46 protein-coding genes (2 of these 46 cut by a window edge) are annotated in these 57,671 nt (G+C 23.1%); 24 read left to right on the forward strand and 22 right to left on the reverse strand.

The annotated features are described in order from the left end of the window. Positions 1–588, forward strand: partial view of a hypothetical protein gene (locus N3A58_00640; GenBank protein ID MCX8057905.1) — the 3' portion only. Its footprint begins 1,095 nt before the window's first position; only the last 588 of its 1,683 coding nucleotides appear in the window; the start codon falls outside the window, past its left edge; the stop codon is at positions 586–588. 132 nt (positions 589–720) lie between these two features. Here the strand turns inward: N3A58_00640 and N3A58_00645 are convergent, their stop codons facing one another. Continuing rightward, on the reverse strand, positions 721–1,707 hold the full coding sequence (locus N3A58_00645; protein MCX8057906.1) for a class II fructose-1,6-bisphosphate aldolase: 987 nt from the start codon (positions 1,705–1,707) through the stop codon (positions 721–723). A 297-nt stretch (positions 1,708–2,004) separates the two neighbouring features. Here N3A58_00645 and thiI point away from each other — a divergent pair, with 297 nt between their 5' ends. The 8 genes from thiI to N3A58_00685 all read left to right on the forward strand — a co-directional run bounded on the left by thiI (position 2,005) and on the right by N3A58_00685 (position 17,041). After that, positions 2,005–3,156 (forward strand): tRNA 4-thiouridine(8) synthase ThiI, encoded by a 1,152-nt coding sequence (gene thiI, locus N3A58_00650; protein MCX8057907.1) that lies wholly within the window; start codon positions 2,005–2,007, stop codon positions 3,154–3,156. 187 nt (positions 3,157–3,343) lie between these two features. Then, complete coding sequence (locus tag N3A58_00655; protein MCX8057908.1) at positions 3,344–4,342, forward strand: DHH family phosphoesterase; 999 nt, start codon at positions 3,344–3,346, stop codon at positions 4,340–4,342. Between the two features lie 94 nt (positions 4,343–4,436). Next, positions 4,437–5,525, forward strand: a complete 1,089-nt coding sequence (gene prs / locus N3A58_00660) for a ribose-phosphate diphosphokinase (protein MCX8057909.1) — start codon at positions 4,437–4,439, stop codon at positions 5,523–5,525. 221 nt (positions 5,526–5,746) lie between these two features. After that, the gene (locus tag N3A58_00665; protein MCX8057910.1) at positions 5,747–6,826 is read left to right on the forward strand and encodes an alanine--glyoxylate aminotransferase family protein; all 1,080 of its coding nucleotides are present in this window, start codon (positions 5,747–5,749) and stop codon (positions 6,824–6,826) included. 319 nt (positions 6,827–7,145) lie between these two features. After that, positions 7,146–7,400 carry a Smr/MutS family protein gene (locus N3A58_00670; protein ID MCX8057911.1) on the forward strand — a complete coding sequence of 85 codons (255 nt, stop codon included), beginning with the start codon at positions 7,146–7,148 and terminating at the stop codon, positions 7,398–7,400. A 13-nt stretch (positions 7,401–7,413) separates the two neighbouring features. Further along, entirely contained in the window at positions 7,414–12,414 is a 5,001-nt protein-coding gene (locus tag N3A58_00675) for a hypothetical protein (protein MCX8057912.1), read from the forward strand. A gap of 2 nt (positions 12,415–12,416) precedes the next feature. Next, positions 12,417–15,470, forward strand: coding sequence for a tetratricopeptide repeat protein (locus N3A58_00680; protein ID MCX8057913.1), 3,054 nt, complete (start codon positions 12,417–12,419; stop codon positions 15,468–15,470). 2 nt (positions 15,471–15,472) lie between these two features. Continuing rightward, positions 15,473–17,041, forward strand: a complete 1,569-nt coding sequence (locus N3A58_00685; GenBank protein MCX8057914.1) for a Mur ligase family protein — start codon at positions 15,473–15,475, stop codon at positions 17,039–17,041. 68 nt (positions 17,042–17,109) lie between these two features. Here the strand turns inward: N3A58_00685 and N3A58_00690 are convergent, their stop codons facing one another. Continuing rightward, entirely contained in the window at positions 17,110–18,771 is a 1,662-nt protein-coding gene (locus tag N3A58_00690; GenBank protein ID MCX8057915.1) for a hypothetical protein, read from the reverse strand. A 166-nt stretch (positions 18,772–18,937) separates the two neighbouring features. On the opposite strand from N3A58_00690, the gene N3A58_00695 reads away from it, so the two are divergent. The 3 genes from N3A58_00695 to N3A58_00705 all read left to right on the forward strand — a co-directional run bounded on the left by N3A58_00695 (position 18,938) and on the right by N3A58_00705 (position 23,257). Then, positions 18,938–20,395, forward strand: coding sequence for a hypothetical protein (locus tag N3A58_00695; GenBank protein MCX8057916.1), 1,458 nt, complete (start codon positions 18,938–18,940; stop codon positions 20,393–20,395). A gap of 65 nt (positions 20,396–20,460) precedes the next feature. Next, positions 20,461–22,146 (forward strand): S41 family peptidase, encoded by a 1,686-nt coding sequence (locus tag N3A58_00700; GenBank protein MCX8057917.1) that lies wholly within the window; start codon positions 20,461–20,463, stop codon positions 22,144–22,146. Continuing rightward, on the forward strand, positions 22,139–23,257 hold the full coding sequence (locus N3A58_00705; protein ID MCX8057918.1) for a hypothetical protein: 1,119 nt from the start codon (positions 22,139–22,141) through the stop codon (positions 23,255–23,257). The genes N3A58_00700 and N3A58_00705 overlap by 8 nt, the downstream gene beginning before the upstream one ends. Before the next feature lie 119 nt (positions 23,258–23,376). On the opposite strand, the gene N3A58_00710 is transcribed toward N3A58_00705, so the two are convergent. The 11 genes from N3A58_00710 to rsxC form a co-directional block, all read right to left on the reverse strand. After that, a complete protein-coding gene (locus N3A58_00710; GenBank protein MCX8057919.1) occupies positions 23,377–24,315 on the reverse strand; it encodes a thiamine pyrophosphate-dependent enzyme in 939 nt (312 codons plus the stop codon). 14 nt (positions 24,316–24,329) lie between these two features. Then, positions 24,330–25,514 (reverse strand): pyruvate ferredoxin oxidoreductase, encoded by a 1,185-nt coding sequence (porA, locus tag N3A58_00715; GenBank protein MCX8057920.1) that lies wholly within the window; start codon positions 25,512–25,514, stop codon positions 24,330–24,332. 48 nt (positions 25,515–25,562) lie between these two features. Further along, complete coding sequence (locus N3A58_00720; GenBank protein MCX8057921.1) at positions 25,563–25,865, reverse strand: 4Fe-4S binding protein; 303 nt, start codon at positions 25,863–25,865, stop codon at positions 25,563–25,565. After that, positions 25,862–26,434, reverse strand: coding sequence for a 2-oxoacid:acceptor oxidoreductase family protein (locus N3A58_00725; GenBank protein MCX8057922.1), 573 nt, complete (start codon positions 26,432–26,434; stop codon positions 25,862–25,864). The genes N3A58_00720 and N3A58_00725 overlap by 4 nt, the downstream gene beginning before the upstream one ends. Positions 26,435–26,641: 207 nt before the next feature. Beyond that, entirely contained in the window at positions 26,642–27,082 is a 441-nt protein-coding gene (locus N3A58_00730) for a SoxR reducing system RseC family protein (protein MCX8057923.1), read from the reverse strand. 231 nt (positions 27,083–27,313) lie between these two features. After that, entirely contained in the window at positions 27,314–28,138 is an 825-nt protein-coding gene (locus N3A58_00735) for an RnfABCDGE type electron transport complex subunit B (GenBank protein ID MCX8057924.1), read from the reverse strand. 42 nt (positions 28,139–28,180) lie between these two features. Then, positions 28,181–28,765, reverse strand: coding sequence for an electron transport complex subunit RsxA (gene rsxA / locus N3A58_00740; protein MCX8057925.1), 585 nt, complete (start codon positions 28,763–28,765; stop codon positions 28,181–28,183). 45 nt (positions 28,766–28,810) lie between these two features. Beyond that, positions 28,811–29,413: an electron transport complex subunit E gene (locus N3A58_00745; GenBank protein MCX8057926.1), complete on the reverse strand. Its 603-nt coding sequence runs from the start codon at positions 29,411–29,413 to the stop codon at positions 28,811–28,813. A gap of 28 nt (positions 29,414–29,441) precedes the next feature. Then, entirely contained in the window at positions 29,442–29,999 is a 558-nt protein-coding gene (locus N3A58_00750) for an FMN-binding protein (GenBank protein MCX8057927.1), read from the reverse strand. Between the two features lie 58 nt (positions 30,000–30,057). Further along, positions 30,058–31,056, reverse strand: a complete 999-nt coding sequence (locus N3A58_00755; protein MCX8057928.1) for an RnfABCDGE type electron transport complex subunit D — start codon at positions 31,054–31,056, stop codon at positions 30,058–30,060. A 116-nt stretch (positions 31,057–31,172) separates the two neighbouring features. Then, positions 31,173–32,510 carry an electron transport complex subunit RsxC gene (gene rsxC / locus N3A58_00760; protein MCX8057929.1) on the reverse strand — a complete coding sequence of 446 codons (1,338 nt, stop codon included), beginning with the start codon at positions 32,508–32,510 and terminating at the stop codon, positions 31,173–31,175. A gap of 249 nt (positions 32,511–32,759) precedes the next feature. On the opposite strand from rsxC, the gene N3A58_00765 reads away from it, so the two are divergent. The 9 genes from N3A58_00765 to N3A58_00805 all read left to right on the forward strand — a co-directional run bounded on the left by N3A58_00765 (position 32,760) and on the right by N3A58_00805 (position 44,510). Further along, complete coding sequence (locus N3A58_00765) at positions 32,760–34,343, forward strand: peptide ABC transporter substrate-binding protein (GenBank protein MCX8057930.1); 1,584 nt, start codon at positions 32,760–32,762, stop codon at positions 34,341–34,343. Between the two features lie 287 nt (positions 34,344–34,630). After that, positions 34,631–35,101: a hypothetical protein gene (locus tag N3A58_00770; protein ID MCX8057931.1), complete on the forward strand. Its 471-nt coding sequence runs from the start codon at positions 34,631–34,633 to the stop codon at positions 35,099–35,101. 109 nt (positions 35,102–35,210) lie between these two features. After that, a complete protein-coding gene (locus tag N3A58_00775) occupies positions 35,211–36,158 on the forward strand; it encodes an ABC transporter permease subunit (protein MCX8057932.1) in 948 nt (315 codons plus the stop codon). A 21-nt stretch (positions 36,159–36,179) separates the two neighbouring features. Further along, positions 36,180–37,532: an ABC transporter permease gene (locus N3A58_00780; protein MCX8057933.1), complete on the forward strand. Its 1,353-nt coding sequence runs from the start codon at positions 36,180–36,182 to the stop codon at positions 37,530–37,532. Positions 37,533–37,696: 164 nt separating this feature from the next. Next, the gene (locus N3A58_00785; GenBank protein ID MCX8057934.1) at positions 37,697–38,671 is read left to right on the forward strand and encodes an ABC transporter ATP-binding protein; all 975 of its coding nucleotides are present in this window, start codon (positions 37,697–37,699) and stop codon (positions 38,669–38,671) included. A gap of 35 nt (positions 38,672–38,706) precedes the next feature. Further along, positions 38,707–39,696, forward strand: coding sequence for an ATP-binding cassette domain-containing protein (locus N3A58_00790; GenBank protein ID MCX8057935.1), 990 nt, complete (start codon positions 38,707–38,709; stop codon positions 39,694–39,696). A 131-nt stretch (positions 39,697–39,827) separates the two neighbouring features. Continuing rightward, complete coding sequence (gene asd, locus N3A58_00795; GenBank protein MCX8057936.1) at positions 39,828–40,904, forward strand: aspartate-semialdehyde dehydrogenase; 1,077 nt, start codon at positions 39,828–39,830, stop codon at positions 40,902–40,904. Positions 40,905–40,937: 33 nt separating this feature from the next. Beyond that, entirely contained in the window at positions 40,938–42,578 is a 1,641-nt protein-coding gene (locus tag N3A58_00800) for a diguanylate cyclase (GenBank protein MCX8057937.1), read from the forward strand. A gap of 90 nt (positions 42,579–42,668) precedes the next feature. Further along, the gene (locus N3A58_00805; protein MCX8057938.1) at positions 42,669–44,510 is read left to right on the forward strand and encodes a PTS sugar transporter subunit IIA; all 1,842 of its coding nucleotides are present in this window, start codon (positions 42,669–42,671) and stop codon (positions 44,508–44,510) included. Between the two features lie 13 nt (positions 44,511–44,523). Here the strand turns inward: N3A58_00805 and N3A58_00810 are convergent, their stop codons facing one another. Then, positions 44,524–44,982, reverse strand: a complete 459-nt coding sequence (locus N3A58_00810) for a hypothetical protein (GenBank protein ID MCX8057939.1) — start codon at positions 44,980–44,982, stop codon at positions 44,524–44,526. A 207-nt stretch (positions 44,983–45,189) separates the two neighbouring features. Next, the gene (gene cysS / locus N3A58_00815) at positions 45,190–46,767 is read right to left on the reverse strand and encodes a cysteine--tRNA ligase (protein ID MCX8057940.1); all 1,578 of its coding nucleotides are present in this window, start codon (positions 46,765–46,767) and stop codon (positions 45,190–45,192) included. Between the two features lie 219 nt (positions 46,768–46,986). Between cysS and rny the strand changes: the two genes are divergently transcribed. From rny to N3A58_00830, 3 genes are read left to right on the forward strand one after another with little or no spacing between them, the layout of a single operon-like run. Beyond that, a complete protein-coding gene (rny, locus tag N3A58_00820) occupies positions 46,987–48,591 on the forward strand; it encodes a ribonuclease Y (protein MCX8057941.1) in 1,605 nt (534 codons plus the stop codon). Further along, positions 48,588–49,388 (forward strand): TIGR00282 family metallophosphoesterase, encoded by an 801-nt coding sequence (locus tag N3A58_00825; protein MCX8057942.1) that lies wholly within the window; start codon positions 48,588–48,590, stop codon positions 49,386–49,388. The genes rny and N3A58_00825 overlap by 4 nt, the downstream gene beginning before the upstream one ends. Before the next feature lie 15 nt (positions 49,389–49,403). Next, on the forward strand, positions 49,404–50,240 hold the full coding sequence (locus N3A58_00830; protein MCX8057943.1) for a TlyA family RNA methyltransferase: 837 nt from the start codon (positions 49,404–49,406) through the stop codon (positions 50,238–50,240). Here the strand turns inward: N3A58_00830 and N3A58_00835 are convergent. The 7 genes in view from N3A58_00835 to N3A58_00865 are tightly spaced (at most 51 nt apart) and all read right to left on the reverse strand, a layout consistent with a single transcriptional unit that may run on beyond the window. Continuing rightward, the gene (locus tag N3A58_00835; protein ID MCX8057944.1) at positions 50,226–51,527 is read right to left on the reverse strand and encodes an aminotransferase class V-fold PLP-dependent enzyme; all 1,302 of its coding nucleotides are present in this window, start codon (positions 51,525–51,527) and stop codon (positions 50,226–50,228) included. The two genes, N3A58_00830 and N3A58_00835, sit on opposite strands and share 15 nt — an antisense overlap. Further along, positions 51,524–53,113 (reverse strand): murein biosynthesis integral membrane protein MurJ, encoded by a 1,590-nt coding sequence (murJ, locus tag N3A58_00840; GenBank protein ID MCX8057945.1) that lies wholly within the window; start codon positions 53,111–53,113, stop codon positions 51,524–51,526. The genes N3A58_00835 and murJ overlap by 4 nt, the downstream gene beginning before the upstream one ends. A 51-nt stretch (positions 53,114–53,164) precedes the next feature. After that, entirely contained in the window at positions 53,165–53,674 is a 510-nt protein-coding gene (locus N3A58_00845) for a hypothetical protein (protein MCX8057946.1), read from the reverse strand. 16 nt (positions 53,675–53,690) lie between these two features. Beyond that, positions 53,691–55,421: an NAD(P)H-hydrate epimerase gene (locus tag N3A58_00850; GenBank protein MCX8057947.1), complete on the reverse strand. Its 1,731-nt coding sequence runs from the start codon at positions 55,419–55,421 to the stop codon at positions 53,691–53,693. A 28-nt stretch (positions 55,422–55,449) separates the two neighbouring features. Further along, complete coding sequence (locus N3A58_00855) at positions 55,450–56,907, reverse strand: hypothetical protein (GenBank protein MCX8057948.1); 1,458 nt, start codon at positions 56,905–56,907, stop codon at positions 55,450–55,452. A gap of 22 nt (positions 56,908–56,929) precedes the next feature. Then, positions 56,930–57,520 carry a ribosome biogenesis GTP-binding protein YihA/YsxC gene (gene yihA, locus N3A58_00860; GenBank protein MCX8057949.1) on the reverse strand — a complete coding sequence of 197 codons (591 nt, stop codon included), beginning with the start codon at positions 57,518–57,520 and terminating at the stop codon, positions 56,930–56,932. 29 nt (positions 57,521–57,549) lie between these two features. After that, positions 57,550–57,671 carry the 3' portion of an LptF/LptG family permease gene (locus N3A58_00865; protein MCX8057950.1) on the reverse strand. Its footprint extends 967 nt past the window's final position, so only the last 122 of its 1,089 coding nucleotides appear in the window; its start codon lies beyond the right edge, outside the window; it ends in the stop codon at positions 57,550–57,552.

Below are 57,671 nucleotides of genomic sequence, written 5' to 3' on the forward strand. Positions count from 1 at the left end.
TTAAAAAAATTTAAGGATTTAAAAAATAAAAATGAAAAAGATTTAATTTTTATTAATTCTTTATATGATCTAGATAAATTTATTGAAGATAATTTAAATATAACAGTTTATAAGTTATTTGAAAAAGGAGGAGAAAAAAATTTTAGAAATTTAGAATATCAGTTTTTAAAAAGACTTTTAAAAATAATTAGTACAAAACATAAAAATAAAATGTTAAATTTAATTAGTATGGGAGGGGGAGTTTTAGAGAATGAAAAAACATCGAAAATTCTAAAGTATAGATTTTATAATATGTATATATATATTAAGGATTTTGATACTATTTATAAAAGGTTTTTATTTGATAAATACAAAGAAAGACCACTATTTAAGCAAAATTATAATAAGATAAAGGAATTATTTTATAAAAGAAAAAAAATTTATCTAGAATTTGCTAATTTATTAATTAATGGAAATGATTTAGAGTTTAATAATGAATTATTGCATGTAGGTGAAAATGAGATTGAAAAGAGGATATCTAATCTTTACGAAATGGTAAAAAGTGAAGCTATAAATTTATATAATTTTTTAATTAATTTTAATATTTAAATTAAAATTTAATTAAATTAATATGATTTTTTAAAAGATTATAATTAGAATAAAAAAAGTATAAAAAATATTTTATTTTGCTGAAATTTAAGTTATTTAAATTTTAATTATTTATTATTTTTATAAATTTTTTTAAACTCTATATGCACTCCCAAGTACATTAATATTTTTTTGTTTATACATTTTTATAAGTTCATCCCTTGCTGGTTGTAAATATTTTCTTGGATCAAAATTTGAAGGATCTTTAGCTAAAGCTTCCCTAATTTTAGCAGTCATTACAAGTCTGCCATCTGAATCTATATTAATTTTGCAAACAGCAGATTTAGCAGCTTCCCTTAATTGTTCTTCGGGAATACCGACAGCTCCTTCCATTTTGCCTCCATATTTATTTATCATCTCAACATAATCTTGAAGTACTGAAGAAGCACCATGTAAAACAATAGGAAATCCAGGAATCCTTTTTTCTATTTCATGTAAAATATCAAATCTAAGAGGTGGTGGATTCTCACCTGGTTTGAGTTTAAATTTGTATGCTCCATGAGAAGTTCCTATTGCAATTGCAAGTGAATCAACTTTTGTTTTAGTAACAAAGTCTTCAACTTGATTAGGATCAGTATATATATGCTTATCGGAAGAAACATGTTCTTCCATACCAGCTAAAATTCCGAGTTCTCCTTCAACTGTAACATCAAACTGATGAGCATATTCAACTACCTTTTTAGTCAGAGCTACATTTTCCTCGTAAGGCAGATGAGATCCATCTATCATAACTGAAGAAAATCCATGTTCGATGCAACTTTTACATAGTTCAAATGAATCACCATGATCTAAATGTAAAACTATTGGTATTGGTTTTAAATTTAAGCTTTTTGCAAGCTCTTTCATCATTTCAATAGCACCCTGTGCCATATATCTTAGCATTGTCTGGTTTGCGTATTGTCTTGCTCCTTTTGAAACTTGTAGAATGACTGGGGATTGAGTTTCTGTACAGGCAGTTATAATAGCTTGCAATTGTTCCATATTATTAAAATTGTATGCGGGTATTGCATAACCACCTTCAATTGCTTTTTTAAATAATTCTTTAGAGTTAACAAATCCAAGGTCTTTATAATTTACCATAAAATCTCCTTTTATTTTTTTTATTTATTATTTTATTTTGAATATTAAAATTATATTATTAAGTAAGAAAATTATATTCAATAAATTTTTTTACCTATAAAAATTTTAATATAAAAAATTAAAATTTAAAGTTAATTTGGATTTAGAAAAGAAAAAGATTTTATAAAGTATGGGAAATATTTATAAATAATTTAAAAATATTTTTATAATAAAAACTTATTTTGAATATTTGAATTAAAATGTAAAAGTGTTATTTTAAAAAAAATTATTGGAGGAATAGTTCTGGAAACTATACTTATTCGATATTCTGAACTTGCCTTAAAAAAGGGGAATAGAAGTTATTTTGAATCAGTTTTAATTAATAATATAAAAAATAAATTGAAGAATATTATAGTTATTAAAGAATTTGGAAGACTTTATATTCAGAAAGAGAGCTTTAGTGAAAATGAAATTAAAAATTTAAGTGAAATACCTGGTATTAAGTCGTTTTCTAAAATATATTTTTGTAATAAAAATATTGATGATATTACCGATTTTTGGATCAAGAAAATAGAAGAGAATAATCTTATAAAAGATGGAACAAGTTTTTATTTTAGTACTAAAAGAATTGATAAAAGTTTTAGTTTGCATTCAGATGAAATTTCAAGATTTATTGCAAAAAGAGTTTTAGAATTTTTTAAAGATAAATATAAAAATATAGAAGCAAGATATAAAAATGTTGATATTACATTTTATACTGAAATTAGAAAAGATTTTACATTTATTTATTGGGAAAAGATAGAAGCTGTTGGAGGTTTACCTTTAAGTACTACAGGTAAAGGGCTTGCTCTACTTTCAGGAGGAATTGATTCCCCAGTTGCTTCTTATCTTATGATGAAAAGAGGTATGAAGATTGATTTTATTCATTTTGAATCACCTCCGTATACAACAGAAAAATCAAGAGAGAAAGTATTAAATTTAGCAAGAGAACTAAAAAAATTTGAAAATAGAGCTAAAATATTTATTGTTCCTTTTACTAAAATTCAGGTTGCAATAAGAAAAAATTGTAATATTGAATTCTTAACTATTTTAATGAGAAGAGCTATGTTTGAGATTTCAGAAAAAATAGCAACAAAATTTAATTATGATGTCCTCATTACGGGAGAATCACTTGGACAGGTTGCTTCACAAACTGTTAATTCTATAAAAGTCATAGAAGACATAATAAAAATTCCAGTATTTAGACCTTTGATTGGTCTTGATAAAGAAGAAATAATAGAATATTCAAAAAAAATAAATACTTTTAATATTTCTATTTTACCTTATGAGGATTGTTGCACTATATTTGTCCCAAAGCACCCTAAAATTAATCCTTTATTGGAAGAAGTAATGGATGAAGAGAAAAAATATAAAGATGAAAAACTTTTTGAAGAAGTATTAAACAATATTGAGATAATTGAAATTAGATAAGAGATAAAAGTTCAATTTATATAAAGAGTTGTATTTATTAAGTAAAAATTTATAATTATAGTTGAATTATTGTAAAATTTATTAATTTTTTTAATTTTTTATTTTTTTTAATTATACTTATAAAACAATTAAATTTTATTAATATTTTATAATTTTTAATATATGAATTATTTTGATACTTAAAATTATGAAAAAAAGGTTTATAGATTTAATAAAACATATAAAAATAAACTCATATGAAGTTATAATTCAACTGCATAATTTCCCTGATCCTGATTCTATTGCCTCTGGAATAATGTTGAAAAAAATATTTGATAATTATAATATTAATTCAATTATTTGTTATTTTGGTTCAAATCAAAAAAGAATTATTAATAAATTTCTTTTTCAAATAAATAATGTGCCTATTTGTGAATTAAAAGATAAAAATGAGATAAAACAAAAAATATTAGAAAATCCTAAAAGTGTTGTTTTTTGTGTTGATGGAAATCCTATTAATTCAAATTTTATTAGGTTACCATTTAAATATTTGGGCTACATTGATCATCATAAAAGTATAAATTTAAAAGAAAAAAATAGCAAAAAAGAAAATATTAAAATATTAAAAAAATATATTTTTTCATATTCTAATATAGGTGCAACTTCCACAATTTTGTTTGATTTAAGTCGAAAACTGAAAATTAAGCTATCAAAGAATATACTACTATTGGCTGCTTTGGGTATATATACAGATACATTTGGCTTGAGAAGGAATGTTAGCAATAAAGATCTTAATATATTTTTTAATATATATAAAAAATTGGATAAAGATAAATTTCTTTATTTTTCTGAAAATTCTTTTGAAATAAATGATATAAAATATCTTAAAGAAGCATTTGAAAATTTAGTTATTAAAGATAATGTTGCAAAAACTTATGTGTCTTCATTAGAAGATCCCAATCTTTTAGGTATAATTGGTGATCTTTTTATAAGAATAGTTGAAGTAAAAATTATTATAATATTTGGTTACTCAGAAAAAAATATATTTTTTTCGACAAGATCAAAATATAAGGAAGCTGATTGTTTTACATTTATTAGAGATAATTTTGGTTCTCTTGTATCTTTTGGAGGACATTCAGAAATGGCTGCTGGGGTTTTTAAAGATTATAAATCCAAAAAATATATAGAAAATTTTATTAATATGTAAATAATTATTCTACTTAAAATTTAATTTAAAATTTGTATTAAGTTTTTATTGAAATAGAATTTTGAAAATGTAAATTTAAAAAAAAGGATCCTTTATGGCTGGTAGAGGAAAAATTCAAATATTTTCTGGAAGAGCTTGTAAAGATTATTCAAATAAAGTTTTGAAATATTTAAAAGAAATAAATGAATATACTCAAAAGTTTGTAGATCTTGCAGGTGAAACAAAAGTTAAACAATTTTCAGATGGGGAAATGGAAGTAGAAATAATGAATTCAGTTAGAAGGAAAGATGTTTATATTATTCAAAATAATGCTCTAAGAAATGAAGTTTCCCTTTCAGTTCATGAAAATAAAAGTGAGCTTTATCATATGATAGATGCATTAAAAAGAGCAAGAGCAGAAACTATTACAGTTATAGAACCATATATATCTTGTGCAAGGAGTGATAGAGCAACAGGGCGAAGTTCTGTTGGTTTGTGGATTCATTTCAATACTATGATAAATCTTGGTGCTTCACATATCATAACTTTTCAACTTCATTCAGCTAAGTCTACTGCAATAGTAGATCCAAATAAATGTTACATAGACAATATTCCTATTATATCTTTGCTTGAAAAACATATTTTAAAAAATTATATTAAAACTAAGGAATTTTTTGAAAAAGAGGTAGCTAAAAATTGGACAATATGTTCTGTAGATGCTGGAGGAGAGAGCATTGCAAGGGAGGTTGCTGCTACATTTAACTGTCAATTAATTATTGGATACAAAAAAAGAAATTATAATTCTGTTAATCAAGTTGAAAAAGTTTCAATTCTGACTGATCAGAATTTGGAAGGAAAAACTGTCTGGGTTATTGATGATATGATTGATACAGGTGGATCCGTTTTTGAGCTTGTAAAAGCTATTAAAAATTATGGAGTTAAAACTATTAATATTGCTGTTGTACATCCAGTATTTTCAGGCAAAGGTGTAGAAAGATTAAAAATGTTACATGATGATGGTTTTTTAGATAAACTTATTGTTTGTGATACTTTAGCTATTGATGAAAATTTAAAAAAAGAGCTTTCATTTATCGATGTAGTAGAAACTTCACCTTTACTTGCTAATATAATTTATAAAACAAATATTGGTGAATCTTTAAATGAATATTTTATTCCTATAAATCCTTATGATTTTATTGAATAGTTAAGAGTTGAATTTTTTTAGTTATGCTTTTTGTCTTTTTTATTGTAAAATAAAATTACAAATATTTAATTTATAATTTTTAATATTTAGTATAAAATATATTTTAAAAACTTTTAATAAATATTATTAAGTATAAACATAAATTTCCTAATTTTATTTAAATTAAGTTGAAAAATTTAGAGTATAAATTATATTTAAATAAATAAAATTAGGAGAAGACTATGCATAAAAAATTATTTATTCCTGGCCCAGTAGAAGTTGCTGATGATGTTTTGAAAGCAATGTCTACACCTATGATAAGTCACAGAGGTTCAGAATATAGTGAATTGCAAAAATCATGTGCTGAAATGATTAAAAAAGTTTTTTATACAAATAATGAAATTATTTTTTCAACATCTTCTGGTACAGGGCTTATGGAATCAGCAATTAGGTCTTGTACAAAAAAAAGAGCAATTGTATTTTCAGTTGGAGCTTTTGGTAACAGATGGTATGAAATTGCTGAGAGAAATAATGTCCCTGCTGATAAATACGAGGTAGAGTGGGGGAATGCTATAACACCTGAGATAGTTGAAAAATATTTATCAACTGGGAAATATGATTTAATGACAATTACTCATAACGAAACCTCAACTGGTATTATGAATCCTTGTTATGAACTTGCTGAAGTTTGGAAAAAATATCCAGATGTAATTGTATGTATGGATACTGTTTCTTCTATGGGTGGTGTCAAAATAGAAGTTGATAAATTGGGGGTTGATTATTGTATTACTTCTTCTCAAAAAGCTTTAGGATTGCCTCCTGGAATAGCTATTGCCTCTGTTTCTGAAAAAGCAATTGAAAGTGCGAAGCAAGTAAAATACAGAGGTTACTATTTTGATTTAATAGAACTTGTAAAATATGTTAGAGAAAAAAATCATCAATATCCATCAACACCTTCAATTTCTCATATGTTTGCTTTAAAATATCAACTTGAGAAAATATTAAATAAAGAGGGGCTTGAAAATAGGTTTAAAAGACATGAGGAGATGGCAAAGTATGTAAGAGCATGGGCTAATGAATATTTTCAGATCTATCCAAATAAAGAAGAATGGTCTTCAGTAACATTAACAACTATTAAAAATACAAAGGGGTATTCTGTAAAAGAACTTAATTCAGAACTTGGTAAGGTTGGGTATGCTATATCAAATGGATATGGTGATTTAAAAGAAAAAACATTTAGAATAGCTCATATGGCAGATATTACAATGGAGGAACTTAAAGATTTACTAAGTCATATTGAAAGAATTTGGAAGCTTAAATAATAATATAAGATTATTGATTTATCCATAATATTATTTATACAATGTATAAATATTTTATTGAAGAGTTTATTTTGTTGATTAAAATTAAATTTACTATATAGAATTTTAAATTATAAATTTTAAGTAAGCCGGGGAAGTCCCGGCTTTTTATTTTATTAATTATTTGTATCTTAGTTATTTTATAATATTTCTCTATGTTTTTAATTTATTTTTTAAAAATTATTTCTTGTGGTTAATTTTTTTAAAATAATTTCATTTTTTTTTTTCAAAAATATGTTAAATTATTTAAAGAATTAGCCTTTTAAATATAAAAAAATTGATGAATAAAAGATTTGACATTATAGATTTACACTATGTTCCACCTTCCCTTGTTAAAGAAACTGTTATTGAGTTTTTAAATACTTCATATAAAAATAAAATGGAAAGTGTAAAGATAATAACTGGAAAAGGTATTGGTGTTTATAAAAAAATAACTATTGAAGTATGTAGAAGTCTTGATTTTATTGATAGAGTAAATGAAGCCCCAGCCTGGGAAAGTGGAAGTGGTGCTCTTTATATTTATTTTAAAAAGTAATGGAGGGGATAAGATGGATTGGGCTACAGCTTTTTTTTCTATAGGAGTTGCTTTTTTAATTATTATTATCACAAGATATATTGATAGAGATAGATTTGGACTTGAGAAAGTTAGAAAATTTATTGAAAAAAAGATGGAAGAACTTGATAATTTTGCTTTAAAAAAAAGTCAGGAAATAAAAGATCTTTCAATAGATTCAGATTTTCTTGTAAAAAAAAATGAAGCTTATTTAAAAAAGATAGAGGATGTTAATAAAGGAATCACTGAATTTTTTAATCAATTTGAAAGCCAAAAAGCTTTAATACAAAAATTTAAATCTGATTTTGAAAAAAATGAAGAGCTAAATAAAAAAATTAATAGTGATATAAATTTTATCAAAAAAGAAGTTTCAATTATTGATGATTACAAGCAAAAGATTGTTAAAATAAAAGCTCAATTGGATACTATTGATAAAAAAGTTGAAAGTTTATATAATGATATATATAAAAAAAATGATGATTTTGTATCTGAATTAAAAAGGATAACTGAAGAAAAGATCAACTTTGAAATTGAACAGCAAAGAGATAAAATTCTTAATTTTGAAAAAGAGATAGAATCCAACATAAAAGATTTACAGATAAAGTTTTCAGAAAATATAAAAAAGGTAATACAATATCTTTCTAATGTTACTAAGAATTTAGAAAGTAAAATAGATGAAAAATTTAACAAAACAGAAGAAAAAATATCAATTGTTGATAATAAGTTTGACGAATTTTTTAATAAGGCAGAAGGTAAATTATTGGAATATAAAGAAGAAGTTAATAAGATAGTTAAAGAAAAAGTATCATATTTTGAGGATTATTTTGTTAGTGAATTTGATAAAATAAATGTTAAAAAGGAAGAATTGACAGAATTTTTTAATTCATTAAATCAAAAAATTGTTAATTATTTAGAAAACTTTAATGAAGAAATACAGGAGAAGAAAAATATTATTAACTCGTTGATAGAAGAATCTTTAAAAAATTATAATATTAATTTTGATAGGCTTCAAAAAAATGCATATGAAATTATTAATAAATTAGATACTTCTATAAAGAAATTTGATAAAGATTCTGATGAAATAATAAAAAATAAAACAGATGATGTTTCTAGATATGTAACAAGAATAGAAGAAAGGATTAATAATTATAAAGATACAGTATTTAAAGAAATAGAAAAAAGATTCTTATCTCTGGATCTTGATACAAAAGAAATAATATCAAAAGGTAAAATTGAAATTGAAAATTATTTTTCTAATTATACAAATAAAATTGAAAAAGAATTAGAAGAATTTTTGAATGAACTATATAAGATAAAAGAGCAATTTGATATTATCAAATTAAATTATAATACAAATTTTTCAAAAGAAATAGATTTGTTAAGAGCTGAAATAGAAAATGATATTCAGGAGATAAAAAATAAATTTGATAATGTTTTAATTGCTTATGAAGAAAAGATTAAACAATATATAGATTCTAAAATAATTGAAGTTGAAAATGTTAACAAAAAAGTTGAAAATAATATAACTAAATTAAATAAATTCCCACAAGAGATTGATGATTACATAAATAATAAAATAATGGATATATACTCAAATTTTGAAAATAAAAAGAATGAAATATTAAAAGAGATTCAAGGAATTGAGTTAGAAATAGATAAAAGATTTAAAAATAAACAAAATGAAATTAACCTTTTTGTAGAACAGAGACTGTCAATTCTATATGATTCAATTGAAGAAAAATTAAAAGTATCATATGACAACTTAAAAAATATTGAAGACAAATATTATAAAAATATTGATGAATTAAATAAAATCTATCTGAGTTTTTCAAACAAAATAGATGAGAAAAATAAAGAATTTGAAGAAAAAATAGAAATATTTGAAAAAAATATAAAAGAGCTGGAAGATAATATTAATTCAAAAGTTTTTGAATACAACAATAAATTTAATAATACAATAGAAAGTTTATTAAGCAATAATGAAATAAAGATAGGTGAAATTAATTCAAAGATGAATGATGTAGTGAAAACAATGGAAGAAGAAATCTTAAAAATGAAAGGTTTATTAGAAGAAAGGGTAGAAAAAGAACTTTTGTTAGTAAAAGGTAGCATTGATGAGTTAAAAAATTTTTTTAATATAAATAAAAATGAAATTGAAAGTAGTATAAAGGAGCTTGAAAGTGATGTAAAATCAAAAGTTTTTGAATATAATAATAAATTTGATAATATAATCGAAAGTCTATTAAGTAATAATGAAATAAAAGTAGCTGAAATTAATTCAAAGGTGAATGATTTATTGAAAACAATGGGAGAAGAAATTTTAAGAATGAAGGGATTATTAGAGGAAAAAATAGAAAAAGAGCTTTTATTGGTTAATAATAATATTGAAGAGTTAAAAAATTCGTATTACAAAAACAAAAATGAAATTGAAAGTAGTATAAAGGAGCTTGAAAATGATGTAAAATCAAAAGTTTTTGAGTATAATAATAAATTTGATAGTATAATAGAGGATTTATCTCATAACCATGAGATAAAAATAGATGAGATTAAAAAAAGTTTTAATGATTCAATAAAAATAGTTGATCAAGAAATATTTAAGATGAAGAAATTATTGGAAGAAAAAGTACAAAATGAATTTACATTAGTTAATAATAATATTGATGAATTTAAGAATTTATTTAGTAAAAATAAAAATGAAATTGATAACATTATTAAAGAAATAGAATTGAATTATAAAAATAAAATAGATGGATTAAATAAATCTATTGATATTGAAATGGAAAAAATTAAACAAATGCTAAGTGAGAAGATAGAAAGTGAAACAAATTTAATTAATAATAATTTAAAAAATATTACTGAAATTACAGATAAAAGTAAGATTGAAATTGAGCATAAAATATCAGAGTTGAAGAATGAAATTAAATATTTTGAAAATGTTGATAAATTAATTCAAAATTTAAGAAAAGAGGTTAATGAAAGAATTGAGAATATAACTACAAATTTTCATAATGATATGATAAAAAAGATAGAAAAAGAGAAAGAATTTCTATTGAGTAAAATTCCTGATATTTATTCTAAAATTAATAAATTTAATGAAGAATATGAGAAAATTAATAAAGAATTAAATAGTAATTACAAAAAACTAGAATTAGATCTTTTGAATTTTAATAAAAAATTGAATGAAGAATTAAATAATTCATTTAATAAAAAATTTGATGAGATAATGAAAAATTTTGAAACCCTTGATTTAAAAGAAAAAATGTACGAGGAAAAGTTGAAGAATTATTTTAGCATTAAAAATGAGGAGTTTGAAAAAATTCTTTTTGATATGAAAAATACACTTGAAAATAAGAGAAATGAATTGATTGAAAATTTAAAAATGAATTTCAGTAAAAAGGTAGATGAAGTTCAAAAATATATAAATGATAAACTTGAATTCATAAATAAAAATGTTCCTGAATTTAGTGAAAATTTTAATAATTTTAAGTTAAAAATTGAAAATGATATAAATAGGGTTTATGAAATTGTTGATAAATTAACTGAAGAAGCTAATGCAAAATCAAACCAATTTAATGAATTTATTAAAGAAAAAGAGTCAGCAATAACTGGTTTATTACAAGATAAGGTATATTTATTTACAAAAGAGATTAAAGATATAAGTAAAGAGATTATTGATTCTTTTAATTCAGATAAGAATAGTTTAATTGAAAAATTTGAAGAAAGAATTAAAGAAAATGAACAAAATGTACTACTAACTTTTGAAGATATAAAAATAAATATTGAAAAACTTAGGAATTATCTTGATAATTTAGAAAAAGATTATTCTGACAAAATTGAATTTATTAAGAATGAAATAAGTGATAAAATGGATTTAGTAATTACGGATTATAAAAATAAAATAGATAAAGATTATAACAATTATAAAAATAATGTTTTAGAAGAACAAGAGAGAGTAAAATTATCTATAAAGAATTTACAACTTGAGATGGCTAATGAAATTGAAAATGCAATTGATGGATTAAAAAAGAAAATAAGTATTTATAAAGAAGAATTTGCTGAGTTTGAAAAAAACACTAAGTTTATTGAAAGAATAGAAGAATTAATTAAGAATTATAATCAATTTTATAATAATTTACTTAATCAATATGAACTGTTAGAAAATCATAAAATTGAAATAGATAAATTTACTCAACAATTCTCTTCAATAAAGGACGAGATAGATGAATTTAATAAAAAGTTCCAGGTTATTAAATCAGATAAAAAAATATTACTAAATATTGAAAATAATTTTGAAAAGTTAATTCTCTTATCTCAAAAGGCTGAGAATGAAATAAAAGATATAAATAATGAAATAAAATCTTTAGAAAATATTAAGACAAAAATTAATGAAGTAGAGAAATTATATCAGGAAGTACAAAAAAAATCTGATGAATTAAATAATATTCAAAATAAAATAGAAGATTTAAGTTATATTTTTGATAAGAATGAGGGGGAACTGGTAAAGACTGAATCAAAAATAAATGAATTAAAGGATGCAATAGCTAAAATCCATGCTTCAATAAAAGATATAGAAGATGAAATTGCTGGTGTAGATAAAAATCTTAAGATTGTTCAAAAGGAATCTTACAAAATAGAACAAGTACTTGAAAAATTTAGTCAAATGGATCTTCTTGTAAAAGATATTGAAAAAAGGAATGAGCAACTTCAACAGGCAAGAATATGGATAGCTAAGACAGAATCAAGACTTGCTGGCCTTGAAAAAGATGCAACTGAGAAAATTGAAAAACTTGAACTTTTATTGGAAAAAGGAGCCATGTTAGGAAAGCTTGAAAAAAAAGGAGAGAATATTGACTTAAATAAAAATCTTGATGATAAAAAATCAACTATTTTGGACCTTTATAAGCAAGGATGGAAGCCTGAAGAAATATCTAAAGTTACTGGAAAATCTATTGGAGAAGTAGAATTGATTATTGAAATTAATAAAACAAAAAAATAATTATGCTTCAAACAGAGATTCAAAAAATTAAAAATTTGATCAAATTAACCGATTATTCTAAAGCTTTACACATAATTGAAAAATTAAAAAGCCAGAATTATTGGAATTTAGAACTTGAAGAATTAAGAGCAATTTTATATCTTAAAACTGAAGAGTATAATAAAGCTTATGAAGCTTATAGCGAATTAATAAGTAAAAATGATAAAAATGATATTTACATAAAAGGGCTAATTGAGTCATGTATATTAGGAGGAAGATACGAAGATGCATTAAATATTATTAATAAATATGAAGAAGTAACAAATAAACCTGAGTATTTATATTATATAGGATTAATTCATCTCAAAAATAATAATTTTAATGATGCTCTTAATTATTATCTTGAGTATTTGAAATATTTTCCAGAAAATGAGAAAATATATAATGATATTGGAATAATTTATAAAAATCTTGAAAATCCTAAAGAAGCTATAAATTATTTCTTAAAAGGCATAAGATTAGATCCTAATTATTTTCTTACAAATTATAATTTAGCTATAGTGTATTTCCAAATTGGAGAATATGAAAAGGCAGAATACTATTTTAGAAAAGCTCTAAAAATTAATAAAAATTTTACTGAGATTTATAATTATCTTGGTATGATAGATATTCATAAGAAAAGATATGATAAAGCATTAAAAAATTTAAAAAAAGCTTTTGAAAAAGATCCAGATAATTTAAATGTTAAAAATAATCTTGCTATCCTTTATGATTATACAAATAATGTTAGTAAAGCTGAAGAATTATATAAAGAATTAATAGCTAAAAATAGTGATAATTTTATTTATTATATTAATCTTGCTAATATATTAAATAGAGAGAATAAATTTGATGAATCATTAAGTTATCTATTTCAAGGAATAAAAAGGTTTAAAAATAATCCAAGAATATATTCTAAAATTGCCGAAACATATTATCTTTCAGGTAACAAACAAGAAGCTTTAAAATATTTTAATGAAAGTTTAAAAATTCAATCTGATAATGTTGAAAGTTTAAAAGGAATAGGAACTATTTTATATGAGAATAAAGAATATAATAATAGTTTAAAATATTTTTTAGAATCTCTTAAATACAAAAATGATGATATTAATATACTTTTTAACATTGCAAGTATTTATTATTCATTGAAAGATTACGATAAAGCTATCTTATATCTTAATAAAATAATTGAAATAGATCCAGATAATGTTGATGCATTAATTAAATTGGGGCAATTATATTTTGACCTAAAATCATATAACCAAGGTTTTAAAATTTTGAATAAAGTCAAACAAATAGAACCAGATAATATTTATCCATATCTTATATTAGGTGATTACTATAAAAACAATAATATGTTAAAAGAAGCTATTGATGAGTACTCAAGAGTATTGAATATAAAATCTTTAAGAAGTGGTTCTAATTTAAATATTTTTAATAATACTTTAGAGGAATATGAAAATTTAATAAGAAAATTAAATAGAGATAAATTTGAAAAGTTGCTTCAAATTCAAAATAAATTTAAAAAAGAGTTTAGTAAAAAAGACAATTTACTTGGAAAGGAACCTATTTTATCTGATGAAATAACAAAAATTGAAAAAAGTTTTGATTTTGATAATATTGGTACTTTCATAGATGAAATTGAAAACCTAGATTTAAAAGAGACAGAAGTATTAGAAGAAAATAAAGAAGAAATAAAAGAAGAAGCAGAACCTGCAAACTTATTTGATTTAGGTGGTGTATTAAATAGAAAAAAAATGTCTGAAGATGATATTGAAAACGAAAATTTAATCAGAGAAGAAGAAAAAGGTAAAAGTAAAGAAAGAGAAGAAGATTTGGAAAATAATAAAAATGAACCATTCTACTTATATGGATTTCAGGGTTTTGATAAAGAAAAATTAACAGATGATCAATATGATAAAACTGTTTTAGATAAACTTAATGAACTTAAAAAAGATGTTAAAGATATTAAAGATAGTAAGGAAAACATATTTGATAAAGATAAATATAAGACATATGATAAACTTGAAGTTCCGTCTAGCTTTGAAGAGAAGTATAAAATCGAAGAAGCTTATGAAGAGGAACCTTTAATTAAACCTACAAAAAAAATATTAAAAAATAGAGAGCCTCTCAAACATGAGAATATTAGTGAGGAAATTGAAGAGTTACCTATAAAAAAAGGAACTAATTTAGTTGATAATGAAAAAGAAAAAGGTATAAAAGGAATAAATGATACAATAAAAAATATTCCACCTATAAATATTCAAGTTTCTGGGAATGCAGGTCTTCCAGGTAGTCAACCTATAATAACACAACCTCAATATATATCTCCTTCTTACCCTCCATATTATGAATCCATCAAAACTAAAAATGAACCTTATATTAATCAGCAATCCTCAAAAGATCATACAAAAATTGTTGACAAAATTGAATTTGAAACTTTTGAAGCATCAAAGGATGAAATTCAAAAAGAAAAAGTAAAAGATAATAACTTAAATAAATATAATTATCAGATCCCGGAATATACTCAATTCTATTCACCGCCAGTTTATCCAAATATACCTCAATTTATACATCCTAAACAATTTGAAAAAGTACAAAATATCAATGATAGAGATCAAGTATCAGGAAATAAAAACTATGAAGATACTATGCCTTATAAGCCTGAAGTTAGTAGTGATTTAGAAGAAAAAGGGGGAAAACCTCTTTCTTCTCAACCTAAAAATAAGGAGAATTTAGAAGAAAAAGATAAAAAATTATTCAATGATAAGAACCAAGAAGATATGACTGATAAAGATTATAACGAAGATTACATAAATCCAAATGAGGTTATAATAGTAAGTGATGATGAAAAAATTGATGAATTATTAGAAAGTAACTGGAATGATAAAAATGAAAGAATTAATTTGATAACTAATTCTCTAAAAATACTTGGAAAATATTTTAATGAATCTCTTACTAGTTTGCCTCCTGATAGGAAGCTTGAAATAATAGCGGATGAAAAGTATAAAAAATTATTGAAGTTCATTCAGGAGTGAAAATGAATGATATTTATTATAATAAAACTCTTGACTGGATCTACTCATTTACTAATCTTGAAATAAATAGAAGCAAAGATAAAATAGAAGATAATTATAAGTTAAAAAAAATAGAAAATATTTTAAATTATTTTGGTAATCCACAAAAAGGTAAATTTATAGTTCACATTACAGGGACAAAGGGAAAGGGTTCGGTTTCATATATATTAAATAAAATATTTATAAAAAATGGTTATAAAGTTGGGTTATATACTTCACCCCATATTTATGAAGTAACAGAAAGAATTAAGGTTAATGATAAAGAGATTCCTCAAGAAAAGTTTATATTTTATGCTAATGAAATTAAAAAATATGTTGATACTATAAAGAGTAAAGAATTAATTCCTACTTTTTTTGATATATTAACATCTATTGCTTTTCTTTATTTTAATGATGAAAAATGTGATATATGGGTTGTTGAAGTTGGTATTGGTGGGAAGTATGATTCAACAAACATAGTAGATTCAAGCTTATCTATTATAACATCTATTTCAAAAGATCATACTGAAATTTTAGGCAATACTCTTGAAAAAATAGCGATGCAAAAAGTTGGTATTGTAAAAAAAGATAAACCTTTAGTTACTGGTAGACTTATTAAAAAAATTTATAAAGTAATAGAAAATGAGACAAAAAGGAATAATTCAGAATTTATTTATTCACCCGATTATTATCAAATAAAAATTGATGATTTTATTATTAAAAACAATGAAAATAAACTAGAAAATGGTCCGAGCGAGTTAAATAAAAACATAAAAAATCATTTTTATATATCTGATTATCCATATATTTTGCAAAAATTTAAAGTTATTAATAAAAATAAGGATAAAATAATTAATAAATATAGTTTTAACTCTTCTTTAATTGGTACATTTCAATTAAATAATTTTTCTGTTGTATTTTCAGCGGTAGATATATTAAATAGGTATTATAATCTTGGAATAAAAATAGATTTAGAACTTTTTGAAAAGATATTTTATCCAGGAAGATTTAATTTATTTAAGGTATTTTATAATGGGAAAAGAATGAATTTAATAGTTGATGGCGCTCACAATGGAGATTCAGCTAAGCAGTTTTCAAAAACAGTAGAAATTTTATTTCAAAAAGGGATTTTAGAAGGAAATAATAATTTATTAGTTGTTGGAATGATGGCTGATAAAGATCATCAAGGTATTTTGAAAGAGATAATTTTCCATGGAAATACTATATTTTTTATTGAACCAGATATGTATAAAGATTGTAGAATAGAAAATTATGAGAGCATATATTTAAAAATAAAACATGATACTCAAAAATACTTAAAAATAAAATCGGATTTTAATATTGACTCTGAGGAAATAATAGTTGATGAAAATCAAAATTTACATAAGATGAATCCTTATAAAGTTAATTTTATTAATTCTATTATAAACTTATATAGCTTAACAAATAAAGTCTTACCAGATAATATTTATTTTACAGGATCTCTTTATTTGGCATCAATTGTGTTAAAAGACATTCAAAAAGTTAAAAATATTAAAGAGATTCAATATTAATATCAATAATAACTTTTTATTTAGAATAAATAGTTAATCAATAATAAATTTAAGATAATGTTTATAATTTAATTTTGATCTAAAAATTCAATACATTTTTCTATAAAAGATTTATCGAAAGAAAATAATGAAAGTAAAGTTATAGCATTTTTAGGGACCTCAAGTTCATCTTTTATTTCAACAATAGAGTGGTCAATCATCTCAATTATTTTTTCTTGAGGAAAGACCTTATTTGTAATAATGGATATAAGTTTGCTGACCTTTTCTTCATCAATACCTTTAATTCTGAATTTCTTGCAATTAATATCTTTAGAAATACCCTCATAGTGAGTTGAAATAAGAGAAAATGAATTTGATGTAGATAAAAAATATGCGATGGTTCTAGCAATAGCTTTTCCTTCCTGAGGATTAGTACCTTTAGCAGGTTCATCAAATAAAAAAAGATAAAAGTTATCTTTTTCTTTCCATATATTCTTAAGAGTAAAAATTTCATAACCAAAAGATGAAAGACCTTCTTGAATAAGTGTTTTTTCTGGGCCTGATATAAAAATACCATTAAAAAGAGGTATTGTAATTTTTTTTGCAGGAACCATTAATCCAGCATGAACAAGATATGCAATTTGGGCAATAGTTTTTAATATACAAGTCTTTCCTCCCATATTTGATCCGGTAATTATAGATACCCCTTTTGATAGATTGATGCTTAGTGGTGTATATTTTAAATTCTTTGCTAAAAGACTTTCTTCGAGATATAAATTACGCCCTTCTTCTATATTAAAACAGTTGTAATCTATTTCAGGAATAATACCATTGATTTGAATAGCGAAAGTTACTTTGGTTAGGAAAGAATCTAAAATTCCAATATTTATAAAAGCTTTCAAAATATCATTTTTTCTAAGAAAAATTTTTTGAGATATATAGTTTAATATTTCTATTTTTTTTTCATAAATTTTTTTATCAATTTCTTGTATTTGATACTCTATATTTAATATTGCTTCATTTTTTTTGGGGGTTACTTTAATATAAATATAATTTTCTTCAAGTACTATAAAATTATCAAGATTTTGGATTATTAGATTATATATTTTATCTTCTTTTAATATTATCTTTGGACAATCAAACATGAAATTAATATTAAAGTTTTTATTTAATTTACTTAAATAATTTTTTTCTTCCTTTTTTAGTTCTGAAATAAGAATATCCTTATCATTTATTAATTTTTTATATTCTAAATCAATATCTTGGTGTAAATAAAAGGTGGGATTTTCTTTATTAAAAGGATCAAAGATTTCAAGAATTTCATTTAATTCTATATTATATAAATCAAGATTAATATTTGTAATTTTAAATAAATTAAAAATATTATTATACTTAAGTATAAATATTTTTAAATCATAAAGATCTGTTTCATCTAGTAAGTTAAAATTGCTTAGGTAGGTTGATCTGATATTTTTAACTGATGATAATTCTATTTTTAATTTTTCAAGTAAATTCTTGTTATTTAAGAAAAATTCTTTTCCTTCTTTTTGTAATTGATAATCTATTTTAATTTTATCTTCATCACCTTTTTTATAAAATTTTTCAAGATTGAAAAAGGATTCTTTTCCAAAAATTGTAGAGAATACAAGTTTTTCTTGTATCTTATCAATATCAGCTTGTTCTTTATTAAATATAAAATTCTCAGTAAAATTTAGTAGTTCATTTAATTTATCGATTTCAAAATTAAACATAAAATATAAATTTTTTTTATTTATAAAAATTAAAACATTAAAAATAAAATTGACAAGTATTAATTAAAAATTATAATTTTTATAAAATGAATAAATATTAGAATTTATCTATATAGATAAATTAATTATTAGGAAAATTTAATTAAAATAATTAAGGAGCAAGTTTATGAAAGAAAATTTTATATTTAATAATGAAATTAAAAAAAATATTGTTAAAAGTGCTATTAAACAGAAAAATAAATATTTAAAAAAATATAAATTTGATTCAAATAAGAATTATAATTATAAAGTAGAAAATATTGATCTTTTAAATAGATATTTTAAAATTCTTAGGATTAAAAAATCAGAAGAAATTAATGAGATAGATAAAATTAAAAATATAAATGGTTTAATTGTTGGTAATATCAGAATGGGGTATGGGCATTATAGGATATCAATTGCAATTGCTTCATGTGCATCTTACTTAGGTTATACTCCATTATGGTTTGATTTTTTAGATTTCCCAGGAAGTCCAGCTACATCTATAATAAAAAAATTAAATGATCTTTATTCTTTAGGTTCAAGATTATCGCAAAAAATTCCATTATTTAATAAATTATTCTGGGAACCATTAACAGCTGAAGGTTTTAAAAAATTGTCATATAATTTTAAAGATCTTAAAATGACAGAATTATTTATAGATATATTAAATGGGATTTCTAAAGAAATTCCATTTGTCGGAACTCATGCATGGCCTGCACAAGCTGCAGTTCATTCTGGGTTTAAAAAAGTTGTAAATGCTATTCCTGACAACTGGCCTCTTGGACTTCACTTAAGCGAAGGAGCTATTCATACTATTCAAACATTTTCATCACTTTATGGTTATTCAATTCTAAAAAATATGGATAAAAAGAACAAAATATTGAATCCTATTCCAGAAGATAAAATTATTTATACAGGTCATTATATAGATCATGAACTTGTTTTTAATATTGAAAAAGATTGTGATCAAAGAATAACAAGAATTAATAATAATTTAAGAAAGAGATTGCTTTTTTCAATTGGAGGAGCAGGAGCTCAAGTAGAATATAACTTAAAATTAATATTATCTTTAGTTGATGATATAAAAAAAGACAAAGTTACTTTATTTATAAATTGCGGGGATCACAAAAATGTTTTTAATTTAATTTCAAATGAATTAAAAAAATTTGATATAAACTATGAAGTGCATAACGATAACAATGAGTCTATAAATTTTGCAGAAAATGTATATAAACAAGATGTTAAAGGAGTACATATTTTTATTAATAATGAGATTTTTACAGCAATTTATCTTACAAATATTTTAATGAGATCTTCAGATATACTAATTACAAAACCAAGCGAATTAGCTTTCTATCCTGTGCCAAAAATTTTGATTCAGAGAGTAGGAGGGCATGAAGCTTATGGTGCTATTCACTCTTCTGAAATAGGTGATGGAACTATTGAATGTGAAACTTATGATTTTGGAATACAAGCTATTAAACTACTTATTGAAAGAAAAAGTTTATTAAAATTATATTGCGAAAATATTATTAAAAATAAATCCATTGGTATCTATAATGGTGGATATGAAGTCATTAAAATTTTTGAGAAATATTTTTAATACTTTTTAATTTTAAATTTAAAGAAATTTATTTTTATATTTTTAAAAAGATTAGTTGTTTGAAGATGAAATATTTTTACATAAGAAATACAAAAAAAGAAATTTTAATTTTTTTCTTTAATTTTCTATTATGGCTTTCCTTTCCTTCTCCTATAATTAATAATAATTACAATTATAGTAATAAAGATATTTCATATGAATTTATTGATATAGATAAGTTTACTTTAATTAGGAAATTTAATTTACAAAAAGAAAAAAGTATTTTTGATTCCTCAATAATAAAGTCAAATTATGAAATTGGAAAAAATTTTAATTTATTGAAAAATTATCTTGAAGAAGTTTATCATAAAATTGACTTAAACCAATATATTTTTGAAGGCAATCCTTTTGTACTATCTTCTATAAATAATATTATTGCTAAAGAAGATTTAATTCAAGATATTAATAAATTATTTATAATTCTTAAGGTTATTTATCCTGAAAGTTTTATAAACATTGATTTTATTAAGAAACTTAATATTATTGAAAATGAGTATCTTTATGAATTAGAAAAATATATAAAAGATAATAATATAAAAAATGGTTTAATATATAAAAATATAGCTTTGGAGATTTTAAAAAGAGTTTTGATAAAATATATAAATAACGGTCATTTTATTTTGGATAATAAATTCAGTTTATTTAATAAAAGAATATTTTTTTATAATAATAAACTAAATATATTATATAATTCAGATGAAAATTTTTTTTATTTATATGAGAATAGTGTTTATTTCAAGATTGAGTTGATAGACAATGATATTCCTTCTAAATATTTATACTTTAGTTTTGATAAAAAAGAAAATATTTTTATAGGAAAATTTATCAATTATGATCAAGTAAAATTTAATAAAGAACATACAATTGAAATATTATTAAAAGATTTAAATGGCAAAATTATTAAAAAAGAAATTAAGCTGCTTCCACTATATTTAAATGATTTTTCTGAGGTAAAAGATGATAATAAAATCTATAAAGATAAAATTTATTATTGGAAAAGAATTAGAAATATTAATTATATCAGAGTTAAATCATTTGATAGCATGTATGATAATTATTTAAAAGGATTTGTGAATGATGCAGAAAAATTAAAAAGAGAAAAATTTATTATTATAGATTTGAGAGATAATAATGGAGGAAGTTTAAAATATATTCAATTGTGGTTAAATAAGTTTTTCTCATCTAACATTGATTTATTTTATAGAGGTTTTTCATATGAAAATAAACTACTTTATTTACTTAAAATGAACTATTATAAATCAATTAATAATATAGAATCATATAAGTATAATTTAAATAAATATTCAATAATTGAAGAAAAACAATTTTCATTTGATATTATAGATAATAAAAAATATAGATTAGAAAATAAAGAAAATGATAATTATATATTTATAATTCAAAATTATAATACCTCATCAGCAGCAGAGGTATTTATAAAGGTTCTTAAAACATTTAAAAATGTTTTTCTAATTGGAACAAACTCAAAGGGTGTTATGAATTTTGCTGATCCAGCATTAATTTATCTTAGGAATTCAAAAATTATTTTTTATATAGGAACAAAGATTATTGATCATGATTTGCCTTATAATCCTGAAGGAATTGGGATATTACCAGATATTTGGACAATTGAAGAAAGTTTAAATTATAAATATTATATTGATTTAATTGAAAGTATTTGTAATTTGAAAAAAAAACAGAATTATGATTGATCTTATTAAGGAATTTAAAATAGAAAATAACAAGATTTATTCTATAATTGGTATATCTAAAAATTCTGGGAAAACAACTCTTCTAAACTATTTAATCAGAAATATTGATAATTTAGGGAAAAATTACTTTTTGACATCAATAGGTATTGATGGAGAATCAATAGATCAAGTTACTAAAAGTAGCAAACCAGATATTTATATTTCAAAAGGGAATATTTTTACCTCTTCAAAGATTTTTATTAAGGAATTGAGTACCAATTTTGAAATAATAAATTGTATAAATGAAACAACAATATTAGGAGATATTTATATTTGTAAAGCTAAAAATAGGTTAAAAGTGAAAATATGTGGACCTTCTACGAATGAAAAATTAAAATATCTTACAAATAATTATAGAAATTATGTAGATTATATCTTTATTGATGGTGCTTTAGATAGAATTTCAACATGTTCACCCCTTATATCGGATGGTTATATTCTTTCAATATCTACAGCTTACGCTAATACAGAAAATGAATTCATAAATCATCTCAAAAATTTACATTATAAACTACGCAGTATTGAAAAATTTAATGAAAACATATTTTGTGAAAAAGTATTAATACATTTAGAAAATAAAATAATTGATAATCAAATAAGTAATGTTAATAATTTAGAAAATATTAGGAGTATTTATAAAAATTTTAACTATAATATTTTTTCTAATTCTATTGTTTTATTTAATAAAGATATGTCCTTTGTTAAAACTAATTTATCTTCAATAATAGGAAATGAAGACTTTATAATTAATTATATTGATAAGATAATTTTTTTGTATGTTCCACAAGCTATTACAGATAGAAGCTTGGAAAAATTAGTTAATAAATCAAATAGCTTTTTTTATATATTATTAAAAGATCCTTCTAAAAACTTCATTAGTTTTAATTATTATAGTTTAATAAAAAAAAGAGGTTTTGATATTTTTTATTTATATAAACCTGAATTAAAAGGTATTACCACCTCTTCATTTCATCCTTATAAAAAAATTTTATTAAATCCAATAAAATTAAAGAATATTATAAAAGAATATTTTGAAGATATTAATATTTTCGATCTTTTTTATGATACTTAATGCTATTCTTTTAAGCAAATTTTAATTAATTTTTATAATTTTAATATTATATATTTTATAAATATTTAAATAAAAAAAGCAGGAGATATAAATCTCCTGCTTTTACACAAAAAATTATTCTAGAAAAATAATTTTTTACCTTCAAGTGAAAGTAATGTTTCCCAATCTTCATCCACCTTTTTTTGAATATCATCAATAACATTCTTATAATTTTCATTTTTTAATAGGTGTCTAAATCTTGATTGTAATTTTAGAAACTCAATAACTGGTTTTTTCTCTTTTGGTTTTTTAATTTTTGTTAGGATACCATTTTCTACTTCATATATAGGCCATATACATGTTTCAAATGCAAGTTTAGTAGATTCAAGGGTAAGATTTGATGGTATACCCCATCCAGGAACACATGAGGATATAACATTAATAAAAGAAGGTCCTTTTATAGAGAAAGCTTTTTCAGCTTTTGCTATAAGATCGTTATAATCATGTGGTGAACCTTGAGCTACATAAGGTATGCCATGTGCAGATATTATCCATGTTAAATTTTTAGGATACTCTTTTTTACCATATGAAATTTTACCTGAAGGAGCAGTTGTTGTAGTAGCACCTTTTAAGGTTGCAGAAGATCTTTGATATCCTGTATTCATGTAAGCTTGATTATTGTAGCAAACATAAAGCATTTGATGACCTCTTTCTAAAGCTCCAGATAAGGCTTGTATTCCAATATCATAAGTTCCACCATCGCCACCTAACCCAACAAATTTAACATTTTGTTCTTTAATTCTTCCTTTTTCAACAAGTATTCTATATGCTGATTCAATTCCTGAAATTGTTGCTGCTGAATTTTCAAAAGCATTGTGCATAAAAGGAGCAAGCCATGCTGAAAATGGATAAATTGTTGTAGATACTTCTAAACATCCTGTAGCACATGTGAAAACAATTGGATCATTGGTTCCTTGAGATATATATTTGACAATTAAAGGAGCAGTACATCCAGGACATAATCTATGACCACCGGTTAATACTTTTCTTTTCTGTATTAAATCTTGTATTTTTGCCATAATTAATTTCCCCCTTATTCGATAAGGTTAATATATTTTTGTTCTAGTGAAATGTTTCCTGATTGCATCATATTATTTAAATCATTTATAGTATCTTTTATATGATCAGGATTGATATCTCTACCACCAAGACCATATATATAGTTTTGAACTAGTGGTTTATTGTTGGTATTTCTATATAATGAAGATAAAATTTCAAGATAAAGAGGTGATCCGCAAGCTCCAACAGAAGCTGCTCTATCAAGAACACCTATAATTTTTGCATTTCCTAAAATATCTGCTACTTCTTTTTCTGGGAATGGTCTAAAAACTCTAATTTTTAATAAACCAACTTTAATACCTATTTTTCTCATTTCATCAATAGCAACTTTTGCAGTTCCGCATGTTGAGTTCATAGCAATAATAATAATATCAGCATCATCAGCTTTATAAGTTTCAATAAAATCATATTTTCTACCAGAAATTTTAGAAAATTCTTCAAAAACTTGTTTAATATACTTTTTAGAGTTATTCATTGCTTCTATTTGTGTTCTTTTGATTTCAAAATATGAATCAAAAAGTGAAAGAGAACCAAAAGTCAATGGCTTTTCAAAATCAAGTAAAGTATATTTTGGTATTCTTGATCCAACAAAATTTTTTATAACAGAATCATCATAAACTAAAACAGGCTCAGTTGAATGAGAAGTAACAAACCCATCAAGATTAACCATTACAGGAAGTAAAACATTATGATTTTCAGCTATTTTAACTGCCATTATAGTATTTTCATATGCTTCCTGGTTGTTCTCTGACATTAACATGATCCATCCAAAATCTCTGGAAGCAAAAAAGTCAGAATGATCACAGTGTATGTTTATAGGACCACCAAGAGATCTATTAACAACAGGCATTACTATAGGTAGTCTTAAACCTGCTGCAATGAACACTAATTCGATCATAAGAGCAAAACCATTAGCTGAAGTAGCTGTCATAGCTCTAGCTCCAGCAGCAGCTGCTCCCATAGTTGCAGACATTGCAGAGTGTTCTGACTCAACTTCTATAGTTCTTGTTTTAACTTTTCCATCAGCTACCATTTGTGAAAATTCTTGTACTATAGGAGTTTGAGGGGTAATAGGATATGCAGCAACAACATCTGGTTCTACTTGTCTCATAGCTTCTGATACGGCTGAGTTCCCGCTTAATAATAATTTATTTGGCATTTTTTCCTCCTAATGATCACTTTAATTAAATTAAAAATTTTAGAATGATTATTCAGAAAATTCAGTTTCAGGTTTCATAATTATAGCTTTGTCTTTTTTTGGACAAACATAATGACAAAGACCGCACCCTTTACAAAAGAAATAGTCATAATCTTTTCTTTTTATTTTTCCATTGTCATTATAAAAAGGTATAGCTTCATCAGGGCATTGCTCAACACAAAATAAACATTGTATACATTCAGTTTCGTAAAAAATAGGTCTTTGATCTCTCCAATCACCTGCTCTATATTTTCTTGAAGTTCCACCTTCAACAAGAGCTCCGATCATTAAATCTTTCCATGATTTACTCATATATTTTTAACCTCCTTTACAGCTTCTTTCATTACTTCAATATTTTTTTGAAGCATTTCATCAGATAATTTTTTACCAAAATAGTTTTTAAAGGCATTAATAAGTTCATCAATGCTAATTATGTTAGTAGCTGAAGCAAAAGCAGCTAACATAGGAGCATTTGGATAAGCTTTGCCAAAATATTTTATAGAAATATCATTTGCATCAACAACATAGTATTTAATATCAGGGTTTTTAATTTTACTTTTTATCTTTTCAGGAGACTTTGCAGAATTAATAATTATGGCACCACCTTTTTTAAGGCCAGCATCTAATTTTTCAGCATCTAACAAAGTATCATCAAGAACAACAACATAATCAGGAGTAGTTATTCCAGAATGAATCAATATTTCAGAGTCAGAAATTCTAACAAAAGATTTTACTGGGGCACCTTTTCTTTCTGATCCATATTCTGGAAAAGCTTGGATATTTTTACCTTTTTCAAAAAGAGCAGCAGCAAGAATATCTCCAGCAGATTTAGCTCCTTGGCCACCTCTACCATGAAATCTTATTTCTATCATATTTGACATCTTAATTCCTCCTATTATCATTTATATAGGGTTATTTTTCTAAAGTATAAAAAAAATAAATATTAAGTCAACAAAAATAAAATATTATAAAGTATTCTAGATTTGGCTAAAACATGTAAAGCTATATGAAATAAAAAGATATGAAATAAAATGAATATTTTAAAGATTTAAAAATATTATAAAAATATTAATATAATAATTTAAATATTAGTCTTTATCTTCTACTTTTTTTATGTTATATTTAATACTTTTCTCAAATTTTCTATCAATTATTTTAACAATTACTAATGATAATAATAATAGAACAACACTCATAATAAAGGAAAGAAGAACTTTTATATTTTCTTCAAATTTTGAAAATATTAAAAAATATCCTAAAAATATACCTAATAAAGAGAAAACAAAAGGTATACCATAAACTATTAAACTCAACTTTAAAATAGATATATTTTCTAATATAATATATACTTCTTCATTTTTATTAAAATTCTTATTACTATCGTCTAAAGGTATAACAAATTCCTTATCATTAGCGTTACAAAAGCTTTTTGCTTTGCAAGAAGAACAGCTTTCATTATTTTCTACGATAATTTTAACATATAGATTTTTATTATCACTATTTACAATTATTGCTTTTTCTTTTATCATTATGAAATACCCTTTTTGGTTAATATTTTAATAAGATTGGATAAAATATCTATTAAATTTTTCAATAATTTTTAGTTTAGATGTTTCACTATATTATGTTATATTTTTTATATTTAATAATTTTATAAATTAAATTACTAAAAAATGTGATCATAGATAAAAAATATAATAAAAATTATTAGAATTTAAGAATATTTAATATTAAATTTTTTATTAATAAAATTTTTCTAACTATTTCTTAATATTTCTGTTTTTATTGTAAGCTGCAGTTGGACATTTTTCTCCATATTCCCATTTAATTTTATCATATAGATCAAAATTAATAACTGCAAGATTATCAATAAGCTTTAGAGCTTCTTCATTCCCATCTTTTTGAGCGTTTCTAACACAGATACCACAAGCAATACATGCTTTTTGACATATATTTTTAGCAACTAAAGTAGGATCATGATTTTTACAATATATAAAAATTTCTCTATCTATAGGGTGAAGCTCAATTAAATGTCTAGGGCATGCTTCTACACAATTTCCACAACCTGTACATTTTTTTGTATCAACTACAGGAATTCCTATTTCAGAATCTATTTTTAATGCATCAAAAGGACAAGCCCTTACACATGTTCCCATACCAATGCATCCATATTTACACATTTTTGATACATCAGTGGATGAAAAATAAGCAAAAGCACAATCTTTTACACCGTTGTAATGACCTATAAAAGTTGCAAGATTTAAATCTCCCTGGCATAATATAATAGCAACCTTTTTTGTTATTTTTTCAGCTTTTACACCTAAAATTGCTCCTATTTTCTCTGTAGTTTCATCACCACCTACAACACATTTATTAATTTTTTCATTTTTTAGAACAATAGCTTCAGCATACATAGCGCAAGATGCATAACCACAACCACTGCAATTAGCACCTGGCAATGATTTCTCAATCATTTCAATTCTAGGATCTACTTCAACATGGAATTTTATATTTCCATAAACTAAAAAAACAGCAAATATAGCACCAGTTAATCCCATTACTAAAATTGATAATAATATTGTCATAAAAAACTCCGTATTATAAATAGATTAATAAAAAATTTTTAATTAAAAAGAAAAGAGTCCAGAAAATCCCATAAAAGCCAAAGCTAAAATAGCTGCACAAATAAGTGTAATTGGAGCCCCTCTAAATGGTCTTGGTACATCTGCAAATTCAAGTTGCTCTCTTATTCCTGCCATAAGAACGATTGCAAGGGTAAAACCAATACCAGAACCAAGACCAAAAATAATTGATTCAATAAAATTATATTCTCTTAAAGCTTGTAGTAAAGCTAATCCTAAAATAGCACAATTTGTAGTTATGAGTGGAAGAAATATACCAAGGCTTCTATATAGAGCTGGAGAACTTTTTTTAATAAACATCTCTACAAATTGGACAAGTGCCGCTATAACAAGAATGAAAGAAACATATTGTAAGAATGGGAGCCCAAGTTTTATAAGGAAGATATTATTTATTATCCAAGTTACAATTGCAGTTAAAACCATAACAAAAATTACTGCAAGTCCCATTGAAAGTGCTTGGTCAATTTTCTTTGAAACTCCTATAAACGGACATATACCTAAAAAGTATGTTAAAACAAAATTATTTATAACTATTGAAGATATAAATAAAAAAATAAGTTTAGTAAACATAATTCATACCTCTTTTTTTAAATTTTAATAAAAAATTTATTTTTATTAATAATTTTTATTAATATATTTATATAGAGCAATTAAAAATCCTAAAGTAAAAAAAGCACCTGCTGGAAGTATCATAATTAACATAGGGTCATAAAAAGATGAAATTATTGGTTTTCCTAATAACTCGCCTTTCCCAAATATTTCTCTTATTCCACCGATTAAAATTAAAGCTAAAGTAAAACCAATTCCCATACCAAGAGAGTCAATAAATGAATCAAACACAGGATTTTTAGTAGAATATGCCTCGATTCTACCCATGATTATACAGTTAACAACTATTAATGGAACATAAGGACCTAAAGCCTTTGATAGATCAGGGAAAAATGCTTTTAAAAAAAGATCAGCTAATGTAACAAAAGTAGCAATTAATACAGCATAAACAGGAATTCTAACTTCAGATGGTACTAAATTTCTAATTAAAGAAGCAAATATTGCTGAAAAAATTAGTACGAAAGAGGTAGCTAATCCCATCGCAATTCCATTGATAACTGAAACAGTAACAGCTAAAGTTGGACACATCCCTAAAATTTGATAAAATGTTGGACTTTCTGCCCAAAGACCTTTTAAGAAATTTTTTTTAATATTTTCTAAGTTTTTCATATTATGCTCCAGAAATATTAATTTAAATTTAATTATTTGATTTAATGATTATTTCTTTTGCTACTTTTAGAGTCGAATTTAAAATTTTAACAACAGATTTTGAAGAAATAGTAGCACCAGATATAGCTTCAATTTGATTCATACTTTTATCTGGTTTCTGATTTTTTACATATGTTATTTCTTTTTCCGTAGATAAATCCTTAAATTGATCTCTAAATTCCTTATCAATAATTTTTGCTCCAAGTCCAGGGGTTTCTTTCTGATCTAAAATAAAAATATCTAATATTTTATCCAGCTCTTTATTAATAGAGAATAAAATATAAATATTATCTTGGTAACCTCCACCAAAACAATAAATAGCATAACCAACTATATTATTATCATCTGTTAAACCCTTATAAATTTCAAGGTTTTCCGAATTTAGTTTTTGAAATTTTGTGGCTTCTGGAAGAACAATCTTTAATGCATTTTCAAGAGCTTTTTTAGAGTTTAAATTTATTTTATCTATAAAATTTGTATAAGCAATAGAAAGAAATAATCCTGATAATATACAGACTACAAAGAGGACTATTATCATTTTTTTCATAAATTCTCCTATATATATAATTAAATAATTTTATATTGATTAAAAACTTATAGAAAAATTAAGAGCCAAATGTTTTAAGCTTTGAATATTTATTAATTAATGGTGTAAAAGAGTTCATAATCAGTATGGAAAACATAACACCTTCTGGGTATCCTCCAAAAATTCTTATTAAAAATACTAGTAACCCAGCTCCAACTCCAAAAATAATAATTCCTTTGTTTGTAAATGGAGTTGTTACCATATCAGTTGCCATATAAAAAGCTCCTAACATTAGTCCTCCAGCAAATATATGAAAAAAGGGTGATGCATATGTAGATGGATCAATTAAATGCATGATCCCTGTTAAAATAAATACTGTTCCAATATAGGATAATACCATTCTTATATTTATAATTTTTAAAGATAATAGTATTATTCCTCCTAAAATAATTGTTAGAGCAGATGTTTCTCCGATACTTCCACCAACTTGTCCTATAAATAATTTTAATAATGGAGTGAAAGTTTTGTCAAATTTAGAGAGAGCAAGTGGTGTAGCAGAACTTACAGCATCTAAAGTTTTGCTTGCAGATGTAGTATTTGCTTCAAGAAATTTGAAAATATTATTAGGATTAATATATGAATTTGCTGCAAGTGATGCTGGATAGGCAGCTGAAAGAAATGCTCTTCCTACTAACGCTGGATTCCATATATTTGAACCAATACCACCAAATATTTCTTTACCTATTAATATAGAAATAAAAGCTCCTAGAGCAACTTTTTGCCAAGAAATAGTAGGGGGTAAGCTCATAACTAAGAGTAAAGCTGTTATAATAGAAGAAAGATCGAAAAAAGATTTATAATTTTGTTTTCTAATAATTTTAACTAAAATCTCTGTCAAAATTGCAAAAGTAATAGCGGTAATGTATAGATAGAAAACCTTTATTCCGAAAAATAATATAGATATAATAATTGTTGGGATTAATGATAAAATAACAATTAACATTATTTTTTGAATAGATATATCTTTTTTCAAATGAGGAGATACTGATATTATTAATTCTATTCTATTTTTTTCCATTTTTGCTCCTTTCGATTTTAATATAAATAATTATTGATTTATTTTTTATCTATATTTATGTAAAATTTAAAATTATATTTTTTTATAAATCTAAATAGTATTTTATTAAAAATTATTTATACTAGACCTTTATATCTAATGTAACTTTTAGCATATTTAATCCATCCAACAATTTGAATATTTGCAGGGCAACTATAAGAGCAACTACCACATTCAATACAGTTATATAAGTCATACTGTTTTATTTCATCAAAATATTTAGCCTTTGCTAATTCGGCAAGTTTATTTGGAAGTAAATTCATTGGGCATACTGATATGCAACTAGAGCATTTAATACAGTGATTTTCTTCTGATTGTATTTGAAATTTTTTGGTTAAACACAAAATTCCACTAGTTCCTTTTGTAGTTGAATATTCTAAATTTGGTAATGCTTTTCCCATCATGGGACCACCTAAAATAACTTTCATAGTGTTTTCTTTTAATCCACCACAAAATTTTATTATATCTTCAATTATCATCCCGTTTGGGACTATAAAATTTCCGGGTTTATTAATAGCATCCCCTGTTACTGTTATAATTCTATCTATTGAAGGTTTATTGTAGTAAAAAGCTTCATATATTGCAAATAAGGTTCCTACATTTGAAACTATAGCTCCAACATCAAAAGGGAGGCCTCCCTTAGGAACTTTTCTTTTAGATACTGAATAAATTAACATTTTTTCAGCACCTTGTGGATACTTCGTTTCAAGAGGTACCACTTCAATAGGCATATTGAATTCAGCTTTTAATTCGTTAAATCTTGTTAAAGCTTTTCTTTTATTGATTTCTATTCCAATATATATTTTGTTAAAATTAAATATTTTATGCACTATTTCAATTCCTCTTAAAATTTCCATAGTTTTTTCAAGCATCAGTCTCGAATCAGATGTCAAAAATGGTTCACATTCAGCACCATTTACAACAAAAATATCTATAGGCTTATCTTTAATTTTATCATAAGCAGATTTATATTTATAATAAACAGGAAAAGTTGCTCCTCCCATTCCTACAATACCATTTTTATGTATATGATTTAATATTTCTTCAGATTTTAAGTTATCTAATTTTATTTCTATTTTGTTCCATTTATGGTTTAAAGTTTCTTCTTTGTTAACTTTTATTTCTATATGTTCAACTATATTACCACCAGGAAGAGGTTTTTTTATAATGTTTGTAATTTTGCCTGAAATTGGAGAATGAATATTGGCTGAAACAGTACCTTGAGATTCTCCTATAATTTCACCTATTTTAACTTCATCACCCTTTTTTTTGATACATTTTGCAGGAGTACCTAAATGTTGAGAAAGTGGAATAGAAATAGTATCAGGTAAATCAATATTTATAATTGGTAAATCATCTGTTATTTCTTTAAAATAGTGAGGGTGGATACCTTTACTAAAAGATTTGATTTTCATAAAATCTCCTTAGGAAGAATAAAAATATTTTTGTAAAAATTAACACTGTTTAAAATAAAATCAAATTAAATTTATTTTAAAAAATTTTGATAAAAAACTTAAATTATTATTAACAAAGAATACATAAAATTTATTTTTATTTTTTAATAATTTTTAATAATAGAATTTGTTTATTATTAAAAAATTCTTGACAATTTAGTTTGGTTTTATAATTTTTAATAAGTTAATATTTTTAGGAGGAAGTATTTTATGAAAAAAATATTGTACATTGCTCTTTCCTTAATGCTTGTATTTTCTATGGTTTTTTTCTTCTCCTGTAAAAAAGCAGGTGGTGGTGTTACTATAAGATATAATAATGGTACAGAACCAGAAACACTTGACCCAGCTGTTATGTCAGGGCATCCTGAAATGATGATAGCATATCAGCTTTTTGAAGGGCTTGTTTCTTATGATTCAAAAGCAAATCCTGTACCAGGTGTAGCAGAAAAATGGGACATTTCTGAAGATAAAACAGTTTATACTTTCCATTTAAGAAAAAATGTTAAATGGTCTGATGGAAAACCTGTTACTGCTGATGATTTTTATTTTGCTTGGCTTAGAGCTATGAAAACTGAAACAGGTGGTGACTATTCTTTTTTATATTGGGATTACATTAAAGGAGCTAAAGAATATTCCGAAGGTAAAGCAACAGAAGCTGATGTTGGATTAAAAGTTATTGATAAATATACTTTCCAAGTAACATTACTTGCTCCTACTCCATATATTTTAGATATATTTGCTTTCCCAACATTTATGCCTGTTCCAAAACATGTAGTTGAAAAAGTTGGAAATGATACATGGTTTAAAAAAGAAAATATTGTAACAAATGGTGCATATATTTTAAAGGAATGGATTCCTCAACAAAAAATTGTTATGCAGAAAAACAAATCTTATTGGGATGCTAAAAATGTTAAAGTAGATACTCTTGAGTTTTACGCTATTGAAGAAGCTACAACTGCTTTAGAAATGTATTTAAATAATCAACTTGATATTATTGGTGCTCCTCCAACAGAAAGAATTGATGAAATGAAAACAAGAGATGATTATTTCCAATTTCCAGAATTTGGGACATATTATTATATTATAAATGTTAAGGCTAATAAAGCTTTAGGTGATATTAAAGTAAGAAAAGCTTTATCTATGGCAATAGATAGAGAATATATTGTTAATTATATCACAAAATCAGGGCAAATTCCAGCATACTGCTTTGTACCAACTGGTTTAACAGGTTATAATGGTCCAAAATTCGAAAAAGGTGATCTTGATACAGCTAGAAAACTTTTAGCTGAAGCAGGATATCCAAATGGAAAAGGTTTTCCAAAAATTACTATTTTATATAACACAAATGAAGCTCATAGAAAAATAGCAGAAGCTATTCAGCAAATGTGGTCAAAAGAACTTGGTATTAAAGTAGAATTATTAAATCAGGAATGGAAAGTTTATCTTGATGCAAGAGATAACCATCAATTTGATATTGCAAGAGCTGGTTGGATAGGTGATTATATAGATCCTAAAACTTTCCTTGATATGTTCGTTACTGGTGGTTCTTTTAACAATGGTCAATGGTCTAATACAACATATGATGATTTAATTAATAAAGCTCTCAATGAGTTTGATATAACTAAGAGATATCAATTATTTGCAGAAGCTGAAAAAATATTGCTTGATGAGATGCCAATTATTCCAATTTATTTCTATGCTACAGTTTTTATGAAGAAACCTTTCATTAAAGGATATGATGAAAATTTAAGAGATTTGCATCCATTTAAATATGTTTATATTGAAAAAAAATAATTAAAAAACTTAATTTACTAAATTACTATTATAGGAAGATTATTATAGGAAGAGAGAGGTTATATACCCTCTCTCTTTTTTTTAAAATTAAATGTTTTAGGAATAAATCATTTAAAAAGTTTTAAATATATTTAGTTTTAAAATTAAAAAGAAAAGTTAAGTTAAATAATGCTATTATTTTTTGTTTTATTTTGTTAATTGATTTGCTAGTTTTTTAAAAAAAACTATATTTACTTTTTAATTAAATTATTTATTTTAAATTAAGTATGTTTTTATAGGTATATAAGATGAATGATTGGTATGAGATATTGATTAAGAGTGATAATCTAATAATAATTCAATACAAAAGGATCAATAGAATCATTCCTTTTTTTAGTTTATTTTTATTTTTATTTTTTTATTTAATTCTTCTTTTTTCTAAAGAAAGACTATTAATTCATCATCATCTATTTTTTTTAATTGTGCTATTTTTATCATTTTATTTAACATTTTTAGTGGATTCTTATGTTTTTGATAATTTAAGTAAAAATTTAACTATAAAAAATGGGTTCCTTTTTTTTATAAAAAAACAAAATTATTCATTTGCTGAAATTGAGAAAATAATAATCTCTAATTTTCTTTTCAAATACAAAAAAAAAGAAAGATTAGAAATAATAATTAATCTTAAAAATGGCAAGGTTTTTAAAATTGGAAACTTCAAAAAAGATAATAAATTTTTAAAGTTTAGAAGTACTTTTTTGGATTTAATTGAAGAGTAAAATATTTAATATAATAAATATATTTTTAGTAAATATTTATATTAATTTAGTAATAAAATTAATTGAAAGATAAATTCTTTTGGTTTAATTAAATTGACAAGGGGTTATTATGAGAGCTATTTTATCTCCTGGATTTTTAAAATACTTAGTTAGAAGATTATTTTCTATGATTGTTACTGTTTTTATTATAATTACTTTGCTTTTTTTCATTATGAGATTAGCACCAGGAAGTCCATTTGATAAAGAAAAACCAATGCCAGAAGCTATTAGAAAAGCGCTAGAGGCTAAATATAATCTCGATAAACCTATGTTTGTCCAATATTATTTATATTTAAAAGATTTAATTTTAAAAGGAGATTTTGGTCCTTCTATGAAATATAAAGGATTTACAGTTAATGAATTGTTAAAAGCAAAATTTCCAGTTTCTTTTTATATTGGGTTGATAACAATAATATATTCAATAATTGTAGGAATTATTTTTGGTATAATATCAGCAATTTATCAAAATAAATGGCCAGATTATTTATTTATGGGGTTTGCTGTTATTGGGATATCTATGCCTTCATTTTTAATAACCATATTATTTTTACTTTTATTTGCAAAAGTCTTAAAGTTTGTTCCTTTTATTTGGGAGAATGGCAATCCATTAAGTTATGTAGTTCCAGTATTGTCTTTATCTATGGCTGAAATTGCTTATATAACAAGATTAACCAAAGTTGGGATTTTAGATACTTTACACCAAGATTATATAAGAACTGCTAGAGCTAAAGGTTTGCCTGAATCTAAAGTTATTATTAAACATGTATTAAAAGGTTCTTTGATACCAACTGTAACATTTATTGGTCCAGCTTTTGCAGCTATAGTAACAGGTTCTGTTGTAGTTGAACAAATATGTAATATTCCTGGTATAGGAAGAGATTATGTTCAAGCTGCTTTTAATAGAGATTATCCAGTATTTATGGGAGTTATGATTGTTTATTCTGCATTACTTATTTTAATGAATTTTGTAGTAGATATAGTTTATGCTTTTTTAGATCCAAGAATTAAGTATAATTAAAAAATATTTGAAGAGGTTAATATGACAGAAAGAAAAATAGAACTTGAAGAAGTTAAAGGTGTTTCCCTTTGGCTTGATGCTTGGAGAAGATTGAAAAAAAATAAAATGGCGGTGTTTGGAGCTATTGTTGTAATTATCCTTGCTCTTATTTCTTTATTTGCTTACCAAATTGCACCATATCCTTATGAAGAGATAAATATGCCTCATCAATTTGAAAAACCAAATTTTTATAATTTCCCTTTTGTAACTAAAATTCATAAAAATGATTTAAAACATACTCTTGAGTTTATGGATTATATCTATAAATCAGATGATCCTATATCAAGTTATATTAAAACAAATTATAAAGAAATTGAACAATATATAATAAGTTCTTTACCACTTATAGAAAAGTATAGAAAATATGATAAGATAAAGATTCCTGAAAAGAAAATAAAAAATAAAATAAATGCTGAATTTTCTTATTTATTAAACAAATATATTTTAAAAGACAAAAACTTTTATAATTTTATAGTTTCTAACATTGGTAAAAAAGATTTTTATTTATATAAATTTAATGAAAAAAGATTAATAGAAGATCTTTCTTATAAATTCAGAAGATTAAATAAAAAATACGAAAAAAATCTTACATTTTTTGCTATACAAAAGTTAAATAGAACTATCCTTGAAGATATTTATCCTGAATATATTTCTATGGGAACATTTCTCGGAACAGATGCTTTAGGTAGAGACCTTCTTTCAAGGATTATTTATGGTGGAAGAGTTTCACTTACAGTAGGAGTAGTTACTGCTTTTATATCTTTTGTAATCGGTGTTATCTATGGGGCAATATCTGGTTTTGCAGGTGGAAAAATTGATAATTTAATGATGAGAATTGTTGATATTTTTTATGGGTTACCTTATATGTTTATAGTTATTTTACTAATGGTTATTTTTGGTAGAAATTATATGATGTTATTTATTGGAATTGCTATTGTATCATGGATGGGGATCGCAAGAATTACAAGAGGGCAAATAATATCATTAAAAAACAATGAATATATTGAGGCAGCTAAAACAATAGGAGCTTCAAAGTTTAGAATTATAACCAGACATTTAATTCCAAATGCACTTGGTCCTATAATAGTTTATATTACCCTTACAATACCTCAGGTTATGTTATCTGAAGCATTTCTTTCTTTTTTAGGTTTAGGGGTTCAACCACCACAGACATCTTGGGGACTTCTTGCTAATGAAGGAGCTAAAGCAATCTCAAATTATGCTTATCTTATAATTTATCCGGGTATTGTATTAACAATATGTTTATTTTCACTAAATTTTTTAGGTGAAGGATTAAGAGATGCTTTAGATCCATCTTTAAAAAATAAAATATAATAATTGATTTTTTAATGCTTAAACAAAACAAAATATATAAATTTTTTGGAGCAAAAGAAATAAAATAAAGTAAGTGATTAATTATATGGAGCAAAGGTTGCCTTTGGCTAATTTATAATAGATATTAGTAAATTTTTTTAATTATTAAAATAAAAGGAATAATTATGGAAAGAGAAATAATATTAAATGTAAATAAATTAAAAACAATCTTTAAAACTGATGAAGGTATTGTTAAAGCTGTTAATGGAGTTTCATTTAAATTAAGAAAAGGAGAGTCTATTGGAATAGTAGGTGAATCAGGATGTGGCAAATCGGTAACTAACTTAAGTATTATGAGGCTTATTCCTGAACCTCCTGGGAAAATAATAGATGGAGAAGTTATATATAAAGGTATAGATATTTTAAAATTAAAGAAAAAGGAACTTTATAATTTCAGAGGCAAGGAAATTTCTATGATATTTCAGGATCCTATGACTTCATTAAATCCATTTTTAACAATAGAAACACAACTAGTAGAAACAATAATGTTACATGAGAATTTAAATAAAAAATCTGCGAAAGAAAAAGCAATTAATATGCTTAAAATGGTTGGAATTCCTAATGCAGAAAAGAGAATAAGCTCATATCCACACGAGTTTTCAGGCGGTATGAGACAAAGAGTTATGATAGCAATGTCTTTATCAACTAATCCATCATTATTAATTGCAGATGAACCTACTACAGCTCTAGATGTCACTATACAAGCTCAAATATTAGAATTGATTCAGGAATTGCAAAAAAAAGTGCATATGTCACTTATTTTAATAACTCATGATCTTGGTGTTGTTGCAAGAATGACTGAAAGAATTATAGTAATGTATGCTGGCTATATAGTTGAAGAAAATTTTACTGAAGATTTATTTGAAAATCCAAAACACCCATATACTTTTGGTTTATTAAAATCAATTCCTAAAATTGATGAAGAAGTAAAAGAGGAACTATTTTCTATTAAAGGTACTCCTCCAAATCTTGTTAATTTGCCTGATGCTTGTCCTTTTTACCCAAGGTGTGATAGAGTTCAGGATATATGCAGAGTAAAAATGCCTGAATTAAAAGATAATGGAAAAGGACATAGAATAGCATGTTTTAATCCTTATTAAATTTTATTTCGAAATTTTAAAATGAGAGGCTATTTATGGAAAAATTAATAAAAATAAGAAACTTAAAAAAATATTTTGTTGTTGGATATAAAAATTTATTAAGAACAAAACCAATATATTTAAAAGCAGTTGATAATATTTCATTTGATATAAATAAAGGAGAGACTTTAGGATTAGTGGGTGAATCTGGATGTGGCAAATCTACATTGGCAAGAACTATAATTAGAATTCATGATCCGACAGATGGGGATATTCTCATAGGTGATAAGAATTATGCAAAACTTAAACATGAAGAACTTATAAAAGAAAGAAGAAACATTCAAATGATATTTCAAGATCCTTATGCTTCATTAAATCCTAGAATGACAGTTGGAGATATTGTTGCAGAGCCTTTAATTATTTATAAAAAATTAAGGCTTATTGATATGACAAAAAATCAAATAAAAAAAAGAGTTCAAGAACTTTTTGAAATAGTAGGTCTTTCTAGAACGCATATTAATAGATATCCACATGAGTTTTCTGGTGGTCAAAGGCAGAGGATAGGGATAGCAAGGGCATTAGCTTTAAATCCTAAAATTATTTTATGTGATGAACCAGTTTCAGCTCTTGATGTTTCAATACAATCACAAGTTTTGAACTTATTGATTAATTTGCAAAAAGAGTTTGGTTTAACTTATCTTTTTATTTCTCATAATCTTTCTGTTGTAAGACATATTTCAAATAGAATTGCAGTTATGTATCTTGGAAGAATAGTAGAAATATCTGACTATGAAGAGATATATAAAAATCCATTGCATCCTTATACTATTGCTCTCCTTTCTGCAGTTCCAATTCCTAATCCTAGAAAAGAAAAAGAGAGAAAAAGAATAATACTTGAGGGAGATGTTCCTTCTGCTGATAGAGAATTTAAAGGATGTAGATTTTATGATAGATGTTTTAAAAGAATGAATAAATGTATGGACCAAGCTCCAGAATTAAAAGAAGTTAAAAATGGACATTTTGTAGAGTGTTTCCTCTATGAATAAGCTATTTTTTAAAAAAAATTATGTGCAATGAAGCCATATAATTTTTTTTAATATTTTAAAGTTATAATTATAATAAAAAAAATAAAAATATTAAATATTATTATTATAATATTGTTTAATGGGAATAAATTATGAAAGAGAATAAAAATATTAAAATAAATGTTGGGATTCTGGGAGCAACAGGAGCAGTAGGACAGAGATTTTTGTCATTGCTTGAAGATCATCCATTTTTTTATATTACTGATCTTGTGGCATCAGAAAAATCTGCAGGGAAAAAATATGGAGAAGTTGTTAATTGGATAATAGAAAAAAGTTTACCCGAGAAATTTAAAAATTATATTATTAAGGATGTTAATTCTAACTTTGATGCAAGGCTTTTTTTTTCAGCATTAGATTCTTCAGTAGCTGCTGAGATCGAAATGGACTTTATAAAAAAAGGTTATGTAATAATATCTAATGCAAAAAATTTTAGAATGCACGAAAATGTTCCTTTATTACTTGCCGATATAAATCCAGATCATATAAAACTTATTGATTATCAAAATTATGGTAAAGGTTGTATAATTACAAACCCTAATTGTGTTGTATCTGGACTTGCAACATCATTAAAGCCTCTTATAGATAATTTTGAAATTGAATTTGTAAATGTTACTACTATGCAAGCAGTATCTGGTGCAGGCTATCCAGGGGTACCATCTATTGATATATTAGGTAATATTATTCCTTATATAAAAGATGAAGAAAGTAAGATAGAGACAGAGCCTTTAAAAATTTTAGGAAAATTGGAAGAAGAAAATAAAAAAATAAAATTTGCAGATTTTAAAATATTTGCTCAAGCTAATAGAGTTCCTGTATTGAATGGGCATACTGGATCTGTTTTAGTAAAGTTTAAAAATAAAATCAATATTGATGATATTAAGATTTTATATAAAAATTTTGAAACCAAATTTAATTTTCAGAGTAAATTTTTAAATTACAAAGTTATTAGATTTGAGGATAGAGATGATTATCCACAAATAAGATTTGATCTAATGAAGGATTATGGGATGTCAGTATCTATAGGACACTTAAAAAAGAAAGATGATTATTTTATTCATTATTTATTTTTAACACATAATACTATTAGAGGTGCTGCAGGTGCTGCTATTTTAAATGGGGAACTTCTATGTTCAAATAGTGAAAATTTAATAAAATATAATCTTGTTTAATTTTATTTAAAATTAAGATTAAATATTATATAAATGAAAAATATTAAAAAAATTATTTTTATTTATATTTTTTTTATATCTATTATTATAGTGGGATGCAATAGTCTAGTGTTAAACGAGTTCTTTATAAAAAAAGAGCTTGTATTAAGCAAAGTTTACTTTACTTTTGATAATGTGAATTTATATGATAGTGAGAATAATGATGAGAAAAGTAAAATCAATTGGGAAGATTATACAAAAGAAATCTTTATTAAAATATTAAATGAAAGAAAAATTTTTGACAATAAAAAAAATTTTTATAATGATTTTATTATATTAAAAGTTTATATTCCTTCAATTATTTTTAAAAATCCAATTTTATTAATAAAAAATCTTAATAATGACTTTCAAATTATTTTTAAAAATAAAATAATTTATAAACCTGAAGGTAAAAACTCTCAATTAAATTTTCCAATATTTAATTTCTTTATTAGATTGAATAAAGATATCCCTGGTAATTATTTATATATTAAAATTGATCATCCATCAAATCTTTATGATATTAATATTTATTATGGAGAATATGAAAATATTTTAAAAAATTTATTTTATAAAGATTCTTTAATTTTTTTGTCTGGTGTATTTTTTTTTATAAGTGGTTTTTTTATATTTTTTCTATTTTTAATCTTTAAATTGAAAGATAGTTCAATATTTTTTATGTTATTATGTTTTTCTTTTGGTTATATGGGGACTATTGTTCCTGCTTTTAAAGATATATTTTTTAATAAAATTGATTTATTTATATATTTTTATTTATCTTCAATATTTTATATTTATTTATTCCCTTTCTTAATCATAAGAAAATTACTTGGATTAAAGATAAATTTAATAAATTTATATATTTTTTTCTCTTTAGTTATTTTTATTGTATTAAATTTGATATATATAAATAAATATATAAATTATCTATATTTTTTAAATATTCTGCTCTTTGTTTTGCTTTTAAATCTATTAGTTGTTAACTTTTTTATATTAATTAAAAAATATTATGAAGATAATTTTTATAAATTAATTTTTATAAATTTTTTAGTTTTTATTATAGGATTATTATTTTATTTTATAAAAAACTGGTTTTATAATTTGAATTATAATTTTATTTTTGTTTTTTATATAAATTTATTATTAACAATTGTAAATATAGTTTTTTATATTATCAAAAATTATTCAAATTCTTTACTTGATATAGATACTGGCTTATTTAATAAATATTACTTTGAAGGCCAACTTGATAGAAATGTAAAACTTTGTGTAAGAGAAAGAAAACCTTTATCTTTGATAAAATTAGAAATTCAGAATATTAATGAAATATATTTAAAAGAAGGTGAAAAAAAAGCAATAGATTTTCAAAAAGAGCTAGGAAACTTAATAAAATCAATAATAAAAAGATCTGAGGATTATGTAAGTATATGTGGGAGAGGAAAGTTTTATATAGTTTTACCTTTTACTGATATTGATGGTGCAAAAGTTGTAGTTGAAAGGCTCTCTAAATCTATTAAGAATAATCAAAATATAAAAATGGGAGTAAGTTTTATATATCCTAAAGATATTAATGATAAAAATACTTTAATTCAAAAGGCAGATTATGCAGTTCATGTAGCAAAAAAAGAAAATTTAGATTACTACATAAGGTTTTAATGCTTAAATATTTTAATGTTTAAAAATATATAATTTTAATATTGTAAATTTATAAAAATATTTATTAAATATAGAAAAGAGAAAAGGTATATGAGGAATGAATTAAAAAAAAGAAATTATATTCTTAATTCTATTTCATATATTTTCTTAAATATTTTTATTTATAATGTTTTTTTTATATTTAATATTAAAAATATTTCATTTCAAAATATAAATTATATTTTTTACATAATTGGAGGGCTTGTAGCTTTAATATTTTCTATTTCATTAATTGAAACGAATATTTTAGTTTTAAAAAAAAATGCTGATATATCATTAAATATTAAAATAATGGGGCCCTTTTTTGGGAATATATATTCGTTTATAAGATTGTTTTTTTTAGTAATAAGGTTTATACTGATTTTTATTATTCTAAGAAACATAATTTTGGATTTTTTTAATATACAGATTAAAATGATCTATTTTAGTTTAATTTTTATTATCTTACTGTTTTTATTCTTTTTATTTATTTCCAATTTAAAATTTAAAGAGTTTATATCGATAATCTCAAGATATATAATTATTTTCTTTTTAATTTTATTCTTAATTTCAACTTTATATTTGTTTTTCTATTATTTAACAAAAAATAAAATAAATATTGAGCAGGGAAATTTTGTTTATTTTAATAATATGGATCAAATTATTTATTCTCTAAGTATGGTTATTTTTTCATTTTCAACGATTTTAGATCTTTTTATAACTGCTAAAATTGATATAAAGAAAAAAAGATTTTTTCTTATTTATATTATTATTGCAATTTTTGTAATAATAAATATTTTATCTATTTTTATTTATTTTTATGAACTAATATATATAAATTTTGATCTTTTATCTAATTTTATAAAAATAATTTCTATTTTATTTTTAACTTATATTCTTTTTGATAATTTTTTTAGTGGAATTAGGGTTATAGATATTATGATAGAAGAGAAAATATTACCATCTATTGGAGATTATGATAATAAAGAAAAAAATATTTTAACGAGAAATGTCTATTATTTTATAATCTTTTCACTAATTTTCTTATTTATAGTAAACCTAAATTTCATTATCTTAATTAAAACAGCTCTAATATTTTTGATGTTAATTTATTTATTGTCAAATTTATCTTCAATTATTTTAAAAGAAAATTATTCACAAGGAAAATTGTCAAACTTAATTTTATATCCAAAACTTGGTGTATTATTTAATATAATCTCAATAATTTTTTCATTGCTTTTTATAGTTTATTTAATTGATAAAAGTGTACTTTTTTTTACAGTTTTATTATTATTTATTTCTTTTTTAGTTTTTATTTTATATGGTTTGAAAAAAATTGGCAATATTTCATTATTAAAAAATATTGTTGCCAAAGTATTGAATAGAGAAATTGAATTAAAAGATATTGATTACGAAATAGATAAAATTTTATTTTCTGGTGTTACTGAAGTAAAAGATAAGTTTGATTATTATGTTCAAAAATCTGACTTTATAGATATTGAAGAAGATTTTACTCTTGAAGAATTTTTCCTATTTATAAGCGAGATTGTTTCAAAAAAATTAAATATAAATAAAGATGTTATATATAATTTATTTGTAGAAAGAGAAAGAATTTCATCCTGTGCTTTAAATGAATTTGTTGCTATACCTCATATTATTATAGATGGAACAAATAAGTTTGAAATAATTTTTATAAGGGCAAAAAATGGAATACCTTTTAAGGATAAATATAAAGTTAAAGCAATATTTGTTTTAATAGGAACAAGAGATCAGAGAAACTTTCACCTTCAAGTTTTAGCTTCAATTGCTCAACTTGTTATGGATGAAGATTTTGAAGAAAATTGGTTGAGGTATGAAGATATTAACGAATTACGAAAATTTATTCTTAAATATGAAAGAAAAAAACTTTTATAAAAGATTAAGATAATTATTCTTTTTTATTAAAAATAGAACTAACTGCAAAAATTATTCCAATAATAATTAATCCAAAACCCATAATTATATTATTATTAATAGTTTTTGAATAAAAAATTAATGATATAAAAATAATTGCTCCAGCTGGATATAAATAATTTATATTTTTGCTATATAGGTATGCAGTAAAAAAAGATAAACCAGCTATTAATATATAAGTTGGCCAGGTTTTACTTGCAAATTGCCAATTAAAGTAAGTTTCTACAAGAAAAAATATTCCAAGTAAAAATATGTAAGTAGAAGGGATAAGAATTCCAGGGGATTCTTTAGTTGCTTTTGTAGATAAAAAAATTCCACCAATTATTAAAATAAAAGGCCAAAGATTGATCCTAAGATTAAAAAATTGATCGATCAAGATTACCACTCCACATAAGATTAACAAGATCCCAATTAATAAAACATTGTTTTTCATATTTTCTCCTATTTTAATTAAAATTAAATTATTAATAAATTAAAATTTTTTTTAATAAATTTATCAGATAAACTTTAGTTTTCGTAAAAATTATATAATAAATTTAACTTAAATAATAAAATTTAATAAAAAAAGTAATTAAAAATAATTAAAACAGGAATATTGAAATAAATAAAATAATTTTAATTGGATAATAAAATTAATTTTTTAAAAATTAATCATCCATTTAGTTCCTTCTTTACCATCTAATAATTTAATATTATAATTTTTAAGGAGTTCGTCTCTTATTTTATCAGCATTTACAAAATCTTTCATTTTTTTATAATTTAACCTTTCATTTATTTTACTATTTATAAAATCTTCTGTTATATTAATTTCCTTCAAATAAAGGTCTTTAAATTTTTTAATAAAATTAGAGGGTATTTCATTAAAAATATTTAAAACATTTGCTATCTTAATAAAGTGAGCATAAAATTTTAATAGGGGTAGAAGTTTTTCTTTATCATTAATATTTTTTAGTTCTATATATTCATTAATTTTTTTAAATATTTCAGAGAATAACCCCATAGTTTTGGCAGTATTAAAATTATCATCCATATATTCTATGAATTTTGTTTCAAGTTCATTAATGATGTTATCAATAGTAACAAAAGTATTTTTGTTATTGAAGAAGATATAAAAATCATTTTTATTATCATTTAAAATTGATTCTATTTTTTTATAGTAATTTATTTCTGTGATAATATTTTGTTCGTTAAAAATGAAAATATTATTAAATGAATATTTTACGGCTATATCATAAATTTTTTCTAAAGTTGAATAAAAATAGTAAACTCTTTTGGAAGCATTTTTAAAGATTTCAAGAGAGAAATTAATTGGAGAACTATAATGATTTGAAAAAACAATGTATCTAATTACATCAGCTTGATAAAGCTTTAATATATCTTTTATTGTATAAAAATTATTTAGAGATTTGCTCATCTTTTGATTATTTATCATTACAAGTCCATTATGTACCCAGTATTTAGCAAATGGTTTTCCTGAATAAGCTTCACTTTGAGCTATTTCATTTTCATGATGTGGGAAAACCAAATCAATACCACCACCATGTATATCAAGTTGATCACCAAGATATTTCATGGCCATAACAGAACATTCTATATGCCATCCAGGTCTTCCCTTTCCCCATGGAGAATCCCATGCTGGCTCACCTTCTTTAGATGGTTTCCATAAGGAAAAATCAGTAAAATGTTTTTTCCTTTTTTTTTCTTCTTCAGTTTCTCCAGTTTCTAAAGATATATTTTCATCAATTTTAATTTTGGAGAGTTTACCATATTCTGTGAATTTTCTTGTATCAAAAAGAACTTCCCCATCAACTACATATGCAAATTTTTTTTCTATTAAAACTTTGATAAATTCAATAATATCATTTATATGGTCAGTAACTTTAGGTTGAAAATCGGCTTCCCTAACTTTTAAATTAAATAAATCATTTAAGGAATCTTTTATATAATATTCTGTTATTTCAAAAAAAGGTTTTCCTGATTCCTTTGATTTTTTTATAATTTTATCATCAATATCAGTAAAATTTCTAACATATGTAACTTTATAACCTCTATATTGCAAATAGCTTCTTATTATATCAAATATAATTGCTTGATAACCATGTCCTATATGTGCTTCATCATAAACTGTTATTCCACAAGCATACATTTTTACTTCTTTTTCTTTATTTGGAATAAATTCTTCAATTTTTTTTGTTAAAGTATTAAATATTTTAATCATAATTAGATTCCCTTTTTGAATTTATTAATTTATGAAAATTTATTTAATTAAATTTACTTAAAAAATATATAGAATAATAGTTTTTATAGTCAAGAAAAAATAAATTGAAAATTGCAAAAAATAGTTTATTATTAATTTTGTAAAACAAAATGTTAAATTATATTTTCTTATTTTGTTTTATAAATACATGAATTAAAATAAATTGTAGAGGGGGATTAGATGCAAGGTAATTTATCGTTAATTCCCTCTCTCATCGTTTTATTGGTAGGAATTAGTATTGGTTATTTAGTAAGACTTATATATGCTAAAAATAAGCTTGTAAGTTCAGAATTAAAAGCAGAAAAAATATTAAAGGAAGCAAAGGAGGAAGCACAAAGAATAATAGCAAGAGCTGAATCAGAAACAAAAGACATGTTATTAGAGGCTAAAGAGTCTATTATAAAGGAAAAGAAAGAATATGAAAAAGAGTTAAAACAAAAACAATTTGATTTAGCAAATTATGAAAAAAGAATATTGAGGAAAGAGGAACTTGTAGATAAAAAGATTGAAATTATAGAACAAAGGGAGCAAGCTTTAAATGAAAAGGAAAATATATTAAATACAAAAAATATTGAGATTGAAAAAAAATTACAAAGTTTAGAAAGAGAAATAGAGAAAATAGCAGGTCTTACAAAAGAAGAAGCAAAGATTATAATTGAAGAAAAAGCAAAAAAAGAGATTGAATTACAACTTGTAGATTATTATGATAAAATGATTGAAGAGGTAGAATATAAAGCAGAAAAAGAAGCAAGAAATATAATAATTTCAGTGATGGAAAGACTTGCTCCTGAAGTATCAAAAGAAGTGAATATAACCAATATTACCCTACCTGATGATGAGATGAAGGGAAGAATTATAGGAAGAGAAGGAAGAAATATAAGAGCTTTAGAAAATATTTTAGGAGTGGATATTATAATTGATGATACTCCAGAAATAGTAACTATTTCTGGCTTTGATCCTATTAGAAGAGAAATGGCTAAAATGACTCTTTTAAGATTAATAAAAGATGGAAGAATCCATCCTGCTAGAATAGAAGAGGTTTATGATAAAGTTAAACTTGAAATTGAACAGAAGATAATAGAAGAAGGAAATAAAGCTTGTTATGATCTTGGAGTAAACAATGTTCCAGGAGAAATTATTAAATACTTAGGAAGATTATACTTTAGAACCTCTTATGGTCAGAATGTATTAAGCCATTCAAAAGAGGTTGCTAAAATTGCAGCTTTAATTGCTGGTGAGATTGGAGCTAATGTTGAAATTGCTAAGAAAGCAGGACTTTATCATGATATTGGAAAGGTTATTCATAGTGAAGAAGGAAACAAGCATGTTGAAGAAGGTATCAAATTATTAAGAGCAGTAAAAGAATCTGAAGCTGTTATAGAAGCAGTTGCTAATCATCATGAAAATAGTTCTTTTATAGCAGATAATGTGTATAAAAGAAATAAAAATGAGAGCATTGAGGCTATAATAGTGAGGATTGCTGATGCTATTTCTGCATCAAGGCCAGGTGCTAGATTTAATGAGGGAGCTTGGGAAGATTATATTAGAAGAATTGAAGAGCTTGAGAATGAAGCAAAATCATTTCCAGAAGTTGAAAAGGCTTTTGCAATACAAGCAGGAAGAGAAATTAGAGTTTTTGTTAAAATGGATGTACCTGAAGAGAACATTGAAAATATTGCAAAAAATTTAAAGGCTAAAATACAACTGAACAAGAATATTAAATATCCAGGAAGAATAAAAATTACTGTTATTAAAGAATCTAGAATTGTGGAGTACACTGATTGATAATAAAAATACTTGCGATTGGAGATATTGTAGGTAAAAGGGGGAGGGAGATGATAAAAAATTTTCTTCCCTCTATTATTGAAAAAAATAAACCTGATCTAGTAATTGCAAATGGAGAAAATATTTCTGGTGGTATTGGAATAACTATAAAGGATGCTGATTTTCTCTTTCAAAATGGAATAGATGTAATCACTACAGGTAATCATGTATGGAAATATGAAGAAATAAGGGAATATATTGATAAAAATAACAATATTATAAGACCTATAAATTATGGAGATGAAGTTCCAGGTAGAGGATGGGTTTTATTTGAGAAGAATGGAGTTAATTATTTGATTTTAAATTATGTAGGTTCTGTATTTATGGATATCTGTGTTCCTCCATTTTATCACTTTGATAATTTTTATAGAAAAAATTCATATATTTTTGAAAAAGCTGATGTGGTTATAGTGGATTTTCATGCAGAGGCAACTTCAGAAAAAGTTGCGTTTGCACACTTTTTAGATAAAAAAGTAAATTTTATATTTGGAACCCATACTCATGTGCAAACTGCTGATGAAAGATTAATTTCTGAAAAAACTGCCTATATTACTGATATTGGGATGACAGGCTCAGTTGATTCTGTAATAGGATTTAAGACAAGTATTATATCCGAGAAATTTTTAAAACTTATACCTATAAGATATAGAGTTGAAGAACATGGAACAGGCATTTTATCTTCATGTCTTTTTACATGGGATTTTTCAAATAAAAAAGTTCTATCTATAGAGAGAATCAATTTTTATGAATATTTATAATTAATAAATATTAAAATGAGATTGGATAAATTTTTAGTCGAAATAGGAATTGTAGAATCAAGAAATAAAGCTTTGCAGATTATTAAAAAAGGTTTTATTAAAATTAATGGAATTAATATATTAAAACCTTCATTTAAGATTAATTATAGTTTTAATTTAAATGAATTTGAAAATGATAACCATTTAAATATACTCAAAAATGATTTCTTTAATTTGAAAGAAAGCATTTTAGAATTCAAAATAGATAATTTGAATTTTGAAATTAATATTGAGGATATTCATGTTTCTAGAGGTTATTATAAATTAAAATATGCAATAGAAAAGTTTAATTTTATTGTAAAAGATAAGATATTTCTTGATATTGGAGCTTCTACTGGGGGTTTTACTGAAGTTTTATTAGAAAAAGGAGCATCAAAAGTTATAGCAATTGATTCAGGGAGAGCACAACTTCATTATAAATTAAGAAATAATCCAAAAGTTTTTTCTATTGAAAAGATTAATGCAAAATATTTAAAAAGAGAAGATTTACCTCTTTTACCTGATTGTTTTGTAATGGATGTTTCTTTTATTTCAGTTACAAAAATTATATTAAATATAATTGATCTTGTAAAGGAGCAAAAAGGAATAGTTCTTTTTAAACCCCAATATGAACAAGCCTTATTAAGTCAAAAAATTATTAGAAATAAAAAGTTTGAATTTATTGTAAAAAATGAGATTGTAAGGAAAAGTATTCTTGAAGTTTTTTTTGATTGGTGTAAGATAAATGGTATAATTATTGAAAATTATATAGAATCTCCAATAAAAGGTGGAAAAGGAAATATTGAGTATCTTATTTTATTAAGGAAAGATTAAAAATAGTTCTTTTATTAGTTTTTCTAAATAAAAAAAGAAAATATCAATTTCTTTAATATTATTAAATTTGGAAAAAGAAACTCTTAATCCTCCTTCCGAAAAATATTCGGGAAAACCAAGATCAATTTTATAATCTATTTGTTTCTCTTTTTTTGAAGAACAAGCTGAGCTTGTAGAAACAAATATATTAAACTTAGCTAATTCGTTTACTAAAATTTCACTTTTGATATTTTTTATGAAAAATTTTATTATATAAGGAGAAAAAGACATATTTTTCTTATCAATTATACCAGTAGAACTATTATCAGGGTTATTCTCAATAAATTCTTTAGAAAAGAAGAATATATCAAGATCTAATTTTTTTGAAAAATATATCAAATTTTCTAAAAAATATCTTGCTAAATTTCTTACATAAATAAAATCTTCCTCAATTTTATTTTTAATTATTAATTGGTTTTTAATAACTTCATTTATAGAAAGAATAGAAAGTGTATTTTCAGTTGAAGGATAAATTTTTGCTTCCTGGCTACCACCATAAATAATGGGTTTAATTAATTCATTGTTTTTAAGAATAATTATTCCACAACCTCTTAAACTATGAAATTTATGTGAAGAAGCAGTAATAAAATCAATATTTTCAATATTATCAATTTTGTATTTTAAAAAGCCTTGGGTCATGTCACATAATATTAAAGTATTTTTATTAATTTTTTTTATTTCCTTTGAAATTCTATCAATATTAAACTTAAACCCAGTTTCATTATTTATAAATGAAAATATAACAAGACCAGTTTCATTATCAATATGGTTCAATAAATTATCTGTTAATATATTTTCTGATAAGTTATGATCTTTATTTATAGTTTTAAAATAGTCCTTTATAGTTAAGATTTTTGTTCTTACATTTAAATATGGGTATATGTTATTAATTTGTTTAATAGGATTTTTAAGAGATGCATGTTCGAAATTATAAATAATTATATTTTTATTTTTTAAATAATTTCTTAAACCAAATATTATAGCATTGTTTGAATATGTTGCAGATGGTGTAAAAATAACTTTAATATTTGAGTTTTCTATATTATCTGAGGTTCCATTTATATTTAAAATATATTTTAATATATTTACTCTTGTTTCTTCAATTTTTTCTAATATAAATTGGGAATAAATTGAGGATGGATTCATCCAATAGTTTTCAAAATAGTTATTTACTAAATCTTTTAAATAATCATAAGGTTTTGTTGTACTAGCATTATCTAAGTAAATGTAATCAAAATTTATTTTCATTTTTCTAGGTCTTTTCTATTTTTATTTTCAAATTTTTTTAAAAAAATATTTAAAATAACTTTTATTTCTTCATTTTTAATTAAAAGACTTGATAAAATGAAAAGTATAAAAAAGGAAAAACTTAAAAAACAGAATGTTATAAAAACTTTTAAAGATTCAAAATTTAACTTTATGGGATTTACTATTTTAAAATTTTTATTCAAAATATAAAATAAAATGAAAAGCATTAAATTAATTAAAAAATATTTTATTATAGAAATAGTTTTTTCTATGTTTATTTTAGTTTTATTGTTTTTATTGTAGGTTCTATATACAATATTAAAAAAAGATGTTTGTAATATTAAAGAAATAGTGTTTGAAATTGCTACAGTATAAAGTTTAAAAAATGGCATTAAAATTATATTTAGAATAATAAAAATTATAATAGATAGAATACTGTTAATAACTGGAAATCGAATTTTTTTTAATGAATAATAGTAAGATACAAATGTTTTATTTAAAGAAACGAAAAGCATTCCAGGCATATAAAACATAAGCAAATAATTTGAATAATATATATCATTAATAGTGTATTTTCCATGAAAAAATAAAATCTTTAATATTTGTTCACTAAAAGCAAGGAAATAAGCGATAATAGGTAAAGAAATGAAAAATGATAACCTTAATGAATAGTTCAATTCTTCATCTTTTTTTGATATTTCTTTAGAGTGGGAAAAATAAGCTAAGAAGACTTGAGAAAAAGCTTCAGAAAATAGCCCTACAGGAAGAAGATAAAGTCTTTGAGCAATATAAGTATAAGTGTTTGCTCCTTGAAAAAATGATAAAAAAAATGTTGAAAACAAAATATTAATTTGATAAGCAGATGATGATATAAGCGATGTTAAGAAAAGTTTCCAAGATTCCTTTAAATAAATATTTTTAAAATTTATTTTAAACTTTATTTTTATTTTATACTTAATTAGAAAAAGAAACATTATAAGCATTTGAGTTAATCCACTTATAACAACACAGTAAATAAGTGTATAATTATTCAATTTTTTTAATAAAAGCGATATAATAATAATAATAATAAATGTAAAATTAAAATAGACCTGATTAAAATAAGAAGAAAAAAAATGAAATCCTGCGTTTAGAATTGCAGCGATAAATGAAACTATTGAAATAAAAAATAGATAGATAAAAAAATATCTAGTATATAAAATAGTTAGGTTTGTTTTTTCTAAACTAAAGCTTGAAAAACCATAAACTAAAAATGGAACAAACTTGTCTGCAATTATAATTAAGAAAAGAACAGAAAAGAAAAGTATTATAAAAAAATTAGTAAAAAAGGAACTTAAATATTCCTCTTTATCTTTATCATTTTCTATGGAGCAGTAAATAGGAACAAATGAGTTATTTAGTGATCCTTCAGCAAATAGGGATCTAAAAGTATTAGGTATTTTAAAAGCTGCAGTAAATGCATCTAATGTATTTAGTGAAAAATAGTGAGTTGTAAAAGCATCTCTTAGTAAACCTAATATTCTAGAGATAATAATTGCTATTGATGATCTAAATAAATCTTTAATTCTATTTCTTTTTTTTTCCATTTTTAATTCCATATTATTTTATTTTAGATAAAAAAAAGGAAATTATGATTATTATTTATTTGCTTCTTCTTTCTCTTCTTCAATATTAAAAAGTTTTGTTTGAAAACATTCTCTATTTTTGTAAAAAACTTTAATGTAAAATTTGTCACTATAGATTTCTGGAATTTCAAACAAAATATGTTTAGCTTCACCTGGTTTTATGTTAATTTGAGAAAAATTTGGATAAATTATTTCTTTAGAAAAGGAAGTTTCAATAAAAAACGTTGAAGAGTCTATAATCTTTTCTTTAATAGATTTATTTTTTAAATAAAGGTCAAAAAATAAATAATTTTCACTAATTATAAGATCATACTCAATTTCAAAATCTTCAACAATAATTTTATCTTCTGTATTCTCTAACTTCTCTAATGCTGGTCTTGCAACAAAAACATATATAAGAACTATTAAAATTATGTCGAGAAGCAATATAATTAAAGGAATGGTTCTTCTTTTAGGTTGATTCTTTTGGTTTCTTAATGATATTCTTTCTTCATCTTTTAAAAATCTATTTTGATCACTCATAAAATATACCTTATTATTAATTTCCTAAAAGTTTATAAAGCTCTTTTTTTAAGCAATTTATAATAAATGTATAATCATATGAAAATTTTGAAATATTATAATTTTTTTCATATTTTTCTATATTATCAAAAAGATAAAGAACTAAAGCAACAGATTCAAATATATTTAGTTCTTGAGCTAAAAAAGCGGAAATGGCACCTGCAACTAAATCTCCTGTCCCACCTTTTGCAAGTCCTGAATTACAACCTTTATTAATAAGAAATGTATTATATTTTTTGCTATTTATTTTATTTTCAAAATTGTCATTATTAAATTCATTATAATCTTCTCTTATTATTGCAAAAGATTGAAAACTTTTAAGCAAAATAGATATATTATATTTAGTGGAATAATCTACTAATATATTTAATTGATTTTTAATAATATTAGAAATTTCGATTCCAGTAAATTTAGAAAACTCTTTTAGGTGAGGAGTTATGATTATGGAGAATAAATTTGAAAGACAAAACATTAATTCTTTTAATTTATCATCAGTTGATATAAGATTTAGAGCATCAGCATCTAAAATTATAAATTTTTTTGTTATACCATTTAAATTATCTTTTTTTAATTCTAATAAAGTTTTAAATATTTTAATTAACAATTCTTTTTCATCTCCGAACCCTGGACCAATAACAAAGCAATTGCCGTTTTCTAATGTTTGATATGTTAGATTTTTATTGTAAGTATAAGTAATAATTTGAGGAAATGTAGTTTTAATAGATGAATTATGGAAATCGTCTTTTATAAATAGATAAGTTAAACCAGCACCTAAAGAATAAGAGGTTAAACAAGAAAAAATGGAAGCTCCAAGAGTATTTAATAATGAAGAGAATACGTAAACTTTTCCAAAATTACCTTTATTAGAAAAAGGAGATCTAATATTTTTTAATTTATTAATAATAAAATAATTAATAAAATTTTTATTAACATAATAAATTTTTGAGATTGATTTTAAATAATTTTTATTGTTTTTATTTAAATTTGTATAATTTATGAGTTCATTATGCGGAAATTCAATATCAATAAGTTTTATCTTTTCATATTTTTTTCTATTAAATGGTAAAAATAAAGATAATTTATAAAAAGCTAAACATAAAACAAGATCTGATTTAATACTAATATTGTCATAATTCTCTGCAATCCCAGAAGGTACATCAATAGAAATTGTAAAAATATTTTTACTAGTCTTAAAATTGTTCAAATACATAATTATTTTATTGAAAGGATATTTCAACTCATTTTCCGTACCAAATCCAAGTATTGCATCAATAAATAGAGTTATTTCATTAATGTTTTCAACAATATATTTAAGATCCTCATCATTATTAAAATATAAAATGTGAATTCCAAATTTTTTCAAATAATTTTTGTTAAATTTATTTATTATATTTTGCTGATAAATATTTTCATTTGAGTATTTATCATGATTTAAAATTAAGATGTAAAGAGAGTTAAATATTTTTTGATTTATACCATATTTTATGTTATTTATTATTAATTTTCTAGCAAGAGCTAATCCATCCCCTCCATTATTTCCATGACCACAAATTATTAAAATATTCTTTAGTAAATTTTTTTTATTTTTTATTAAATAGTAATATAATTTTGAAGCAGCATTCTCCATTAAAATTAAAGGATTGAAATTTATACTATTTATAAGAAAATTTTCAAAACTCTTAATTTCATCATTTGAAAAAACTATCATAATCTTAATTTTATATTATTTATTATTTTTATTTTTGAGACTGTTGTTTTGCTATTATATCGGTTCCAAAGTAAAATATATCAAATCTATCTTTCTTTTCTGAGTAAGCAATCATACAACCATCTTCTCCTATATAGAATTGGTTTTCACTATAAATAAGATCAGTTTTAACATTAGATTTAAAAAATAATCTTCTTTCTTTATCTAAGATAGATAATTTCATAAATTCTGGTTTATTTATTAATCTTACTATGAAAAATAAATTAGAATATTCATCAATTCCTATAGGTAAGTCTTCAAGAACAGCATATTTCTGATTAGTATTTTTATCTATTTCTATAAGATTTTTTATATAGAATGTTTTTAATGTATTTAGTGAAAAATCTTCTATAAAATAAATTTTGGAGTATACAGGTAATATTTTATCATAAAAAGTAACATAAAAATAAAGGTTTCCATAATAATCTACAAGATAATTTATAATAAAATATTGATATGATTTATCTTTTTCTAAATTTGTTAAAGGCAAGTTTATTGTTGAAAATGTAAAATTTTTTATTATTTCAAAATTTTTATCTATAAGTATAAATTGATATAATGATAATGATTGCATGAAAAGATCATAATTTGGATTATTTGGGATAAGGGAAGAAATAATTAGATTATTGTTTTTCAATATATTAATTGTTGTCAAATATGGGAAAAATGGATTGTTTTCAGAATTTAAAATAATTGTTTCTAAATCTCCAAATTTATTAAATTTCATAAAAAAAACATATATATTTTCGTTATTTAAGGGATCATTATAATTTTCTTTTAACAATGTTTCCGAATTTTTAAAAATATAAAATTTCTTTATGTTATCATTAATATATAATAGATCTATTAAATCTGGATTAGGTACTGAAACTTTAAAAATAATATTTCCTTCAAAGTCAATATAAAAATCATAAACTTCTGGGAAAGGAAATTCTCGTGAGATTTTGGTAGAGATGGTTTCTTTTTCAATAGGATTAAGATATGATTTGTTAATATGTTGATATGATTTTTCTTCCAAATTCTTAATGTTTTGAATTGATTTTTCTTTTTCTTCTTTAATATCTTCTTTTTGTTGAGTATTTTTATTCTCATTTTCTGTAGTAATTTGATTCTCTTGGTTTTTATTATTTATTTCTAACTCATTAATTTTAATATTAGAAATTTTCAATAATTGATCACCTGTTTTTGAAAATTTATAAAATATTTTACTGTATTTATCAAAAAAATAAATAAAATATTGTCTATATTTAATTATTGAAAACTCATATGTTTTATATGGTTCAAAGTCAAAATTAGTTATAGATTCAGTTTTTTCAATTGAAAAAAGTTTTATTGAGTATAGTCTCCTGTTTTCAGAATTACAAGAAAAGAAAAATAGTAGGAAAAAAATACTAACAAAAAAAATCAATTTTTTTAAATTATTCTTGCTATACATTTTAACTTTCATCTAAATATCCCTTTTTTATTGCTCAAAATATGATATTTTTAAAAATATTTTCAACTTTATTCAAACCTATTTTTTTTAAAGATGAAAAAAGTATTAAGTTATCATTAGTTACATTTAAAATTTCTAAAAAATGTTTTTCTTTTATTAGAAGTCTACTTTTTGTTTCTTTATCACATTTTGAAATGATATAAAAAATGGGAATTTTGTAAAATTTAAGAAAATTAATTAATTCAAAATCTAATTCATCAAATTCTCTTCTAATATCATGTAAAAAAAAGGAATACTTAATGGTCTTAATGTTATTAAAATAAAAATTTAAAATATCATTCCAATTTTTTTTTATTAGATTGCTTGTTTTACTGTATCCATATCCCGGCATATCAACTAAACAAAACAAGTTATTAATAAGAAAAAAATTTATAGATGATGTTTTACCTGGTTTTTTTGAAACAAAAGCAAAATTTTTTCTATTTATTAAAGAATTAATAAATGATGATTTTCCTGAATTAGATCTTCCAAATATGAGAAAATCATATTTATGTTTGAATTCTCCAAAATCTTCAATTTTATAAACTGTTTTAATAAGTTTTACATTCTTGAATAAATTTTCCATAAAGTTTTGAAGTAATTAATAATTTTAATTTATGTTTTTAAAATTTTATAAGTTATAATATTAATAAAAAGGAAAATTATGTCACCAATCCATGCAGCAATAAAGGCAGATGCAAATCCTCTTCTACCTAAATTCCAGAAAGTATTTGTTA

Source organism: Spirochaetota bacterium (assembly GCA_026415295.1).
Taxonomy (GTDB): Bacteria; Spirochaetota; JAAYUW01; order JAAYUW01; family JAOAHJ01; genus JAOAHJ01.

Coding starts and splice junctions, on each gene's coding strand:
- N3A58_00645 (MCX8057906.1), bottom strand. CDS start 1,707: ATGGTAAATTATAAAGACCTTGGATTTGTTAACTCTAAAGAATTATTT.
- N3A58_00655 (MCX8057908.1), top strand. CDS start 3,344: ATGAAAAAAAGGTTTATAGATTTAATAAAACATATAAAAATAAACTCA.
- prs (MCX8057909.1), top strand. CDS start 4,437: ATGGCTGGTAGAGGAAAAATTCAAATATTTTCTGGAAGAGCTTGTAAA.
- N3A58_00665 (MCX8057910.1), top strand. CDS start 5,747: ATGCATAAAAAATTATTTATTCCTGGCCCAGTAGAAGTTGCTGATGAT.
- N3A58_00670 (MCX8057911.1), top strand. CDS start 7,146: ATGAATAAAAGATTTGACATTATAGATTTACACTATGTTCCACCTTCC.
- N3A58_00675 (MCX8057912.1), top strand. CDS start 7,414: ATGGATTGGGCTACAGCTTTTTTTTCTATAGGAGTTGCTTTTTTAATT.
- N3A58_00680 (MCX8057913.1), top strand. CDS start 12,417: ATGCTTCAAACAGAGATTCAAAAAATTAAAAATTTGATCAAATTAACC.
- N3A58_00685 (MCX8057914.1), top strand. CDS start 15,473: ATGAATGATATTTATTATAATAAAACTCTTGACTGGATCTACTCATTT.
- N3A58_00690 (MCX8057915.1), bottom strand. CDS start 18,771: ATGTTTAATTTTGAAATCGATAAATTAAATGAACTACTAAATTTTACT.
- N3A58_00695 (MCX8057916.1), top strand. CDS start 18,938: ATGAAAGAAAATTTTATATTTAATAATGAAATTAAAAAAAATATTGTT.
- N3A58_00700 (MCX8057917.1), top strand. CDS start 20,461: ATGAAATATTTTTACATAAGAAATACAAAAAAAGAAATTTTAATTTTT.
- N3A58_00705 (MCX8057918.1), top strand. CDS start 22,139: ATGATTGATCTTATTAAGGAATTTAAAATAGAAAATAACAAGATTTAT.
- N3A58_00710 (MCX8057919.1), bottom strand. CDS start 24,315: ATGGCAAAAATACAAGATTTAATACAGAAAAGAAAAGTATTAACCGGT.
- porA (MCX8057920.1), bottom strand. CDS start 25,514: ATGCCAAATAAATTATTATTAAGCGGGAACTCAGCCGTATCAGAAGCT.
- N3A58_00720 (MCX8057921.1), bottom strand. CDS start 25,865: ATGAGTAAATCATGGAAAGATTTAATGATCGGAGCTCTTGTTGAAGGT.
- N3A58_00725 (MCX8057922.1), bottom strand. CDS start 26,434: ATGTCAAATATGATAGAAATAAGATTTCATGGTAGAGGTGGCCAAGGA.
- N3A58_00730 (MCX8057923.1), bottom strand. CDS start 27,082: ATGATAAAAGAAAAAGCAATAATTGTAAATAGTGATAATAAAAATCTA.
- N3A58_00735 (MCX8057924.1), bottom strand. CDS start 28,138: ATGACAATATTATTATCAATTTTAGTAATGGGATTAACTGGTGCTATA.
- rsxA (MCX8057925.1), bottom strand. CDS start 28,765: ATGTTTACTAAACTTATTTTTTTATTTATATCTTCAATAGTTATAAAT.
- N3A58_00745 (MCX8057926.1), bottom strand. CDS start 29,413: ATGAAAAACTTAGAAAATATTAAAAAAAATTTCTTAAAAGGTCTTTGG.
- N3A58_00750 (MCX8057927.1), bottom strand. CDS start 29,999: ATGAAAAAAATGATAATAGTCCTCTTTGTAGTCTGTATATTATCAGGA.
- N3A58_00755 (MCX8057928.1), bottom strand. CDS start 31,056: ATGGAAAAAAATAGAATAGAATTAATAATATCAGTATCTCCTCATTTG.
- rsxC (MCX8057929.1), bottom strand. CDS start 32,510: ATGAAAATCAAATCTTTTAGTAAAGGTATCCACCCTCACTATTTTAAA.
- N3A58_00765 (MCX8057930.1), top strand. CDS start 32,760: ATGAAAAAAATATTGTACATTGCTCTTTCCTTAATGCTTGTATTTTCT.
- N3A58_00770 (MCX8057931.1), top strand. CDS start 34,631: ATGAATGATTGGTATGAGATATTGATTAAGAGTGATAATCTAATAATA.
- N3A58_00775 (MCX8057932.1), top strand. CDS start 35,211: ATGAGAGCTATTTTATCTCCTGGATTTTTAAAATACTTAGTTAGAAGA.
- N3A58_00780 (MCX8057933.1), top strand. CDS start 36,180: ATGACAGAAAGAAAAATAGAACTTGAAGAAGTTAAAGGTGTTTCCCTT.
- N3A58_00785 (MCX8057934.1), top strand. CDS start 37,697: ATGGAAAGAGAAATAATATTAAATGTAAATAAATTAAAAACAATCTTT.
- N3A58_00790 (MCX8057935.1), top strand. CDS start 38,707: ATGGAAAAATTAATAAAAATAAGAAACTTAAAAAAATATTTTGTTGTT.
- asd (MCX8057936.1), top strand. CDS start 39,828: ATGAAAGAGAATAAAAATATTAAAATAAATGTTGGGATTCTGGGAGCA.
- N3A58_00800 (MCX8057937.1), top strand. CDS start 40,938: ATGAAAAATATTAAAAAAATTATTTTTATTTATATTTTTTTTATATCT.
- N3A58_00805 (MCX8057938.1), top strand. CDS start 42,669: ATGAGGAATGAATTAAAAAAAAGAAATTATATTCTTAATTCTATTTCA.
- N3A58_00810 (MCX8057939.1), bottom strand. CDS start 44,982: ATGAAAAACAATGTTTTATTAATTGGGATCTTGTTAATCTTATGTGGA.
- cysS (MCX8057940.1), bottom strand. CDS start 46,767: ATGATTAAAATATTTAATACTTTAACAAAAAAAATTGAAGAATTTATT.
- rny (MCX8057941.1), top strand. CDS start 46,987: ATGCAAGGTAATTTATCGTTAATTCCCTCTCTCATCGTTTTATTGGTA.
- N3A58_00830 (MCX8057943.1), top strand. CDS start 49,404: ATGAGATTGGATAAATTTTTAGTCGAAATAGGAATTGTAGAATCAAGA.
- N3A58_00835 (MCX8057944.1), bottom strand. CDS start 51,527: ATGAAAATAAATTTTGATTACATTTACTTAGATAATGCTAGTACAACA.
- murJ (MCX8057945.1), bottom strand. CDS start 53,113: ATGGAAAAAAAAAGAAATAGAATTAAAGATTTATTTAGATCATCAATA.
- N3A58_00845 (MCX8057946.1), bottom strand. CDS start 53,674: ATGAGTGATCAAAATAGATTTTTAAAAGATGAAGAAAGAATATCATTA.
- N3A58_00850 (MCX8057947.1), bottom strand. CDS start 55,421: ATGATAGTTTTTTCAAATGATGAAATTAAGAGTTTTGAAAATTTTCTT.
- N3A58_00855 (MCX8057948.1), bottom strand. CDS start 56,907: ATGAAAGTTAAAATGTATAGCAAGAATAATTTAAAAAAATTGATTTTT.
- yihA (MCX8057949.1), bottom strand. CDS start 57,520: ATGGAAAATTTATTCAAGAATGTAAAACTTATTAAAACAGTTTATAAA.